Consider the following 57,407-nt stretch of genomic DNA (forward strand, 5'->3'; position numbering starts at 1 on the left):
CACCGTGCCGGGCGACGAACGGATCGTCGTGAACCTGTTCCGGGGTGGGGACGCCACCGCGTTCCGTACGCTGATCATCGCCAGCCAGTAGCGCCGCAGACCTGGAGCCGCCCGCATGCCGGACGTCCCGGCCGCGTCCCGGCGCGGCCGCCTCGGGACGGCCGCCGCCGGAGTCGCCGTCCTCATCATCGGCATCGCCGGTTGCCACAGCACCGACGAGCGTCCCGTGCCGCAGCCGGGCCCGGCCGCCGGAACGGGTCCCCGGTCGGCCCGCGCGCACCTGAGTCTCACCCGGGAGGCCGGATCCTGGCCGGGTGAGCACGGCCTGTCCGGGGTCAACGGCTTCCCGGTCCTGAACACCGCCTCGGTCACCGAGTTCTGCACCGACCGGGGCCGCCCCTGCACGATGGCGCAGACCTACACCGACCGCACCGACTACGACGCGATGACGCGCGAGTCCGACTGGGTGTTCGAGTTCTTCGCCGACTTCGACGGCGTCCTGGTGATCTCCCAGGCGCTCGTGCCCGACAAGGGCGAGAAGCTGGTCGCCGCCTGCGCGGCCGGCGACTACGACCAGAACTGGCGCGACTTCGGCGCGCTCATGGTGAAACACGGCCGCGGTGACTCGATCGTGCGCCTCGGCTGGGAGATGAACGAGTCGTCGATGGCCTGGCGGGGCCTTTCCACCGAGGACTACATCGCCTGCTACCGGACCGCGGCGGACGCGATCCGGGAGACGAACCCGCAGGTCGTGCTCGACTGGACGATCAACGGGCACAACACGCCGGATGTGCTGTGCGGCGGGCTGAGCACCAACTGCTACCCGGGCGACGACTACGTCGACATCGTCGGCATCGACAACTACGACCACCATCCCTGGTCACCGACGAAGGCCGACTTCGACCGTACGGCGGCCGAGCCGGAAGGCCTGGACTGGCTCTTCGACTTCGCCCGCGCCCATGGCAAGCTGTTCTCGGTCGGCGAGTGGGGTGTCATGCCGACCGGGGACGCCGGCAGGGACAACCCGGACTTCGTGCGCTGGATGCACGAGTGGTTCGCCGGGCACGCGCCGTACCTGGTCTACGAGGCCTGGTTCCAGCGCTGTGACGGCGACTTCTCACAGTCGGCGATCCTGCGCCCGGACGACCCGAAGTGCCTGCCGAACACCGGCTCGTCCGAGGTCTACACCGAGCTGTTCAAGCGCTGAACCGCGGGCTCGCGGCCATCGCCTTGAACGCGGCCGCCGACTCGGGCCGGGTGTCGATGCGCCAGTGCTCGGTGTACGCGTCGTGGGTGTCGGTGTCGAACCAGACGACTCCGCCGATCGCGGGACGCTGCTCGACGTACGCCGAGAAGTCCTTGATCCAATCTTCTTTGCTGGTCCCCCCGTGATCCTTCGCCGCCACCTCGGTGAGCATGATGGGCTTGCGGTTCGAGTACTTCCGGTAGACCGGATCGAAGAGCGTGGCCGGCGACTCCTGGTTCAGGTTGTAGCCCGAGACGCCCACCCAGTCGACGTACTTGTCACCCGGGTAGTACGCGTCCATCCGGTTCCACTCGTCCGGCGGCGCCGAGTTCCAGTTCGGGCTCCACACCCAGGAGACGTTGTCGGCCCCCTCGGCGTCGAAGATCTTGCGGATGTGCTTGAAGCACTTGACGTAGCCCGCCGGGTCCTGCCCGTTCTGGAAACCGCTCCACTCGTACCAGCGGCCGTTCATCTCCCAGCCCCAGCGCAGCAGCACGGGCCGGTCCAGGTCCCGGATCCGGCGCCCGGCCGCGGCGATCAGGTCGTCGGAGTCGCCGCTGAGGATCTTCTCGTAGCGCGGGCCGCGCCAGGACACCATCGGCACGGACTTCTTCGGCATGCCCTCGATCTTCGTGGGCAGCCGGTCCGGCCAGGCGTAGAAGACGTGCGTGATCCGCTGGTCGCGGCCGAGCTGCTTGCGGCGCAGCTCGACCGCGTCGGGGTAGCTCATCCGGTCCAGGCTCAGGTAGGAGCCGAGCATGGCCTTGCCCGCCACGTACGGCACCGAGCCGCCGAGCTTCCACGGCCCCTTGTCGGCGAACGGCGCCGGGGTCGGCGCGGCCGAGGCCGGTGGCGCGGTGGGTGTACCGCTGACCGTGACCGGGGCCTCCCGGGACGCGGCCTTCCACATGCCGAACGCCCCGGCCGCGGAGGCCACGCCGAGCCCGGCCAGGCCGAGCAGGCCCCGGCGGCTGACACTCTCGTCGCGGCGGCGCTGCCCGGCCGTCATGCCAGGTTCCGCCCTGCCCCGCGGGCCAGCCGGCGCACCATCCGCCAGCCGGGCTGGGCGCACTGCCTGAGCCGGGCGGACAGCGGCGTGCCGCCCTCGATGAGGCGGACCAGGTCGGCGCCGGTGTGGTCCGGGGTGGGCTGGAAGCGCGGCACGGCGAACCGGCGCTCGGACGGGGTGTGCACCCGCCGGCCGACCTCGGTCGCGTTGTCGTGCCCGGACCGCTCGACGGTCCGGCGGACCAGGCCGCTGTTGTAGCCGTGCGGGTAGGCGAACGAGCGCACCCGCCGCTGCAGCCGCTGTTCGAGCTGGTCGCGGCTGCTCACCACCTCGTCGCGCAGCTGACGTGGGGAGAGCACGTCGAGCGGGTGGTGAATCAGGCTGTGGTTGCCGATCTCGATGCCGGAGGCCGCGACCTCGTCGAGCTCCGCCCAGGTGAGCATGGGCCCGAAGTCGGGCGACCAGCGGCCGAGCCAGCCGGCGTGGCCGCCGAGGTGGCCGACGGAGGCGTACAGGGTGGCGCCCGCGCCGGTCTTCTGCAGGACCGGCACGCCCTCGGTGAGGAAGTCGCGGTAGCCGTCGTCGAAGGTGACCGCCACCATCTTCGCGGTGCTGCCGGCGCCCAGCAGGTCGAGCGCCTCGGTCAGCCCGACGAGGCGGTACCCGGCGTCGCCGAGCGCTTCGAGCTGCTCGGCCAGACGCTCCGGCGGCACCGCCAGGTCACGCAGCGGTCCACCGACCGCGGAGACCGAGTGGTACATCAGCGCGGGCAGCGTGGTCCACGTTCGGGCCACTGTAGCGGTCACCGCGTCCCCCCATGATCTTTTCCTCGGGCGCCTGACCAGCGCTTTCCGGCCACGGACGTTACCAACCGTGACCGTCGGTCTGACTCATCCGTTCGACTGGTCCTCTAGCCATTTCACACTACAGCGAGTAACGTCCGGGGTCCTCCGACTCTCCTACCAGCGCGAATGGCGTCACACGATCACTACTCCAAGTGACAAGTGAACCGAAGCGCAACGGGAGACGTATCGGAGGAGGACACCGAAACCGCTCTAACCCCGGGAGCGCGCACCATGTTCCGCCTCATTCAGCTGCACACCGAAGCCGGCGTGCCACGCATCGGCGTCGACCCAGACGGCTACGCCAGCGCACGCGCTGCGCTGGCCCACTACCGCACCGCCCCGGCGACCTACTTCGCCGTCGGCCGCTTCGACCACGAGGGCACCCTCACCGAGGTGATCCTCGACCCCATATGCGGGCTCGACGGCGCCTGCCAGCGCCCGGCGTCCGTGATCCACGCCAAGACCTACGAACGCCTCTGCGAGCGCTGCGCCTCCGGCCTCGACGTGCTCACCGTGCCGCAGCTGGCCCGCCGCCTCGGCATCGCCTGCCGCCTCGCCCCGAGCGTCGCGCGCTTCCGGCAGACCGCCCTCGGCGGCCTGCGCGCCCCGTCCGGCAACCGCATCGCCCGGGAGTTCCCCGACCACGTCCACGATCCGGCCTGGCGCCAGGAACTCTGCATGAGCCTCACGCAGAGCCCGACCGCCCTCAACGGGCTGCTCATCGGCACCGGCGCGCTCAGCCACCGCCAGGTCCTCGACCTGTTCCCGGCGCTCTGCGCGCTCGGCGACGAACTCCCGGACGCGATCCGCTCCGACCTCACCCGGGCCACGGCCCGGCCGCTCTCCCCCGCGGGCGTCGCCGGTCTGCGTCTAGGTCTACACCCTTAGATTTCGTACGACCTGCGAAGGTCCCGGGCTCCGCACGCGACGAGGGCGAGACTCACGCCCGGCAAGGCGCCTCACGGGCTGCAGCGCCGGGTCACCGGCTGTGGCGTACCGCTGCCTCAAGCACGCTGAGACAGCGGCACGCCACAGCCGGTTCCGGGAGGCGGCCTGCGGGCGGGGCGGTCCGCGGCGGCCGGATGTCAGAGGCGGATGCGCAGTACGGCTCCGGTGTCGTTGCAGGTGCTGCAGGTGGAGACGTAGGCGTGGCCGCCCCGGAGCGCCAGACCGCCCGGGTCGTCGAGGCCGGTGGCGATCAGGCGGCGCGCGTGGTCGGGACCGATCCGGAACAGGGCGTCGCGGTCCAGGACGTAGAGGCCGCCGTCCGGTGACCAGGCCACGTCGACGATGCTGGTGAAGCCCTCCGCCCACACCACCGGGACACGGCCGGGCTCGACGCGCCAGATTCGGGCGGCTCCGGGCCGTACCGTGGCGAGGTGGAACATCTCGCCGACGAACCAGGCGCCGTCCGGGCCCCGGGTGATCGAACCGGGCGTCAGCGGCGTCCGATCGGGCAGGACCGCGACCGTCTGGACCCGCCCGCGCGGCGTCACCCGGCGCACCGCCCGGCTCTGCGCGTCGACAACCAGCCACCCGCGCGTGTTGTCGAGGAGCGCGACCGGATCACCGCCGACCCCCGTCAGCACGTTCCCGCCACGATAGAGCCGCGCGTCGGCGCCCACCGTCAGGATCGGCTCGCCGCCGGCGCCGGCCACCACGTCCGACGGGCCGGCCACACCGGCGCCGTCCGGTGACACGAGTGACGGCAGACCCGATACCACCCGCCACTGGCGACCGAATTCGACCATGGTGATCGCGCCCGACCGGCCGCTGCAGACCACGCCGCCGGCCTCGGCACGACAGGGACCGCCCCGCCCGGCCTCCGCGACGTACAGCTCCCCGCGTGGTCCGAAGGCGAGACCGCGCGGGCTGTCGAGACCGCGCGCGACCACCTCCACCGCGGGCCGGGCCGGTATCGGCATCGGCATCGGCGGTCCCGGATCGCCCGCCAGCAGGCTCGAGCCCGCAACAAGTGCAGCAAAACATGAACGGAATGTGATCAAGTGAGTCCCCCGTGTAATCGACAATCCTCGACCAGGCTCTGCCCCCACCCCGGCGCCTCCACATCGCCCGAACGGCCGTTCAAGCCCGGGAGTCGTGAATCCGACCCCGGGGGAGGGACCGGTACGGTCACGGAATGAGGCGCACGTTCCCCGATCTCGTGGCCCGGGCCCGCGCGCTGACCGGGAACGGGCGGCGGGCCGTGCTCGGCATCGCGGGCCCGCCCGCGGCCGGCAAGACCACCCTCGCCGCCGAGCTCGTCGCGGCCCTCGCCTCCGGACCGCCGGCCGGGCTGGAGGCGGACTGGGTGGCACACGTGCCGATGGACGGCTTCCACCTCGCCGACGTCGAGCTGGACCGGCTCGGGCGGCGCGACCGCAAGGGCGCACCGGACACCTTCGACGCCTACGGGTACGCGGCCCTGCTGCGGCGGCTGCTCGAGGACCGGGACGAGATGATCTACGCGCCGGGCTTCGAACGGGTCCTGGAGCAACCGATCGCCGCGAGCATCGGCGTGCCGCGGTCCGCCCGGCTGATCGTCACCGAGGGGAACTATCTGCTGCTCGACGAGCCGCCATGGACACCGGTGCGGGAGCTGCTGAGCGAGGTCTGGTACGCCGATCTGGAACCCGGCGAGCGGTTGCGGCGGCTGGTCGACCGCCACGTCCGGTTCGGCAAGGAGCCCGCGGCCGCGCGGGCCTGGGCGACCGGCACCGACGAGCGCAACGCCGAGCTGATCGCGGCCACCCGGTCACGGGCCGACCTGATCGTGCCGTCCGAGGTGATCGCCGGGCTGGGCGGCCCGCCATCCTGAGAGCCGGCTGAGGGTTGCCGGTGGGCGCTGAAACGAGCGGGTGGCATGCTTGCCGTCATGTCGGTGGGTGAGGCTGTCGAGACCGAGCCGCGCAGGCGTGGACCACGGTTCGCGCGTTTCGGTCTGGTGCTGGTCGCGGTGCTGTCGCTGCTGTTCGGCGTGCCGTGGGCGACTCTGGTCTGGTCCGGCAACGACTGGCCGGCACCGGTCTTCGTGGCCGGCACGCTGCTGTTCGTCGCGGTCGCCGGGGGCTTCCCGTGGCTGATGTTCCGCGGGCACGGCGGTCATCGCGATCGCGAGTCCCGGATCGCCGACACCCTGCTCGGCGTGATCTGGGTGCTGTTCACCTGGTCGATCATCGGCCAGCTCGCCGGACTGCTGCTGGCCGTCCTCGGTGTCGAGGACCCGGTCCGGTCCCGCGTGGTGTCGGCCGGTGTGGTGCTGATCTCCGTGGTCCTGCTGGCCTGGGGTCACCACGAGGCGATGCGGGTCTCCCGGGTACGCGAGGTCGAGGTGACGATCTCCCGGCTCGGTCCCGGCCTCGACGGGCTGAGGGTGGCGCTGATCACCGACACGCACTACGGCCCGATCGACCGCTCCCGCTGGTCGCGCGGCGTCACCGAGGTGGTCAATTCCCTCGACGCGGACATCGTGGCGCACACCGGTGACATCGCCGACGGCCTCGTCGAGCAGCGTCTGGAGATGGCCGCTCCGCTCGGCGACATCCGGGCCCGGTTCGCCCGTGTCTACGTGACCGGCAACCACGAGTACCACAGCGGCGCCCAGGGCTGGGTCGAGCACATGGAGCACCTCGGCTGGGAGACGCTGCACAATCGCCACCTCGTGGTCACCCGTGGCGGCGACTCCCTGGTGGTCGCCGGGGTCGACGACCGCACCGCGGGCGGCTCGGGCCTGCCCGGTCACCGGACCGACCACGAGGCCGCCCTGGCCGGGGCCGACCCCGATCTGCCGGTGCTGCTGCTGGCCCACCAGCCGCAGCAGATCAAGGACGCGGTCGCGCACGGCATCGACCTGCAGCTGTCCGGGCACACCCACGGCGGTCAGATGTGGCCGTTCCACTACCTGGTCCTCACCGACCAGCCGAGCTTGCAGGGGCTGTCCCGGCACTCCGAGCGGACCCAGCTCTACACCAGCCGCGGCACCGGGTTCTGGGGCCCGCCGTTCCGCATCTTCGCGCCGAGCGAGATCACTCTGCTGATCCTGCGCTCCACCCGGTGACCGCCTCGTTCGACGACTACGAGCGCGCGATGTGGGCCGGGCAGGCCGACGTCTACCAGGACAATCTCGCGGTGCTCTGCGCCGGCACGGCGACGGCGCTGCTCGACGCGGCAGAGGTCACCGCCGGCACCCGGATGCTCGACGTGGGCACCGGGCCGGGCACGGTGGCCGGCCTGGCCGATGAGCGGGGCGCCGCGGTGACCGGCGTCGACGCCGAGCCGAGCATGGTCGAGCTGGCCGCCCGGCGGGTGCCCGGGGCCGAGTTCCGGCACGGCGTGCTGCCCGGCCTGCCGTTCCCGGACGACACCTTCGACGTGGCGGTGGCCAACTTCGTGCTCAACCACGTGGGTACGCCGGCCGCCGCCCTGTCCGGGATGGGGCGGGTCGTGCGGCCGGGCGGACGGGTCGCGGTGACGATCTGGCCGCAGCCGCTTCCCGAGGCGCAGCGGCTCTGGGACGAGATCTTCGACGCCGCCGGGGTGGTGCGGCCCGGCGACCTGCCACGACTGGCCCCGGAGCACGACTTCGCACGTACGACATCGGGTCTTGCGGGTTTGATGGACGCGGCCGGCCTGAAGGACATCGGCTGCCGCACGGTCGCCTGGACGCAGCACATCCCGGCGGAGGCCTGGTGGAACGGGCCGGCCGCCGGGATCGGCCTCAAGGGGCACCTGTTGCGCCGGCAGACGCCGGAGACGATCGCCAGGATCCGGTCGGAGTACGACGCACGGACCGCTCCCTACCGTTCGCCCGACGGCGTGCTCGCCCTGCCGACCGCCGCCGTCCTGGGTGTCGGATTCGTGCCCTGATTCGCGCAGCGGTCAGGAAGTGGCCGCAATCGGCGACAGGATGAACTCATGACAGCAACGTGGAAGATCGAGCTCATCCCGGTGCCCGTGACCGATGTGGATCGGGCCAAGGCGTTCTACGAGCGGATCGGCTTCAACGCCGATCACGACCACACGGTGCACGAGGGCCTGCGGTTCGTGCAGCTCACCCCGCCGGGTTCGGCGTGCTCCATCGCGATCGGCACCGGGCTCACCGAGAAGACGCCGGGGACGCAGGAGATCCAGGTCGTCGTGGCGGACGCGGACGCCGCCCGCAAGCAGCTGGTCGAGGCCGGCGTCGAGGCGAGCGAGATCGACGAGCAGCCGTGGGGCCGATTCGTCAATTTCCGCGATCCGGACGGCAACAGCTGGACGCTGCAGGCCATCCCGTACCGCCCGAACGGCTAGGTCCTGAATGGACCCGGTCGCGTGGGTGATATGCCAGGAATAAACCTGTTGAGCAGTGGTCTAGGGGCCGAGCAGGATGGAAGCACCGCCTTCCCCTACCGCTGCGAGGATCCTTCATGCGTCTGCTCCGCGACCTGTGGGCCACGAGCCGGAGTCGCACCGCCCTCGTCGCCTTCCTGATAGTCATCGGCGCGTCCGGTTCGGCGGCTTCGTTAGCCCTGGCCGGCCCGGTGCTCGTCGATCGATCGATACCCCTCTTCACCGTGCTGGCCGTCGCCCTGGTCGCCGCCGTCCTCAGCGACGTCACCGTCGGACTCGTGGTGGCGCGACTGACCGCCGACTGGGCGGCGGGCACCCGGCGTGAACTCAACCGGGTCGCGTTCGGCCAGGACATCCCGACCCTGGAGAACACCCCGGTCGGCGAGCTGCTCGACCGCATCGACTCCGACGTCTACCAGGTCGGCGCCGAGCTGCGCGGCAGCGGCGTGCGCCTGGCCCAGTCGATCGCGGTGGCGTCGCTGTCGGTGGTCACCACGTTCTTCGTCTGGTGGCCGGCCGCGCTCGCGATGATCGCCGTGGGCGCGCTGCTGTTCGTCGTGATGAACAAACCGGTCCAGCGGATCGGCCCGGTCCGCATCGCCGAGGAGGAGGCCTGGTCCGACCTGGCCGCGGTGATGGAGGAGGCCATCCACGGGCAGGACGACGTGCGTACGAGCCTGGCCGCGCCGTACGTCCGCCGCCTCTACGCCCTGCGCTCGGCCGAGGTGCTGCGCCGCGGCCGCCGGGTGTGGCGGATGTCGGCGAAGGTCACGACGACCGCGGGCGGCATCAGCCGGACGCTGATCGCCGGGCTCGTCGTGGCCGGGGCCTGGGCGCTGGCCGCCGGGCACATCGACGCGGCGCGGCTGACCGCGGTGTGGCTGCTGGCGCTCGGTTTCGGCGGCACCCTGGAGCACCTCACCCGGATGGTTCCCGAGATCCAGAACGCGCTCGGCGCCTGGAGCCGGGTACGGCTGCTCGCCGAGGTGCCGCAGGAGCCGTCCGAGGGTGTCGAGGCCGTCGACGGCGACCTTGTCGTACGCAACCTCACGTTCCGATACGGCGAGGCGGACAGCGGGCGGCCTCCTGCTCTGCGGGACGTGTCCGTGACCTTCGCGCGCGGCCGGTCGTACGCGCTGATCGGCCGCACCGGCTCCGGCAAGTCCACTCTGGCCAAGATCCTGACCAGGGCGGTGGACGTGCCGCCCGGCACGGTGTTCCTGGGCGGCGTCGACCTCAACGACATCGGCGTCGAGGGCCTGCGCCGGCGGACCGCGATCGTGCCGCAGCGCACCGAGATCCTGTCCGGCTCGCTGGCCGAGAACATCGCGCTGTTCGACCGCGAGCTGCTACCCGGGGCCGGTGCCGCGCTGGACGAGCTCGGCCTGAGCAGCTGGGTCGCCGGACTGCCGGACGGCGTGGACACCAAACTCGGCGAGGGCGGCTACAAGCTCTCCGCCGGCCAGGAGCAGCTGGTGGCGTTCGCGCGGATCCTGGTCCGCGACCCGCAGGTGGTGATCCTCGACGAGGCCACCGCCCGGATGGACCCGGTCACCGAGTCGTGGGTGCAGCGGGCCACCGACCGGCTGCTGGAGGGCCGGATCGGCGTGATCGTGGCGCACCGGCTCTCGTCGGTGCAGCGCTGCGACGAGGTGGTCGTGCTGGCCGACGGCGCGGTCCTGGAGTCGGGCCCGCTGCGCGAGTCGCAGCGGTTCGCCGAGCTGATGGCGAGCAGCAACCTGGCGGTGCCGGCGGCGAACACGTCCGGCGGCGGGGTGCTGCTGGCCGAACGCGACTGGGACACCGCGATGCGCGAGGAGCTCGGGCCGGACGCGCTGTCGAACCCGCTGCCCACGGTGGAACCGCCGGCTCTGCCCGATCCGCCGAAGGCCCGCACCATGCGGGAGATCCTGCGGCTCGCCATGAACGACAAGCGGTACGGCCTGGCCGCGTGCGGGTTCTTCCTGGTGCTGGTGCTGCTCGGCTTCGACGGGGCGGTCCTGCCGCTGCTCTGGGTGAACGTGGTCGACGGTATGGGCGACCCGCTGTTGCCGGCGCTCGGCATCGCGGCCGGCCTGCTGGCGCTGATCCCGTCGCTCTACTACACCGGGGCCTGGTTCCCGGAGTGGTGGGTGCGGCAGATGCTGCGGATCAGCCTGCGCCTCACACACGGCCAGATCGGGCCGCGCCGGGTCAGCAAGCACACCCCGGCCGAGGTGGTGGCACAGGGCGGCGACACCGAACGCGTGGTTCAGCTCGCCGACAACCTGATCGACAACACCGTCGCGATCTTCGCGCTGGTGTCGATGACGGTGTTCTCGCAGTCGATCGTGCCGGGCCTTTTCTTCGCCGGCACGATGGTGCTCTCCGGTCTGGCGGCGACCCTGTTCGGGCCGCGGCTGGAGCGGGCGGCCCGGCGGACCGTGGCGGCACGGGCGGCGTTCGCCACGTCTCTGGTGTCGTCGCTGTCGGCGGCGCGCACGGTGAAACTCGCGGGCGCGACCGAGCCGGTGCTGGCGCACCTGGCGTCGCTCGACGCGACCCGCAGTGAGCTGCAGCGGCGGGAGATCGCGATCCAGGTGTGGGCGCGGTCCACGCCGTCGATCGCGAGCGGGCTGCTGCCGATCGCCGCGTGGGGCCTCTACCTGGGCGGTCACCTGACCGCGGCGGCGACGCTGATCGCGGTGTCGGTGCTCGGCTCGGCCCGCTGGTTCGCGTGGACGACGGCGTCGCTGGTGTCGCACTACCCGTCGGCGAAGGTGTGGACCCACCGGACGGCCGCGATGACCGGCACGTCGGAGTACTCGGCCGACATCCCCGGTGTGGACATCTCGGCGGGTACCGCACCGGCGCCGCCGACGGCGCCGCGTAACCCGCTGCGCACGCTGCGGCTGTCCGGCTTCAGCGCGGTGCACGAGAACGGCACCGTGGGTGTTCGCGACATCGACCTGACCGTCGAGCGCGGCGAGCTGGTGCTGGTGGTCGGCCCGGTCGGCTCCGGCAAGTCGTCGCTGCTGCGTGCGCTGGCCGGCATCGTGCACCACACCGGTGAGCTGCGGTGGAACGGCGATCCGGTCGACGAGCCGGAGCTGTTCCTGCGCCCGAACCAGGTGGGTTACGTCGCCCAGCTGCCCCGGGTGCTGTCCGGGACGGTGGCCGACAACATCCAGCTCGGGCACGAGGTGGACGCGGCCGGCGCGGTGTCGGTGGCGCAGCTGGAACACGACCTGGCCACGGCCGGTGGCGGGTTGCAGCTGCTGATCGGGCACAAGGGGACCCGGCTGTCCGGCGGCCAGCTGCAGCGGCTGGCGCTGGCCCGGGCGCTCGCCCCGCGGACCGAGCTGCTGATCGCCGACGACGTCTCGTCCGCGCTGGACGTGACGACAGAGCTGGCGCTGTGGGAGGCGCTGCGCTCGCACGGGGTGACCGTGGTCGGCTCGACGTCGAAACGGGCCGCCCTGGCCCAGGCCGACAAGGTGGTCGTGCTGATCGGCGGCCGGGCCGAGGACCAGGGCCCCTGGTCGTCACTGGCCGACCGCTGGGGCCACCTGGCCGGCTGACCCGCCGGCGTGGTGATCTGCGGCGCTCCGGCGCGCCGCGGGTCACCACGCGCTGGTCCGCGCTGGCTGGCGTGGTGACTTGCGGCTCGATGCGCGCCGCGGGTCGCCACGCGCTGGTCCGCGCTGGCTAGCGTGGTGACTTGCGGCTCGATGCGCGCCGCGGGTCACCACCATCGGGGGACGGCATCAACGAGGACGCGTTTCTACTGCTCAAGCCGGACTGTCTGCGGCTCGGGCTGACCGGTGAGGCCGAGCGGGCCGTCGAGGCGGCCGGGCTGCGGATCGGCGGGCGGCGGCCGGTCCGCCTCTCCCCCGCGGACGTGCGGTATCTCTGGTCGGAGTACGACCCGGCCGGGCACAGCCTGATCCTCGCTTTCCTGGACCGCTATCTGACCACCGGCCCGTCCGAGGTTCTGCTGCTCAGCGGCCCCGACGCGTTCGAGGCCGCCCGCCGGGTGAAGCGGGAGATCCGCTCCCGGTACGCGGATGGGCCGTTCGCCAACGTCATTCACGCGGCCGAGCGGCGGGCCGAGCTGGCCCGCCAGCGCGACCACCTGCTCGGCCGGCCCGGCGACGACCCGCCGGTCAGTCCGCCCCGCCCGCCCGGCATGGACTTCCGCGAGCTGTTCGACGTGCCCGCGCTGGTGGACGAGGCGTGGCCGCTGATCCAGGGACAGCCCGCCGACCCGGGCCCGCACCGGCTCGACGCCGGCGACCGGGTCGTCCACCTGGGCCCGGATCCGGGTCACACCCTCGACTCGACGGTCACCGCCCTGTGGCACGCGCTGCCCGGGGTGGAGCCGCTGCGGGCGGTGCTGCTGACGTTGCATGCGGGCTGGTCGGGCGGCACCCCGATCGCGACCGGTGGCCGGGGTGCCGTGCGACGCTGTCTGCGGACGCTGCACGAGCACGGCGTCCGCGCCTGGTCTCAGTCCCTCTGAAGACGGTTGGCCAGCCACTCGACGGCCAGCGGGTACCGCCAGTCGATGCCGCCGTGCTTGGCGGGGAACAACTCGAAGGCGATCTTGTCCCCGGGTACTCCGATCCGTACCAGACCATCCTTGAAGGCCTCGGCACCCAGATCGAGGAACCATTCGTCACGCGTTCCCGCGTCGATCCACACCGCGTTCAGGGAGCGCAGCTCGTCGGCGTACCGATCGATCATGCGAATCGGGTCCCAGTGCAGCCACCGCTGCCAGACCTCCTCGCGGATCTGCCCGGACCGGGGGTCGAACGGCAGCCGTGGGGTGCCGTCCGGGTCGGCGGAGAACGCCGCGGTGCAGCCCAGGACGAGAACCAGCAGCATGTCCTCCTCCTTGGTGAAGGCGACCCGCGACTGGAAGTCCTTCCAGTACGCCAGAATGTCGTGGTCGTAGTCGCGCAGCGCGCGTGCGGCCTTGGCGAACTCGCCGAGGTAGCAGTACTCGTAGAGCGCGTCGCCGGCGTGGGTGGCCAGGGCGCCGAACAGGTCGGGCCGCAGCATCGGCGTGATCATCGCGCCGAACCCGCCGGACGACTTGCCGGTGATGGCCCGTGAGTCCCGGTGCGCCAAGGTCCGGTAGTTGGCGTCCACGTACGGCACCACCTCGTCACAGAGGTAGGTGTGGTAGTTCCCGGTGCCGGGCGAGTCGACGAACTGCGAGCCGCCGTACGCGGTCCACGCGTCGACGTAGACGAGGATGCAGCCGGGCGCCTTCTGCTGGGCGAACACCTGGTCGGCGGTCTCGACGAAGGGCTGCCGGAACGGCGTCCGGTTGCTCCACATGGTGACCTGGCCGGAGTAGCCCTGGATCACGTAGATGCTCGGGTAGCGCTGGTCGCCCTGCTCGTAGCCGGGCGGCGTGTAGACCCACAGCGGCCGCACGTGCGGGTCGCCGAGGACGTTGCCGCGCAGGGCCTGCGAGTCGATCGTGTCGTGGTGCAGGGTGCCGGCGAGTTCACTGGTCCATATCGACATACCGCCGAGTCAACTATGTTTCTGCGATGACCGCACCCAGGTTGGCGTGGCTCGACGGGCTCCGCGCCGTCGCCGTACTGCTGGTGGTCTATGCGCATCTGACCCGGTTCACCTTCACCGGCCTGCGGGCGGTGACCGGCGAGTGGCTGCACGCCGGAACCGCCGGCGTGATGCTGTTCTTCCTGGTCAGCGGCTACATCGTCCCGGCCTCGCTGGAACGGCACGGCGATCTGCGACGGTTCTGGATCAGCCGCGCCCGCCGCCTCTTCCCGCTCTACCTCGCGGTGATCGCGGTCCTCGCGGTCGCCCACCCGCCGCAGGACCCCGTCGCCTCGGTGGCCGGCCACGCGACGATGCTGCCCTTCCTCACGGGTGTGCCGCTCGTCACCGCGGTTTTCTGGACGCTCTCCTTCGAGATGGTCTTCTACCTTCTGGTCACCACCCTCTTTGCGGTACGGAGGGAGCGTTCCGTTCTTCCGCCGGTCCTCCTGGCGCTCGCCGGAGCGGCCACGGCGCCCCTCGTCCCGCTCCGGCTCGGCCAGGTTCCGTGGGCGGCCGCGGTGGTCCTCGTCGCCGGGCTGGCCGCGGTCGTGTCCCGCCGCCGGTGGGCCGAGATCGGCGGCGGCCTGCTGCTCGGTGGCCTGGCGCTGGGCCTGCTGTTGTTCAACATGGATCCGGCGCACGCCCGGGACGGCCTGCTGATCGTCGCCGTGATGTTCACCGGCACGGTCATCCACCGTGCCGACCACGGGCAGGTCGGCTGGCTGCGGGCGGGCGCGGTGATCGCGGTGGTGGCGTCCGCGCTGCTGGCCGTCTGGATCGGTGAACTGGCCGCGCTCGACGCGCTGACCCCGCGTTACATCGCACGTTCGGTGCTCACGCTGCTGGTCTTCGGCGGGTCGTTCGTGGCCGGCATGCTGCTGCGTCACCATCGCACGCCGTTCTGGCTGACCCGGATCGGCGTGCTCAGCTACTCCGTCTATCTGGTGCACTACGCGGTGATCGAACTGGGGCGGCCGATCCTGCGCTCGGACATCCCGGATCCGCTGCTCGCGGCCGGTTACCTGACCATGGTCCTCGGCGTCTCGTGGCTCACCCACCGGTACATCGAGCTGCCCGGCCAGCGGCTAGGGTCCTCACATGCCGGACAGCACCCTCACCTGGCGGAGAGTCGACGGTGACGTCGTCCACGGCTTGCAGCGCCTGATCTACGAAGGCCAGTACGACCACATCCTGCGGGTCCGCCGTTATCGGATGGTTCCGCTGATGTACTTCGCCGACGGACACGTGACCTGGGGAGTCGGCAGCACCACCGACCTCGACGGGCTGCGCGAGGCGCTGTCCGACGGGACTCTCACGCTCGACCCGCCGGAGGGAACCGAGGTGTCCGTGCCCGGCCTCGGGGTGGTCACCGCCGGTTCGCGGGAGAATCCGCTGACCGTGGAGGCGCTGCTGGCCGACATCGCCGACGATCTCGCCCGCCTCGCCGGCCGGCACCACTCGTCGCGGCTGGCGTACGACGCGTTCCTCGCCTACGCCGCCGATCCCACCGACGCGGCACTGGCCACCGCCCGCGAGCGTTACCTGGCGATTCCGGGTGATCGCCGGATCTACTTCCTCGGCGACATGGACCAGAACGACGTGCCGGTCCGGGTACTGCTGGCCGCTCCCGGCGAGTCGATCGAGGGCCGGGATCCCGGCTCGGTCGTGGCCGTGACGAGCGAGACCCGGGAGTGGGCGCTCGAGTACTTCCGCGAGCAGGCACGCGCCTTCGACCGATCGGTCGCCCGGAGAAGCGCCGACGGTCCCGAGATCGCCACCACGGCCCCGTTCATCGTGCGCTGGACCGGCTACCCGAACGGCTGGCCGGAGCCGCCGGGGCCGGAGGTGCTGCAGAACGACTATCCCGCCCTCGTCGTGCACGGTGGCCGGGAGTACCGGAGCGTCACGCACGCCTACTGGGCACTCTCCACCGACGACCCGAGGCAGCACGATCTGATCGCCGCAGCCGGGCGAGCCGCGGAGGCGGAGGCGCTCGGCCGGGACGCGCCCCGGCGCGGGGACTGGGCCGATGCCCGGCTGGGGTTGATGGGTGCGCTGCTGCGGGACAAGTTCCGCCGTCATCCGGCGATGGCCGCCACGCTGCTCGGCACCGGGGACGCCCGCATCCTGTACCGGCCGTCCGACTCCCGGTACTGGGCAACCGGCGACAACGCGTCGAACTGGATGGGCCGGCTGCTCGAGGTGGTGCGCTCGGAACTCGTCGCGGAAGGTGCCGGCGTCCTCTCGTACGACATCTAGGTCTTGAGGTTTTGATCGAGCCAGGCGAAGGCATCGTCCTGCATCTCGGCGGTGAAGATGTGGCCGAGGCCGGGCCAGGTCCGGGTGCGCAGCCGCGAGGCGGCGCGCTGCGAGGCATAAACCCGGGCGATCTTGCGGTACGCGACGGCGACGCCCTCGGCGGTGAAGAGTGGGTCGAGTTCGCCGCCGGTCAGGTACATCGGGCGCGGGGCGGCGAGGCTCGCGACGTCCGGGATGTCCAGGTGCCGGTAGAGGCCGGGATGCAGCATGTAGAAGGCGGACTGACCACGCAGCGTGTTGTTGCCGGGGACCATCATCTCCTTGAGACCCGTCATCCAGCAGGCGGAGACGGTCGCCGCGATGTGGCCGGAGAGGGCCGCGACCTGCCACGCTCGGTAACCGCCCATCGAGAAACCGACCGCGGCGATCCGGCGCCGGTCGATCTCGGGCAGCGTGGTCAGCAGGGCTGCGGCGCGGGCGTCCTCGCGGGCCATCAGGCCGGCCGGTGAGGAGCCGAGGTTGAACAGGTTGCTCGCCAGGGCCTGCTGGCCCTCGTAGGTGAGGCCGCCGCGGTCGCCCCAGCCGAGGGCGTCGACGGCGAGGACCGCGTAACCGCGGGCGGCGAGGTGATCGCCGGGAAAACGGCCACTGAAGTAGCGCGCCGACCAGGCGCGGGCCGAGGTGAGGCGGGCCTCGTCGTACCAGGGTTCGATCAGTTTCTCCTTGCCGATGTCGAACCGGGCGCCGTGATCGTGCAGCAGCAGCGCGGCCGGGAACGGGCCCGGACCGTCGGGGACCAGCATGGTGGCGCGGACGCGGCTGTGCCGGGTGACGTTGAAGATCAGCTGGCGGCGGCGGTATCCGGGGCCGGGCTGCTCGTCGACGATCTCCGGGCGGAAGGGGGTGTGGTCGGCGGGTTCGACGAGGTGCTCCTCGAACCGGGCACGGGCCCGTCGTTTCCAGTCCCGGAATTCGCGCTCGCGGGCGTTCGGCCAGGCGAGGGGGAAGGTGAGCTCCGGCTTCAGGCGCTCGAAGAAGACCGGGAGGTTGCCGTCGATCACGGACGGGCCCTCGAAGCCGGCTGCCGCGCGGGCGTCGGCCAGGTGCGGGGCGGCGAGGGCCACGGCGGGGAGCGAGATGACGGAACGACGCTTCATGGGATTCCTGTTCGTCGATGGGATCCCGACGCTAGAAAGCCCTTTCCCGCATGTCAATGAGTTCTGCTGAAACAGCACTGCCCGCCCCGGGGACGGTCCGGGGCGGGCAGTACCGGGATCGGTCAGCGACCCTGCAGGGCCTTCACGTTGTCGCCGAAGGTCCAGTTCTTGGAGCCGTCCCAGTTGATCGACCAGGTCATCAGGCCCTTGATGCCGGGGACACTGTTCCAGGCCTGGCTGACCAGGGCCGGTGTCATGTAACCGCCACCGGCACCCACCTGCGCGGGCAGTCCGGGGACCTGCTTGTCGTACGGAATCCGGATGGTCGTGCCCTGGATGGTGAGACCGTTCGCGAGGCACTGGGTCTGCACGGTGAAGCCCTGAACGGTGCCGGCGCCGTACGAGTCACCGGAGCAGCCGTACATGCTGCCGTTGTAGTACTGCATGTTCAGCCACCAGAGGCGGCCGTTGTCCAGATACTTCTTGATGATCGGCAGGTAGGAGCCCCAGATCGAGCCGTAGACGACCGAGCCGCCGGTCACGTACGCCGTCTCGGGTGCCATGGTGAGGCCGAAGTTGGACGGCATGGCCGCGAGGACGCCGTCGATGATCCGGATCAGGTTGGCCTGCGAGGTCGACAGGGTGTTGATGTTGCCGCTGCCGGTGAGGCCGGTCTCGATGTCGATGTCGATGCCGTCGAAGTTGTACGCCTTCAGGATCGGCACGATGGTCGCCACGAACCGGTCGGCGACGGCGCTGGAACTGAGGTCGACACCGGCGGTCGCGCCGCCGATGGACATCAGGATGGTCGCGCCCTGGGCCTTGGCGGCGCAGATCTCGGCGACGGTGGGCACCTTGACACCGGAGTCCATGCCGTTCTCCCACAGCACCGTGCCGTCGGAGCGGATCACCGGGAAGGCCGCCATCAGCACGTTGTAGCCGTGCTGGGTGATCCGGCTGTCGTTGATCGGGATCCAGCCCATGCCGGGGTGGACGCCGTTGGAGGCCCCGTCCCAGTTCTCCCAGTAGCCCTGCAGGACCTTGCCGGCGGGGCGGCCCTTGACGCCGCAGCCGGTCGGGTTGGAGGGCGATGTCGACGGGGACGTCGACGGGCTCGGGCTCGGGCTCGTGGAAGGGCTCTTGCTCACCGACGGGCTGGGGCTCGGGTTCGTACCGCCCTCACACGCGCCGAGGCTCTTCCACAAGGTCGGCGTTGCGGCCGGGTTCCAGTTCGTCCCCGCCCAGGCGGTGTGCGTGACCAGTGCCTGGTAGAGCGTCGACTGATAGGTGACCTGCTGCCCCGCGGTGTAGCTGACGCCCTCGGCCCAGATCGTCGAGGAGCAGGCCACGGCCGCGTTTCCGGTCGAGGCGAAGGCGACGGCCGAACCCAGCACCACCCCCGCTCCGGCGATCACGGCCAGCATCTTGCGGCGAAGCCTCATGGCGAACTCCTCGACATCCGTGGCGTGTGTGACCACATCCTCGAGTTCACACACGTAAATATCAAGGGTTCTTAACAGTGGATTATGGAAGAGTCTTTACAGTTAGTGGCAGGCCCACGAAGGCAGCGAACGGCTCCAGCGCCGGGCGCGCCTCCTCGATGTCGAACTCGGCCAGAGGCAACACCGTCACGGTGACCGCTTTCTTGCCCAGCGTCCGTTTCCAGGTGGCCATCACGCGACCATCACGGACCAGGGTCGACTGGAAGATCCCGTTGTTGCCGGGGATGACTTTCGCGACCTGCTCCTTCGTCGCCATCATGGAACGGTCCTTGTAGCCGAGCATGTACTCGTCGAAGCCGGGCAGCGCCCACCAGCCGGTCGCCGGGCCCGCGTCGAGCACCGCCGGGTCGGCCCACATCTCCACGCCGTCGACGTCGACCCTGGCCAATCCGGCCCCGTCGACGCCCTTCCGGCAGTCCGTCATGGTCAGACCGGTCCACCCCGCGAAGTCCTTGACCGTGGTCGGGCCGTGGGATTGGAAGTAGCGCTTCGCCAGGACCGCCAGGGCCTCCTCGCGGGACGGGCTGTTGCGCTCGGTGGCCCACTCGTCGAGCAGCACGAACGTCTGCTCGCTGCCCTGGTTGGGCGCAATCGCCGTGATGCCGCGCTGGCTCACATACCAGAGAAGGTGGTAGCCCCGCTGGCCCTCGGTGGAGATGCCGCCCTCGTTGAGCGCGGCCACACACGCCGACCGGGTCAGGCGGCCGCCGCCGGCCGCGATCGCCGCGCCGAGCACGTCCATCGCCTGGTGCGCGGTCTTCTCGTCGAGGCCCAGGTATTCCCAGCGCTTGGCCACCCCGCTCAGGCTCCGGACACCGGCCAGCTCGAGCATCCAGTGCGCGTCGGCGGACGGGACCAGGTGAACGGTGCCTCGCATCGGCCAGGTGCGGACCACGTCACCCCGCTCGGTGGCGGCGACCACCTCGGGCAACGTGATGCCTGGCAGGCGCACGCCCAGCGACCACAGCACGCTGTTGAGATCCTGCGCCTGCATGGCGCCGAACCACTCCACGATGCCCGGCACGTCGGTCTTGGAACGCGCGCCGAGCAGCAGGCTCGTCATCCGGAGGCTCAGGGCCGTGTCGATGTCCACGGCCCTGAGCCTAGAGAAGGCCTACGACAGAAATCAGCGGCCGCGCTGTTCCCGGTACCGCTTGATCAGCGTGTTGGTCGACGAGTCGGCGTCGTCGGCCGGCGCCTCACGGGACGTCAGCTTCGGCGCGAGCTGGTTGGCCATCACCTTGCCGAGCTCCACACCCCACTGGTCGAAGGAGTTGATCTCCCAGATCACGCCCTGGGTGAAGGTGATGTGCTCGTAGAGCGCCACCAGCTGCCCGAACGTCTGCGGCGTCAGCGAGTGGGCCAGGATCGTGGTGGTCGGGTGGTTGCCCTGCATCACGCGGTGATGCGCCACCTTCGGGTCGGTGCCCTCGGCCTGTACCTGCTCCAGCGTGCGGCCGAACGCGAGCGCGCCGGTCTGCGCCAGGAAGTTCGACATGAACAGGTCGTGCATCTCGCCGATGTCGTGGTTGGGCACGCTGAAACCGATGAAGTCCGCCGGGATCAGCTTCGTGCCCTGGTGGATCAGCTGGTAGAAGGCGTGCTGGCCGTTGGTGCCGGGCTCGCCCCAGAACACCTCGCCGGTCTGGAAGGTGACCGGCTCACCGGACAGGCGCACCGACTTGCCGTTGCTCTCCATGGTGAGCTGCTGGAGATAGGCGGCGAAACGGTGCAGATACTGGGCGTACGGCAGGACCGCGTGCGACTGGGCGCCGAGGAACGTGTCGTACCAGACGTTGATCAGGCCGAGCAGGGCCGGCACGTTGCGCTCGATCGGCGTTCCGCGGAAGTGCTCGTCGACGGCGTGGTAACCGGCGAGCATCTCGGCGAACCGCTCCTTGCCGATGGCGATCATGACGGACAGGCCGACCGCGGACGGCAGCGAGTAACGGCCACCCACCCAGTCCCAGAAGCCGAACATGTTCGCCGTGTCGATGCCGAAGTCGCCGACCTTGGCGGCGTTGGTGCTGACCGCGACGAAGTGCTTGGCGACCGCGGACGCGTCACCGCCGAGACCCTCCAGCAGCCAGGCGCGGGCCTCCTTGGCGTTGGTCAGCGTCTCCTGGGTGGTGAAGGTCTTCGACACCACGATGAACAGGGTGGTGGCCGGGTCGAGGTCGACGGTCTTCTCGAACAGGTCGGTGGGGTCGATGTTCGAGACGAACCGGCACTCGATGTCGCGCTGGCTGAAGTCCTTCAACGCCTCGTACGCCATGACGGGGCCCAGGTCGGAGCCACCGATGCCGATGTTGACGATCGTCTTGATGTGCTCACCGGTGTGGCCTTTCCACTCCCCCGAGCGGACCTTGTCGGCGAACGCGCCCATCTTGTCGAGGACCTCGTGCACGTCGGCAACCACGTCCTGGCCGTCGACCACCAGCGACGCGTCACGCGGCAGCCGCAGCGCGGTGTGCAGGACGGCACGGTCCTCGGTGATGTTGATGTGCTCGCCGGCGAACATGCCGGTGATCTTCTCGCTGAGCTTCGCCCGCTGCGCCAGCGCGAACAGGGCGGTCAGGACCTCGTCGGTGACGAGGTTCTTGCTGTAGTCGACATACAGCCCGGCGACCTCGGCGGCATAACGCTCGCCCCGCTGCGGGTCACTGCCGAACAGGTCGCGCAGGTGCACCGCGGCGAACTTCTCGGCCAGTCCCTGAAGAGTCTGCCACTCGGCGCTGTCGGAAACGTGTTCGCTCATCTCTCCCACTCCGAACCTGGACGACGCACAAATCGTGGCACGATCCGCCGCCCGGCACCGGAGGAACCGGCCGCTCAGTCGTGTCCTGTCCGCGAGGTTAGTCGCCCGGAGTGACCACTGCTGCCTTGGTGTCCGCCTTCTCACTCCGGTGAACCATGTGCCCGATCTATGCTTCCGCAGTGGATCTCGGCGGCTATCAGAACTTCTTCGAGGGCGACCCCGACCTGGACGTCGCGGCGCTGCTCACCGACGGCCGCCACCTCCTCGACAAGCCCGGCTTCTGGGCCGCCTACCTGCGGGCCCTCATGATCCCGGATGAGGACTACGTGCTCGCCGCGATCTGGAACACCGCCGCGGACGACGACCTCGACGACTTCATCGACCCCGGCCGCTGGGAGGTGCTCCGGGTCGGGCTGGGCGGCGGTGCCGAGATCGCTGTGGTGTTCCGCAACCTCGACGAGGACGACGGGGTGGACTACCTGGTGCTTCCCGGCGGCGGGGCGGAGGCGATCCCGATCGCGGCGATCGACGGGCACCAGACCGGCCCCGGACTCTCCTGGCCCGAACTGGCCGGCGTCGCCGCCCGGCAGGAGGACCCGGTCCGGCGGGCGCAGGCGCTGCTGCTGCTCGCCCCGGCCTTCGGCGACGCGGCGGCGGACAACCCGGAGGCGATCGCCCTGGTCTCCGGGGCGATGCGCGTGCTCGGCGCCACCGGCGATGTCGAGGCCGCCGCGTCGATGCTGGTCTCCGACGAGGTCGACTTCTGGGGACACGTCGAGTGGGACGCGGGCGTTCCGGACTCGGATCTCGCCCCGCGCAACCCCGGGAGCTACTTCGCCCTGGTCGAGGCCGAGAGACTGCAGGTCATCCAGTTGCTGACTCCGTAGATCCGGACGGCCGGTCGAAAATGTCGTACCCGGCCTCTAGGTTCTGCGCATGGTTTCCGCGGCGTACTCGTACCTCGGCTCGTCGGCCCTCGACGACAGCCTCACCCTGCAGACCTCCGGTGGTCCCGCAGCGCACCCCCGCTTCTTCACCGGCTTCCTCACCGACCCGGGCGCCGCCGCCACCGGCCTGCTCGCGGTCGCCGAGGTCGCCCGGACCAGATATTTCCGGCCGCTTCCCCCGGCCAGTCTCGACCCGGTCGTCACGGCCGGCTCCGACCGGCTGCGGTTCGAGTCGTTCTCCGGCTGCTGCGGCGTCTACGCGCGGATGGACGTGCTGCCCGAGGGCCTCGACGGTGACATCGAGGCGCACGGCACCACCAACGTCGACGTCAACGTGCCGCTCCAGCGGGCCCTGACCCGCGTCGGGCGCACCGATCCGATGCACGTCGCGGTCGGCCCCGACGACCTCACCGTCACCACCTTCGACGGCGAGCTCGTGGAGAGGAAGGTGCCGCTGCCGTCACGCTGGTTGCGCGGCTTCGCCGAGGCACAGGTGCTCACCTCCCGCTTCGACGCGCGCGCCGAGATCGGCGTCGCCGAGGCGCGGATCCTGCTCAACCGGCTCCCGGCGGGTGACAAGTCGATCCTCTGGGCGGTTCCCGCAGGGCGTTCGCTGCGCTTCACGTCCCGGCCGGTGCCGGGCGCGGTGTGCCTGCCGGGCGCCGGGCGTCTCACGGCCTTCAAACCCTTCCTGCGGTACGCGACGAGGCTGCGCGTCTACGGTCCGGCCGTGGCCGCCGGCAGTGGTCCGGTGGCCAGCACCTGGGAGCTCAGCATGCCGTCGCTGCGGCTGTCGCTGACCCTGTCGCCCGAGCCGTACCGCGGCTTCTCCGGCGAGGGCGCCGTCCTCGACGCCCTCGCCAGCGACGAGGCCGCCGACGACGCCGACCTGGTGAGCGCCCTGCTCTCGTGGGACCCGACGATCGACGTGGACACGCTGGCCACCGCCGCCGGGCTGCCCGCCGCCCGGGTCCGGGACGCGCTCACCCAGCTCGGCACGGCCGGCCGGGTGGGTTACGACGTGGCCGAGGCGGGCTATTTCCACCGCACGCTCCCGTACTCCGCCGACGTGGTCGAGCGGATGAACCCACGGCTGGCCGGCGCGCGGGCCCTGGCCACCTCCGGCGCGGTCACCGCCGGGCCGGAGGTGTCTGTGGTGCGCAGCGGCGACGAGATCTACCACGTCCGCGAGGCGACCTCGTGCACCTGCCCCTGGTGGGCGAAACACCGCGGCGAGCGCGGGCCGTGCAAGCACGCCCTCGCGGTGCGCATGGTCCTCGCCGGCGCGGTCACCGAGGACGCCGCCGAGGAGGTGCCGGCATGACCCTCGACTGGGAGACCGTCGACCGGCGCGCCCGGTCCGGCGATCAGCCCGGCGTGGCCCGGCTGTTCCTCGAGGCCACCGAGGCGGAACGCCTCGCGTTCACCAAGCAGTTCGAGGCCGGTCTCAGGGCCGTCGACCCGGACGTCTACTGGCGGGCCCGGGTCGACCCCGCGCCCGGCTACGCGATCGCCGTCATCGGTGCCGCACCGAGCGCCGCCCGTGCCGCGACCCTGCTGCTCAAGCGGGGGATCCGTGACTCGTGGCAGCAGATCCAGTTCGACCGGGTGCTGCAGGTCGCCGAGGCCCGCGAGCTCGACTGGCTGGGCGACCTGGGTCTGCGGCTGGCCGCCCGGCTGCCCACCCGCGACGTGTGGGACGGCGGCGACTGGGCGTTCACCGCCCGGTTCCTGCGGGCCGGCGGGACCCCGCCACCGGTCACCGAGGGGGTGGTGCGGGGCTGGCTGGCCCGGCTGATCCGGCCCCGGCGCGAGCGGGTGCCTCCGCTGAGCATCCGGATGCGCGAGGACCCCGACCTCGACGTGCTCCTGCCGGGCGTCTTCGAGATCGACGGCATGGGCTCGGACATCTTCAACGCCACCTGGGGTGAGGACTCGGCGCTGCCCAAGTCGGCGATCCGGTTCCATCAGGCGGTCGCCGCACTCGTCGCCGAGGGCCGGCTGGAACGCAAGGCGATCCTGACCGCGACCATCGACCGGCTGGCGCGCGGCGACAAGCCCAACGCGCTGCGCCCGTTCGTCCTGCTGCACGACGAGCTCGACCCGGCGGTCGACGAGATCGCCGCCCACGCTCTCGACTACGCCCGGCTGCTCGCCGAAGGGCCGGGCGCGGTCGCCACGGTGGCGCAGCGCTGCCTGCGTGTTCTCGACGACACCGGCCGCCTCGACGCGGACACCCTGCTCGAGACCAGCTTCCCGGTCCTGCTCCGCAAGGAGAAGACCCTGGTCAAGGCACAGATCACCTGGCTGGAAAAGGTGGCCCGGCGCGAACCCGAGCGGGCCGACGAGGTGTTCGGCACGGTCTCCGCCGCGTTCGGTCATCCCGCTCTCGACATCCAGGAACGCGCGTTCACCCTGGTCGCCAAGCATCTGCCCGGCCTCGCGCCGGACACCGTGGCCCGGCTCGCCGAGGCGTCCGTGGTGCTGGCGGGCGACCTGCCGGCCCGCGCCGCCGCCCTGTTCGGCACCACCGTGCTCACCGAGACCGTGCCCGAGCTGCCGCCGCACACCGGCCCGGCCCCGATGCCGCCGCCGATCACGACCGCCGCCGAGCTCGCCGAGGAGATCGCGGTTCTCGTCCACGAGGAGTCCGGCGTCCGCTGGGAGCGGGTGCTGGCCGCGTTCGTCGCTCTGCACGCCGACGGCGGCCGGGGGTCGCTGACCGCGGCGCTGTCCCCACTGCTCGACCGCTATCCGGGCGATCTCGGCGAGCATCCGTGGAACGAGGGCGAGGCCCTGGCCTGCCTGGGCGCCGCGATCACGATGGCGATCGATCCAGCTCGCCAGGACGGCGTCCACCGGCGCCTTCACGAGACGGTCCGGATCGCCCGGCAGGAGGGCCGCCGCGGCGAGAACGGGTCGAGACTGTCCCCGTTGCCCGACGGGGTGCTGGCTCTGCGCGTGGCCGAGATCGCGGTACACCTCAACGGCTCGATGATGCCGATGCTGGTGGCCACGCCCACCCACGTGAGCGGCAGCCTCGACGCGGCCGTCCTGCTGGACCGGCTGTCCCGCGCCGAGGCCGAGGGCTGGCAGCCGTGGCCGTTCGACCTGGAGCAGGCCCTGCTGCGCCTGCCCCGCGGCCCCGTCAGCGCCGACGTGACGACGGGCGTGGCCGCGCTGGCGTCCCCGGCGGGCCGGCAGTTCGCACAGTGGCTGGCCTCCGGCGGGCTGCCCGACCCGATCAGCGAGCGGGTCGTCCAGCAGGGGAAGCTGGGCTACCTCGGCGCCTACGACTGGGACCGGCCGGTGGCCCGCCGGATGCTGGCCAGGCTGCGACCAGCCCGCGACGGCGGACTCCGGCTGGAGAGGCAGTTGCTCACTCTCGCACCGCCGGACGAGTTGAAGTACATGCCCGACGACCTCGAGGGCGCCGAGGAGGTCGTGGCGATGGTGCTTCCCCACCACCGCGAGGTCGCCGCGGCCTGGGCTCTCCCCGAGATGGCCGCCCTCGCCGACCAGGACCAGCAGGGCTCCGCCCGCTTGCTCCCGCTGCTCGCCGAGGGCACCGGCCCGATCGGTCCGGCGCTGTCGGCCGCGATGGCCTACGCGTTCTGCGCCAAACAGGAGTCCGACCGTGTCGCCGCCGTCGACGCGTTCCTGACGCTGACGGCCGGCACCGAGCCGTTCGCCGGACGGGTCGGCGAAGCCTTGGGCGACCTTTGCTCCGACAGCACGGCGAAACTCGGCCGGGCGCTGCCCGCCCTGACCGACGCCCACCGCTCCGGAGCCTCCGCCGCCGTCTGGGAACTCCTCGCCGCGGCCCTGCCACCGCTGCTGCCCACCAAGGTCCGGGGCGTGCCCGACCTGCTCGAACTCGCCACCCAGGTCGCCGTCACCCTCGGCGCCCGCACCGAGATCCCCGGCCTGGCCGACATCGCTGCCCGTCCAGGCGCCTCCCGCCTGGTCCAGGAGGCGAAACGTCTCCAGTCCACCCTGGCACCCTGATGACCGCGTTCGTGGACGCCGCTCCCCCGGCGTCCACTCCGGGCGCCGCGACGGACGGCTGTTTTCGGGGCTGTCCGGCACCCACGTCCGACGGAGGCCAGGACCTGCCCGACAGCCGCGACCTGCCCGACAGCCGCGACCTGCCCGACAGCCGCGACCTGCCCGACAGCCGCGACCTGCCCGACAGCCGCGACCTGCCCGACAGCCGCGACCTGCCGGACGGCCGGTCGTAAATGTCGTACCCGGTCTCTAGATTCAGCGGCATGGTTTCCGCGGGCCACCCGAACCCCGACCCGACCGACCACGTCCGCCCGGCCCTCTCCCAGGAGATCGCCGGCACCGGAAACCGTGGGCGGCATGGCACGGAAACCGAGCACGTCCACCCGGCGATCTCCCGGGAGATCGCCGGGCCGCATGCCGTGGGCGGCACGGCATGAGGCTCGACTGGGAGATGCTGGACGTGCGGGCACGGTCCGGCAACCACACCGGGGTGGCACGACTGCTGCTGCAGGCCGGCGAAGAGGAGCGGCTGGCCTTCGGCAAGGCGGTGGAGGCCGGCATCAAGGGCGCCGGCCCGGACGTGTGGTGGCGTTCCCACACCAACCCCGCTCCGGGGTACGCGCTGGCCGTCATCGGCACGGCACGCAGCGCCGCCAAGGCCGCGAGCCTCTTGCGCCACCGCAGCCTGCGGGCCCAGTGGCGCGAGATCCCGATGGACCGGTTTCTGGCGCTCGCTCAGGCCCGCCGGCTGGACTGGCTCGGTGACCTGGGCACCCGGCTGTCCCGCCCGACGCCCACGGGCAGCGACTGGGACAACGGGGAGTGGGCGTTCACCGCGGCGATCATGCGGGCCGGCGGGGTCGAGCCGCCGGTCACCGAGGGCGTCACGCGCTTCTGGCTGCTGCGCCTCCTCCAGCCGTACGGCGGTCACGGCCGTGAACGACCGCCGCTGAACGTCCGGTTGCGCGACGACCCGTACCTGGACCTGCTCCTGCCCGCGGTCTTCGACATCGACACCCTGGGCACCGCCGTCACCCATTCGTCGTGGGGCGAGCCGGAGGGGCGGCTGACGGCTGCCCACCACTTCCCCGCCGCGGTCGCCTCGCTGGTCGCCGAAGGCCGCCTGCAGCGCAAGGTCGTGCTGGCGGCCACGATCGACCGGCTGGTACGCGGTGACACACCCAACGCCCTGCGCCCGTTCCTGCAGCTGCACGACGAGCTCGACCCGACGGCCGACGAGATCGCCGCGCACGCTCTCGGCTACGCGCGGATGCTCGCCGAGGGCCCGGGCCCGGTGGCGGCGTTGTCGCAGCGGGTCCTGCGCGTTCTGGACGACACCGGCCGCCTCGACGTGGAGACACTGCTCGACACCAGCTCCGCGGTTCTGCTCCGCAAGGAGAAGACCATGGTCAAGGTGCAGATCTCCTGGCTGGAGAGGGTGGCCGGCCGGGAGCCGGGCCGGGCCGGTGAGGTGTTCGAGACGATCGCCGTCGCGTTCGGCCACCCGGCTCTCGACGTCCAGGAACGCGCGCTGGTCCTGATCGGCAGGCAACTGCCGCATCTCGGCCCGGACGTGGTCGCCCGGCTCGCCGACGCCTCCCGGGTCCTGGCCGGCGACCTCCCGGCCCGTGCCGCGGAGCTGTTCGGCGGGATCGTGCCGGTGACCGGGCCCGCCGGCGTGCCCTCGCTGCCGCCGCCGGTGGAGTCCGCTCCCATGCCGCCGCCCGTCGCGAACGCGCCCGAACTGGCCGAGGAGGTCGTCGCGCTGCTGCACGACCAGTCCGGTGTCCGCTGGGAGCGGGTTCTCGCCGGGCTGGTCGCTCTGCACGCCGCCGGGGAACGTGACGCGCTGGCCACCGCCCTCACCCCGGTGCTCGATCGGTACCCGGCCAGGTTCACCGACGTCAGGTGGAACTCCGGTTCCCCGCTGGTCTGCCTCGGCAACGCGATGCGGATCGCGAGCGGCGCCGTCCCTCAGGACGAGATCCAGCAACATCTCCACAACGCGGTGGAGGTGGCCCGGCACGAGGGCCGCCGCGGCGGTCTCGGCTCGAAGCTGTCGCCCCGGCCCGACGGGGTGCTGGCACTGCGCGCGGCCGAGCTCGCCGTGCGGCTCGGCGATCCGGTGACGCCGAGGCTGGTCGCCACCCCGACACGGGTGAACGGCAGCCTCGACCCGGCGACGCTGCTGGAGCGGCTGTCCAGGGCCGAGGCCGAGCAATGGCAGCCGTGGCCGTTCGACCTGGAGCAGGCCCTGCTCCGGCTGCCTCGCGGTGCCACCCCCGTCGAGGTGACCGCCGGCGCCGGGGCGCTCGTCTCGCCGGCCGGGCGGCGGTTCGCGCAGTGGCTGGCGTCCGGCGGGCTGCCCGATCCCGTCAGCGAGCGGTTCGTCCAGTACGCCGACCAGAACCCGCCCGGCGGTTACACCTGGGACGCCCCGGTGTCCCGCAGGCTGGTGGCGACACTTCGCCCGTCCCGCCACGACGGTCTGCTCCTGACACGGCAATTACTCACCCACGAGCCGGTCAAGCGTCCGAAGTACATGCCGCGCCAGTTCAAGGACATTCCGGAGGTGCTGGCCATGGTCCTGCCGCACCACCGCGAAGTGGCGGCTGCCTGGGCCGTGGGCGAGATCGCGTCCACGGCGGACCAGGGCCAGAGAGGCTCTGCCAGGCTGCTGCCGCTGCTCGCCGACGGCACCGGCCCGGTCGGTCCGGCGCTGGCCGCCGCCCTCGCCTACGGGTTCTGCGCCAAACACGAGTCCGACCGTGCCGCCGCCGTCGACGCGTTCCTGACGCTGGCGGCCGGCACCGAGTCCTTCGCCGGGGCGGTCGGCGCGGTCCTCGGCGACCTGTGCTCCGACAGTGTGGTCAAACTCGGCCGGGCCCTGACCGCCCTGACCGACGCCCACCGCTCCGGAGCCTCCGCCGCCGTCTGGGAACTCCTCGCCGCGGCCCTGCCACCGCTGCTGCCCACCAAGGTCCGGGGTGTGCCCGACCTGCTCGAACTCGCCACCCAGGTCGCCGTCACCCTCGGCGCCCGCACCGAGATCCCCGGCCTGGCCGACATCGCTGCCCGGCCGGGCAGCTCCCGGCTGACCAAGGAGGCGAGACGTCTTCGAACCACCCTGGTCTCCTGAACACGGCGCCCTCGATGTGAGCGGCCATCAGGCCGGCGTCAGGCCATCCCCGCGCCGGGGTCCCCACTCAGCCTTCCCGGACCGCGGCTTCCCCGACCACGGCTTCCCCGACCACGGCTTCCCGGACCGCGACTTCCCCGACCACGACTTCCTGGACCGCGACTTCCCTGACCGCGGCGAGCCGCCTGACCGCGTAGTCGTCCTTCCAGCACACGGCGGCCTCCCAAGCGGCCGACGCCTGCGCGGCGATGTCGTGGGCGTCGTCGTCGAGCCCGGCCGCGTTGCCGGGCAGAACCAGGTCGAGATCGGGTACGTCGACGTGCGCCTCGTCCCAGTCGATCAGGGCCACCCGGCCGGCGGTCATGCGGACGTTGCCGGGGTTGTTCGGATTGCCGTGGACGACGCACGTCCGGCGTCCGGCGAGCCGCGCCCACGCCGCCCGGCACCGGGCGACGCCCTCAGCGGGCATCGCATCGAGGTCGATCCTCGTCCCGGTCGCGGAGTGCAGAAGGTCGGTCGACGACCGCCAGCCCGGACGCTGCGGCCATCCCCGCGTCAGGCGATGCAGTTCGCGGAGCGTCTCCGCCACGCGGCGCCAGTCGGCGTGCGTCTCGGGCGGTCCGCCCTCCTGGTACGTCATCACCACCAGGCCGTCGACGAACAGCCGGCCGTCCCGGGTCGGTATCGGCACCGGCACGGCGAGACCCGCCCGATCGAGGTGTTGCAGGAGCCCGGTCTCCCAGGCGAGATCGGCGTCGCCGCGGCTACCGAGACGACCCACCGCGAGGCTCCCGTCGAGGCGTACGCTCCACACGTCGTTCGCGACCCCGCCGGTGAGCGGTTCGATGCGGGTCACGTCGCCGCCCCACCGCTCGAGTGCCTCCCACCCCACCGGCGCCATGCTACGGGCCGAGCCAGCGGCACCGGGGCCCCGGCACGCGGTGGGCCGGGGTACCGGAGCCCCGGCACGCGGTGGGCCGGCCATCGGCGGAGATGGGTGATGATGTCGGCGTGGGTCAGCCCGGGATAGTGAATCGTTTCGAGGACAGCCGATACCGCTACGTCCATCCCCCTGACCGGCCGGGGATCTTCGGTGCGGGCAATGCCGCCGAGTGTGACTACCTCACCGTCGACGGGGCGGTGCGGATCCCCTGGGGCGGGTCGCCCCGGCCCGGGGATGTGGAGAGGATCCGCAGCCTGCACCTGTGCCCGACGCCCGCACAGCTGCGGAAGCCGAGGTTGCCGGCGTACCTGCCGTCGCTCGTCAATCTCGAGTCCTTGTCGGTGCCGGCACCGCTGGTGCCCCACCTGGCGTCCGGTGGCGTCGGCGGGAGGTTGAGAACGCTCACCGTCCACGTCGACCACCGCGATCCGATTCCGGAGGAGCCACTCGACGCGGCCGCCGCCCTTCCCGGGCTCACCGCCCTGATGTGGGTCAGCGGCATCACCACGCCGCGCCTGCCGCGGATCGTCGATCCGCTGCCGCCACTGGAGTTCCTTCTCACCAACGTCACCGGCGACCCGGCGGTGCTGCGGCAGGTGGAGTCACTGCCGACGCTGCGCCATCTCGAGCTGATCGACTCCAGGAACGCCGACGTCTTCGACCACATCCGGGCACCGCTGCGGACGTTGGAGCTGAGCGGGACCGGACGTGCGTTCCCGATCCACCGGCTGTCCACGGTGCCGACGCTGGAGGCGTTGCGTCTCAACACCGTACGGACCGAAATCGACTGCGCCGTGTTCGCCACGCTGCCCGAACTGGTCGACCTCCGTGTTCTGAACTGCCCGAGGGTCGTGAACGTCGAGGCGCTCCTGGATCATCCCAGGCTGGCGAGCGTCAGCTTCCTCTCCTCTCGCAACCCCTTCGGGAAGGAGGGCAAGGCCCTGTTCAAGAGCAGAGGCTTCGCCCGCCTGGACATCGACTACTCGTGAACGGACAGGACGGCTGCGTGGTGGAGGAAGCCATCGACCGGCTCGCCGCGGCGGGTGACCTCGACGGCATCGTGGGACTGCTGGCGGGCGCCGCCGAGGCGGACCGATTCGCGGCCGGCGCCGCGATCGAGGCCGCGGTCATGTCCGCGGAGCCGGTCCCGTGGCAGTCGGCGGCGAACCCCGCCCCCGGTCAGGCGCTGGCCGTCATCGCGTGTGTACGCGGTGCGGCCAAGGCCGCCACGCTGCTGGCGAGGCTGTCGGCGAGGACGTCGAACCGCTCCTACCTGGACCGTATCGGCGAGGTGGGCCGGAGCCGGGGACCGTCCTGGCTGGCCGACGTCGGCACCCGCCTCGCGCTGCGGCTGCCCGAGCGGAACGGCCGCCCGGAGGACTGGAACCTCGCCGCCGTGCTGCTGCGCGCGGCCGGCGCCGACCCGCCGGTCACCGAGGCGTTCGCCCGCGGCTGGATCCGGCAGCTGCTGCGCCCCGTGCCGGCGGGGCAAGAGCCGAGATCCCTGGCCGTACGGCTCGGCGAGGATCCGTTCCTGGACCGGCTCCTTCCCGCGTTCTTCGAGATCGACGGCCTCGGCACGGAGGCGGCGGTCGCGTTCCGGGACCCGGGGGTCGAACACGAGGATCGCGAGCCCTGGCTCCCAGCGGTCGTTCCGGTGCTGCTGGAGCAGGGACGGCTCGACCGGGACCTGATCCTCGGTGCGACGGTCGACCGGCTGGGCCACGGCGGCCGGCCGGCCGGTCTGCGTGCTTTCGTCCTGCTGCACGACGCGCTGCGGCCCACGCTCGACGAGTCGACCGCCCGCGTCTCCGACTACACCCTGATGCTGCCGGACGGACCGTCGACGGTCGCCGCGCTGGCCCAGCGAACGTTGCGGGCAATGGACGACGCCGGTCGGCTGGACCTGGAAGTACTGCTGGAGGTGAGCGGGCCCGTTCTCGTACGACCGGAGAAGTCCCTGGTCAAGGCCCAGCTGATATGGCTGTCGCGGGTTGCGGCCCGGCACCCGGACCGGATCGACGAGATGGTGGAGACGGTCGCCGTCGCCCTGGGCCACCCCGATTCCGAGATCCGGCAGCGCGCACTCGACCTGGTCACCCGTCACCGCCCGGACGCCGTCCCCGGCGCCGCCGGACCGGACACCACCGGTCCGGGTGTCGCGGCCGTGTACGTGGCCGCCGAGATGCCGCCGCCCATCGCCGGCGTGGCGGAACTGGCCGGTGAGGTGGCGTCGCTGCTGGTCACCGAGACGGCCGCGGGCTGGGAGCGGGTGCTCGCCGGCCTGGTCACCCTGCACGCGGCGGGTCACCGGCGGGAGATGGCCGCCATGCTGACGCCGTTCCTGGAGCGGTACCCGTACGAGTTCGAGCACCTGATCTGGGTGGCGCAGAAGCGCACGGTGTTCCTCGGCGTGGCGATCCGGCGGCTGTCCGACCCGGACGATCCGGGGCCGGCATGGGAGCGGATGGTCGAGGCGCTCCGGGTCGCCGGGGAGACCGGACAGCGCGGCGGCCCCGACTCGGCGCTGGCGAAGACGCCGGACGGTGTCCTCGCGGCGCGGATCGCCGAGGTGGCGATGCGGTTGACCGACCAGCCGGTGCCGCTGCTGACGGCCACGCCGACGCACGTCAACGGCAGTCTGGACGCCACGGTTCTGCTGGCACGGCTGGAAAGGGCCGAGGCCGAGGGCTGGCAACCGTGGCGGTTCGATCTGGAGCAGGCGCTGCTGCGGCTGCCGCGCCGGGTGGAACCCGCGGTGGTGGCGGCCGTGCAACGGCTGACGTCACCGGCCGGGCGGCTGTTCGCCGGGTGGCTGAGGGACGGCGGCCTTCCGGATCCGGTCAGCGTCCGCGTCGAGCAGCGCCCGGGCGGCTTCCACCCGACCAGGGTGGACCCGGCCACCACGCCCGTCGAGCGGGTGGTGGCCGATCTGAAGCCGGCCCGCGCCGGAGAAACGGCCCCCGCCGGAGAGCCGGCCCGCGCCGGGAAGACGGCCGGCACCGCAGAGCCGTCCCGCACCGCCGGGCTGTCGCTGGAGGCGCAGCTGGTCACGGTCGTCAGGGATCCGCTGCCGTTCCGGGTCGGCTGGGAACCGGGCGGTGACGACGTCGGCCTCGCGATGGTGCTGCCCCACCACCGGGACGTGATCGCCGCCTGGATCCTGCCCGACATCGCCGGTGTGGGTGGCGGCCCGCGCATGTCGCTGCTCGCCGACTGCACCGGTCCGGCGGGGGCGGCGACCGCCCTGGCGCTGGTGTACGGCCTGACCGCCCGGCACGAACCGGACCGGGCGGCGGCCGTGGATCTCTTCCTGGCTCTGGCTGCCGACGGCACGGAGCTGACGGACGTCGGCACCGAACTGGGACGGCTCGGCGGCCCGGACGGTCTGGTCATGGTGAGCCGATCGGTTCCGGCACTGGCCGACGCGCACCGGGCGGGTGCTTCCCGGCAGGTGTGGGAGGTGCTCGCCGCGGCGCTGCCGCATCTGCTGCCGGTGGCGCCGCGCGGCCTTCCGGACCTGCTGGCACTCGCGGCCGACGTGGCGCCCGCGGCCGGGGCGCGGGGTGAGGTCGCCGGCCTGGCCGAGGTCGCGGCACGACGGGGATCGTCGCGGCTGATCGCCGAGGCGCGCCGGCTGAAATCACTGCTGATGTGACCGTACGGAACAGATCGGTCACCGGCCGTACCGACTTCGTGCCAGGAGAATTCGTCGCGCGGTCCACGGCCGTTCGGGATTCCTAATCTTCTCCTCACCGAAAAGAAAAGGAGAACGTAGGTGCCGGAGAAGAAGCGCCGTTGGTACATTCCCGTGGTGGCCGCCCCGGTGGTCGCCGCACTCGTCAGTGGATGCACGTTCACCGGGACCGTGACCGCCGGCGGAGCTTCCCCGGTTTCCGAAAGCGAGCCGCTGACCAGCTCGTCAACGCCGCCCGAGGCCTCCACGAAGAAGTCCGGGGCGTCCCAGGAGCCGACTCCGGAGAAGCAGGCGGAAAAGAAGCCGGAAAAGGTCGAGCCGAAGCCGGAGAAGTCCACCGGCCCGGAGATCGTCTACTTCCGCGTCAAGCAGAAGCCGACATGTGAGTCCGGCACCGACGCGGTGCGATACCCCGGCCAGCCGGTCATTCTCGAATGGAAGGCGACGGGAGCCGAGAAGACGACCCTGTCGGTCGACGGTCCCGGGATCTACGCGGAGTACGGTGCCAAGGACTCCGCAACGCTGGACTTCCCGTGCGCCGGCACGCCGAACAGCTACGTGTCACACCGTTACCTGCTCACGGTGACGAGCGGCCACACCACCAGGACCAAGCTGATCCACGTCAAGGCGCGGGTCAACGAGATCGCCGCACTCTGACAGCAGGCGCGTCCCGTACAGCGAAAGAAAGACGCCGCCCGGCGGGGGACCGGGCGGCGTCTCTCTTTCAAGGGGGTCTGATCAGCCGATCTTGACCTTGAAGATCGGGTCGGCGGCGAGCTTCTTGAACGCGGCGAGGCTCGCCCTGGTGCTGTCGATGCTGATGTCGCGGTCGCCCTGGTCGTCCTTCTTGGTGTCGAAGTGCACGATCGCCTTGATGGCGGGGCGCTTCTTCAGCTCGCTGACGACGCCGTTGTAGACGAACGACTTGTCGGTGGTCCTGCCCACGCGGTGGTAGGCGCCCCACTCGGCGACCATGATCGGCTTGGTCTTGTGCAAGGTCGCGGCCCAGTCGTAGAAGCCGAGGCCACCCTTCTTGGGCTTACGGTCGAGCAGGTCGGCGAAGGTGCCGTAGTGGTAGTAGCCCTTCTCGACCGAGACGTAGGAGTCCAGGCCGATCCAGTCCACGTACTTGTCGCCGGGGTAGAGGTCGGCCCACCACGACTGCGACATCCACTTCTCGTTGCCCATGTACGCCATGACGTTGACCACGTTGGTCACGCCCTGCTTGCGCAGGCGCTCGATGGTGTGGCGGTACATCGCGGCGAAGTCCTTGGCCTCCCAGCCGGAGCCCTTCTTGGCGATGACGTCGTTCTCCGGCTCGTGGTTGAGGACCAGGAAGAACTTCTTGCCGTACGCCTTCGCGCGCTTGGCGAAGGCGTCGATGCGCTTGTCCTGCTCACCCTTGGCGACCTTGGCCCACGACGAACCGTAGGCGATCTTCCAGTTCTGCAGCAGGACGCGCGGGTTGGCCGGATCGTTCGTCATCGCGATCTCAGCCTTGGTGGGGAACGCCTCGTCGCCCTTGTGGTACTGGTGGAACAGCGTCGCGGTGCGGCCGCTGGCCTTCTCCCAGGTCTTGAGGGCCTGGTCACGCGGCGTGCTGGTGAATCCACCGGCCGCGCCGCCCCAGAGGACGCCGCAGGACGGGACGAGCTTGTTGTCGGTGACGCACGCCTTGGCAGCCGGGGCCGCGTGCGCGGCGGTCGGCGCCAGAACGGCGGTGGTCCCCGCGAAGACGGCGGTCAGAGCTGTCAGGAACTTCGGCAGCTTGGCCAGTCGCATTCAGTAACTCCCCCAGTGTGTCCGGCTCGTTGTCGGCCGGGCATGTGAAAGAGATTCCAGGGCGGGAGGTGCGGGCCGAGTGCCCGTGCCGGTGCCACCCGGTTGCGGTGATTCGAACTCCGAACGGGCGATCCGCTTGCACCACCGGTCGAGTCCCGGTAGCCAGAGGGAATGAACTTGATCATCGACGGCCACAACGACCTGCCGATGCGCCTGCGCGAGTGGCACGGGTCGGACGTGTCAGGGCTGGAGAGCGGGCGACCATCGCTGCACACGGACCTCCCGCGGCTGCGCGCCGGCGGGGTGGGCGGCCAGTTCTGGTCGGTGTACGTGCCGTCGGATCTGCCCGAGGCGGCCGCGGTGACGAGCACGCTGGAACAGATCGACCTGGTGCACCGGATGGTCGCCGCCTACCCGGACGACCTGGCGATCGCGTACACCTCGGCGGACGTGGAACGGGCGGTGGCCGGCGGCCGGATCGCGTCATTGATCGGCGTGGAGGGCGGGCACTGCCTGGCGAGTTCGCTGGGGGTGCTGCGGTCACTGGCCCGCCTCGGCGTGCGCTACGTGACGCTGACCCACAACCACAACACGCCGTGGGCGGATTCGGCGACGCAGGATCCGGCGCACGGCGGCCTGACAGATCAAGGGCGGGCTGTCGTACGGGAGATGCAGCGCCTGGGAGTGCTGGTGGACCTGTCGCACGTCTCCCCCGCGACGATGCACGCCGCCCTGGACGAGGCCGTCGCCCCGGTGATCTTCAGCCACTCGGGCGCCCGGGCGGTGACCGACCACCCCCGTAACGTGCCCGACGACGTGCTCTCCCGGCTGGCCGGGAACGGTGGCGTCATCCAGCTGACGTTCGTGTCGTTCTTCGTGTCGCCGGAGTTCCGCGACTGGATCCACGCGGCCGACGCCGAGTGGGCCCGGCTCGGGCTGCCCCCGTACGGCGAGGACTGGCCGCGCGGCCCGTTGCCCGGCGAGAACCCGGCGGACGTGCCGGTCGTCCCGTTGCACGATTTCGCCGCGGAGCCGGCCTTCGCTCCGTGGCTGGCCGCCCACCCGAAGCCGTCCGCCACGCTGGCCCAGGTCGCCGATCACGTCGAGCACGCCCGCGAGGTGGCAGGCATCGACCACGTGGGAATCGGCGGGGACTTCGACGGCACCGCCGAGGTGCCGGAAGGCTTGACCGACGTGTCGTGCTATCCGCGCCTGTTCGAGGAACTGCGTACGCGCGGCTGGTCGGAACGGGACCTGGAGCGGCTCGCCAACCGCAACATCCTGCGAGCGCTGCGTGACGCGGAGGAGCAGGCCGAGGAGCCGCTCTGGCCGCGCTGAGCCGCGCTCCGCCGCCGCGACGGCCGCGCCGCGCCGCAGCGAACATCGATATTTCAAGAAAGTTAACAGAAGATATTGACATGAACATCGAGCGGCATAACTCTGTGAGAGCGCTCTCACATCACTCCCCCAGAGGAGCCCGCCGATGAAGGTCCTATCCACGGCACTCCGTGCCCTGGCGGCCGCCGTCATGGCCGTCCCCATCGCCCTCACGGCCGCCCAGAGTCCCGCGGCGGCCATCGGCCCCGACCTGCTGCCGGTGACCGTCACCAACAACACCGGCCGCGGCGAAGCCGTCCACCTGTACATCCTCGGCCAGGACATCCGCCCCGGCGGACGGCTCGGGTACGTCAACGCGGCGGGCCAGTTCTTCAACTGGCCCGCCGGCGGCAACCCGCCCACCCCGGCGCCGGACGTCTCGATCGCCGGGCCGGGCAACGGCGGCAGCGTCACGGTCCGGTTCCCGCGGTTCATCTCGGCCCGCATCTACTTCTCGCTGGGCAAGAAGATCGACTTCCGGCTCACCCCGGACGGTCTGGTGCAGCCCGCGCCGTGGGCCGGCGGCGACCCCAACCGGGACACGCTGTTCGACTGGTCCGAGTTCACCTACAACGACGCGGGACTGTGGCTCAACAGCTCACAGGTCGACATGTTCGCGATCCCGCACGGGGTCAGCGTCACCGGCGCCGACGGCCGCACCATCCGCACCGGCGACCCGGTCGCCAACGGCCGGCAGAACGTCATCGACCAGATCCGCGGCAACGGCGACTTCAGCCGCTCGATCATGACCCGCTCGGACGGCACCGTGCTGCGGGTGCTCGCGCCCGGCAAGGCGGTGGGCGCGGGGCTCATGAACGCCAATTACCTGGACGCGTACATCAACACGGCGTGGAACGCGTACACCAGCCGCACCCTGACGGTCGTGCCGCGGGTCAACGAGCCGAACCGGCGCTTCTTCGGGCGTACCTCGGGCAACAACATGGTCTTCACCGACTCGAGCGGCGCGCAGGTGGCCGTGGTGGGCAAGCCGACCGGCAACAACGTGTGGGGCTGTGACGGCGTCTTCAACGCGCCGAACGTCCCGCCGTTCATCGAGCCGGAGATCAAGCGGACCCTGTGCACGGCACTCAACCGGGGCACCCTGGGCACCTCGACGCAGGAGCCGGTGCTCGACGCGGGGCAGTTCTACCGCAACAGCGCCCCGAACCACTACTCGCGGATCATCCACAACAACATGGCGGACGGGAAGGCGTACGGCTTCGCGTACGACGACGTCGGCGGTTTCGAGTCGCTCGTGCACAGCGGCGACCCGCGCTCGGCGGCGATCATCCTGTCCCCGTTCACCGGTGGCAACCCGCCCCCGACCGACCCGCCGCCGGCCACCGGCAACGCGATCATCAGTAACTGGCACAACAAGTGCATCGACGTGCCGAACTGGAACTTCAACGACGGCGTGCGCCCGCTCATGTGGGACTGCACCGGCGGCACGAACCAGCGCTGGGAGTTCGTCAACGGCACGCTGCGCACCCAGAACAACAAGTGCATGGACGTGGCCTGGGGCGGCACCGCCGACGGCACGCCCATCCAGATCGCGACGTGCAGCGGCAATCCGGCCCAGCAGTTCGTCCTCAGCGGCGCCGGTGACCTGGTGAACCCGCAGGCCAACAAGTGTGTCGACATCGCCGAGGTGAACCCGAACAACAACGCGCTCCTGCACCTGTGGACGTGCGTCGGCGGCGTCAACCAGAAGTGGCGCCGGGGCTGACGCTCTAGCGATCGTGTGAGGTTCGGGTGAGCACCACACCCGAACCTCACACGACCCGTTGTGCGGCTCATGACCCCTGCTCGCCGCCTCGTCCGGCTGGTCCTGATCCTGCTGCTCCCCCTGGCGGCGATCTTCGTCTGGTCGCTGCCGGACAGCTTCGACGTGCGCTACGAGTTCTCGTACATGATCATGCTGTTCGCCGTCATCCTGGCAACGGCCGCCTACCTGATCGGGGTGGCGTCCGCCGGCGCCGAGCACTACGGCATGACGACGGCGGAGTTCGGCACCGGGCTCGCGCGCCTACTGGGACTGCTCACCGCGCTCACCCTGCTGCTCGGCGCCCTGTGGACCGGCGCCTTCCGGATCGTCGCCGGACTGCGCGGGACCACGGACGGGCTCACCACCGGCGACTGGCTGTCGTTCGGCCTGACCGGTCTGCGCGGCCTCGGTCTGGTCCTGGCCTCCGGCGCCGTCGGATTCGCCGTGACCTCTCTGGGCCGGCGGATCAGTGTCGGGCTGCTCGCGCTGGTCGCCGCCGCGGTCGCACAGGGCGCCGTGGGCGTGGTGACGGGCGTGGCGGACACGACGTGGGCGGAGCTCTACTTCTCCCCGATGTGGGTCGGGGCGTGGATGACCGAGGAGGTCGAGATGATCGACCCGGCGTCCTGTGACTTCGAGCGGGTCCCCGACTGCGCGTTCGACACCCTGACCCTCACGCGGCCCATGGCGGGCTCGGCCATCGCGGCCCTGACCATCATGGTCGTCGGCGTGGCGGTGTGGGCGGCGCACCGCCGCGCCGACGACTGAGCTCGTTCGCCCGTACGATCAAGGCCTGATCCCGATCTTGCCGACCACCGCCCTCGTCGTCTCCGCGGTGGTGGACATCAGCATCCCCGCCCTGCCGTATTCGGTGTCCTCGACCAGGTAGGAGCGCTCGCCGAGGTACTGTCCCGTCGCCCGGTCGAAGATCCACTCCCGGCGCCGGCTCTGTTCGGTCCGCGCGACCGCGACACCGTGCCGTCCGGCCGCGTCGACCGCGTCCGGCACGAGCTCCACACCGGGGATCCTCGCGGCCGCCCGATAGAGCGCCGCCGTCGTCTCCGGTGACAACAGCGACTCGGCCAGCAGGTCACCGATCACCGTGAAGGCCTGACCGTCCGGGCTGTGCCCCCGGTTCCCGGACTCGGCGTAGATCTTCGCGAGCAGTTCGCCGGGGTCGTCCGGCAGTTCCGGCTGCAGGTCCACCGGCCGCGCGGGTCCGGTCTGCCTGCTGTCGCCGTCCTCACGGATCAGGCCGTTCCCGCCGACGAACAGCGGCTTCCAGATCTCCCGGTCGTGCATTTCCTGCAACTCGGCCCTGACCGGTTCGCCGCTACCGTCCTCACCGCCGGTGAAAGCGGTGAACGCCACGCGGCTCCGCACATACAGGTACCTGCCGTCGGCGCGCTCCGTCTCACCACCGGCCCCCGCCTGCGCCATCCGATTCAGGAACACCACCGCCCCGTCATGATCACCCGGCAGGACCTCGATGATCGGCGGCGCGACGCCCCGGTCCCACGGCGCGGCGAAGAGGGTGGCCCCGAGCGTCACGGCGACGACGGCCGCTGCCGGGGCGAAGATCCATCTCCGGCGTACGGGTGAGACCAGCCCCCGATCGATCTCGGCCAGGAGCCGTGCCCTCCGCCGCAGCAGCGCACCCTCCGGCATCCGAGGTTCACCCGGCTTCGGCAGCAGCGCGGCCAGTTCGTCCCGCAGTTCGATGTCGTTCATCGGTGCCCTCCCGCATCGCTCGTCGGCGGCCGTTTCCCGGCGTTCATCGGCAGCCCTCCCGCATCGCTCGTCGGCGGCCGTTCTCGCGCGATCATCGGTAACCCTCCCGCGTCGGGGTCAGTCCCGGCCCGCTCGAGGTGCGGGCCAGCTCGGCCTGGGCCAGCGCCCGCAGCCGCACCCGGGCGCGGGACAGCCGCGACCGGACCGTCCCGATCGGCACGCCGAGCGCCTCGGCGGCCGCCGCGTAGTCGAGTTCCTGCCAGACGCAGAGCAGGAAGACCTCCCGGTCGGCCCGGCGCAACGCCCGGAGCGCCGCAGCCGCGGCGGCCAGCTGGGCGCTGTCGTGCATCCTGCCCACGACCTCGTCGGCGAAGTCCGGCACCTCACCGGCCGCCGCCACCCGCGCCAGTGCCGCCCGGTGCCGCCGAGCGGCCCGGCGGCGGTTACGCAGCACGTTGGTGGCGATGCCGAGCAGCCAGGGCCGCAGCCCGTCCCCGTCCGGGCGCAGGGTCCCACGGATCCGCCACGCCTCGAGAAAGGTCAGGGAGACCACGTCGTCTGCGCCGGCCCGGTCACCGTCCATCCAGACCGCGTGCCGGTACACGGCCTGCGCATGCTCGTCGAACACCTCCGCGAACGCGTCGGTGTCCCCGGCCCGGATCCGAGCCCGCAAGATTGCTGTCACGCCCGATACTGTCCGCCCCGGGCCCCGGGTTCCACCCGATCTCCCCGGCGCCGCACCCTTACAGGATCTGTCACCACATCGCGGCCGCTCGACTTCTGCAGATCTTGTGCCGTTCAGGCTGCTCTCGCGGCGCACCATCGCCGGACGACACCCTCAACAGCGCGCGCCACGTAGAGATCTTGTGTGGTTCGGGCTGCCGGGGCTTGGCCCAACCGCTCAGGATCTTCTCGGGCGTGGCACGGCCGGACGGCGACACGGTGGGGCAACGGCACGCGGATCCGCCGGCGGCCCGACGTCGGGATGTGGAGGTCGGGTCGTCCGGCGGATCGGCCGGCCGGTGGGCGCTGGGCCTTCTGGGCTGCGCGGGTGCGGCCGGTCGCCCGGCGGTGGTGGCCGCTGGGCGTGAAGATGGTACGCATTCGCAAGATCACTCCAACGGACAGGGGTCTTGATAGATACGGAACACCGCGCCCGCCTGGCGTGAAAATGCGGAAACCCCCGGTGCACGAACCGCACACCAGGGGTTTCCGAAGAGAAGCGATCCGGGGGCGGACCGGTTCGCCTCTCGATGAGGGCCGGCCCGGGACCGGCCGACCCTCGGGTGAGGACGGCCGTGGCGGGCCGGGCCTCGGGTGGGGTCAGACTCGGTGGGCCGGGTCCAGCACCGCGCGGTGGCGGCGGGCGGCGTCCTGGCGGTTGAGGATGGCGTGGATCTCGCGGGTCTCCTCGGCGCTGTGGCGGCCGAGCATGAGGTCGAGCTCGGTGCGCTCCGCGGCGGTGCGGAAGGCGGCGAGCTCATCGCTCAGGCGGCGGTGGGCGCGGCGTTCGGCGAGACGGTGAGAAAGGGAGGTACGGGCGTCACGGATGAACTTCACGACGAGCTCCTCGACGGATAGTGACGGAAACTCTGACGGGTACAACACTCTCCCGGCCGCGCTTCTTCCCCAAATCCACCAGGTAAAACTCTGACGATGAAAGTGACCGCCGCCACTGGATTACGGTAATCCAGATCACTCTGCGTCAGCAAAGTGCTGGTCAGGACGAGCCGGTGATCTCGCCCACCGCCGGGAGCACCGAGAGCAGCTGCGTACGCGAGCGCACACCCAGCTTGCGGTACACCCGCGTCAGGGTCGCCTCGACGGTCTTGACGCTCAGGTAGAGCCGGCTCGCGATCTCCCGGTTGCTGGCCCCGTCGCGGACCATGCCGGCGATCCGCAGCTCGGTCGAGGTCAGGCCCTGGTCGGGCGTGCCCTCGGTGCGGGCCAGCGCGAGTTCGGCCTCGCGCAGCCAGGGGCGGGCCTCGGCCGCCCGGAAGAGAGTGGACGCCTCGGCGATCGCCTGCCGCGCGGCCGCGTAACGACGGCGCCGGCGTTCCGCGCCGGCCACCACGAGCAGGGCGTGAGCGTGTTCGACCGGCTGGCGCAGCAGTTCGAAGTGCCGGGCCGCGGCGGTCGCCTGGTCGGCGGCCAGGTCGGCCTGGCCGGATTCGGAGCTGACGATCGCGGCCGCCCGGTCCAGATAACCCGTGAGCGCCGGTGTGGTGCCGAGCCGTTCGGCCGCCAGCCGGGCCAGTGCCAGGGTGGCGGCGGCCTCGGCGTGCTCGCCGAGCGCGGCCAGGGCGGCGGCCAGGTCGGCCCGCCAGCGCACGATCATCGGGTCGGCGCTGCCCGCCTCGGCCTCCAGGTCGCGCAGCTGCCGCAGGGTGGCGACCCCGGCACGGGCGTCGCCGGAGCGGACCTCGGCCTGGCCGAGCGCGTGCAGCAGGCGGCGCAGATAGAGGCCGTCGCCCTCCTGGCGGGACGAGCGGATGCCCCGCCGGGCGAACCCGGCCGCCGCCTCCAGGGTGCCGCCGGCCAGTTCGGCGACCGCGGCGGTGTACCAGGTCGGACCGGGGCTGAGTCCGGCGTCCTGCGCCGCCCGGACCGCGCGATGGGCGTACCGCAGGGCCTCCTGGCACCGGCCCGCCCTGGTGGACACCTCGGAGAGGCTGCGCAGCACCTCGACCCTGGCCTCGCCGATCCGGTCGTGTTCGGCGACCGCGAGCAGGGTGAGCAGTTCGGCGCGGGCCTCGTCGAGCCGGTCGTCGAAGAGCGCCATCCGGGCGGCCATGTAGTGCGGGCCGTAGTGCAGCCAGTCCGGCGCGGGCGCGGCGGGCAGCGCGCGGGCCGTCTCGAGGGTCTCGAGCCAGCCGGCCTCGCCCTGGACCCGCTGGATCTGAGCGAGGATGGTCAGCGCCATCGCCTCGGTGGTCGGGTCGCCGGCCAGCCGTGCCGCGTCGCGGGCCCGGACCGCCTCGCCGGCGGCCGCGTCCAGGTCACCGGTGAGGAAGCCGGCCCAGGTCAGCCGCAGCCGGATCGGGGCTGCCAGGGCAGGGTCGTCACCGGCCTCGGCCAGGGCCGCGGCGAACGTCTCCCCCATCTCGGCGAGCGCCTGCCCGGCCAGGTCGATCAGGACGAGCCGGGCGCGGACCCGGTGGGCGGGCGGTGCCCCGGCGGCCAGGACGGCCTCGGCGGCGCGGCCGGCCAGCGCGGGCGCTCCGCCGGTGATCGCGGTACGGGCGGCGGTGACCAGCCAGTCGAGACGGTCGGCGCTGTTCTCCGGCGGGCAGCGGTCGGCGGCCAGCAGGTAGAGCTCGGCGGCGGTGCGTTCGGCGCCGCGCTGCGCGCACCGGCCGGCCGCCGCGGCCAGGTCGCCGGCGACGCGCGGGTCCGGGCGGGCGGTCCGCAGCGCCTGCTGGCGCAGGGCCTCCACCGGGTCGTACGCGGCGGCGGCGAGGTCGGCGTGGACCCGTCCCCGGTCGCTGGCCGGCGTCTCCTCGGCGAGCACCTGGGCGAGCAGCGGCGGCGTGAACCGGATCCGCTCGCCGGACATCTCGATCACCCCGGCCGCGTCGGCGAGGCGCAGTTCGCGGGCGGCGTCCTCACGCCCGGCCCGCAGCATGAGGGTGAGGGTGGGTTCGGTGGCGAGGGCCGCGGTGAGCAGCGTGGCCTGCACCCCGGCCGGAAGCAGTCCGAGCCGTTCGCGGGCCATCGCACGCACAGGCTCGGGCAGCGGAGCGGGCCGCCAGGCCGGGCCGCGGGCGACGGCGCCGCCGAGTTCCAGGGCCAGGAACGGGTTGCCACCACTGGCCCGGTGCAGCTGGCTGGCGGTCCGGCAGGGCAGTCCCCGGGACTCGAGCAGGGCGGTCAGGTCGTCCGGGGACAGTGGTGGGACGGCCAGTTCGATCGCGGGCGCGGGGCAGAGGCGAGCGGCGCGGACGGGGCCGGGCCGGCGTTCGGCGGCGATCATCCGGACGCGGGGGCCGGGGCGGCGGCGCATCGCGAAGCCGATGAGCTCGGCCGACTCGGGGTCGAGCCACTGGACGTCGTCGAGGACGAGCAGGACCGGGGCGGTGCGGGCACAGTGGGCCAGCAGCTCCGGCAGGACGAGGCGCCGGGCGAGGGCCGGCACGCCGGTGCGGGACGGCCGGCCCTGGCGCAGCGCGGCGAGCGAGTGGCGGGGTGCGGGCGCCAGGGCGGCGATCGCCTCGGCCGGGATCTGACGGAGAAGATCGGCGATCCCGGCGTACGCGATGACACGCTCGCCGCGGGCCGGGCGAAGGCGGAGAACCAGTTCCCCGCGCGCCGCGGCGTGGTCGGCGACGGTGTCGAGGAGCACGGTCCGGCCGATGCCGGGCGGTCCCTGCAGGGCAACCCCGCCGCCGGCGGCGAGCCGGGCGTCGATCGTCGCGAGCAGGGCCTCCCGGCCGAGCAGAGCGGGCACTCGGCCTCACCCCCCTGGATCTGAAGGAGTCAGCCTAGGAAGAGAGAAGCACACCCATCAATAAGTTCTCGGGTACGTCACACCCCGCTCATTTCGTGGCGGTGACCTTGGTGGCCGTCACCGAGCCGTCCGCGGCGGCAGCTCCTTCGACGGTGATCGATTGACCAGCCTTGACGTCGCTCAGCTTGCCCTTGGTGGCGGTGCTGATCGTGGTCGTGCCGTCGGTCTTGACCGTCACGACCGTACCGTCCTCGGTCTCGACGTAAATGGTCTTGCCGTTGACCAGTTTGACCTTGCCGGTGGTGCCGCTGCCCGCCGCGGCCGTCGCGCTGGTCTCCTGCGGGAAGGCTCCGGGCGCGCCGCTGGCCCCGGTCCGGGGGAAGCCGCCCCCGCCGGTCCGGCCCATCCCGCCGGCCGGGAAGCCGCTGGCCGCCGTGGTCGAGGTGCCCCACTGCTTCTGCGCCTGTACGCCGCCGAGGAAGCCGCCCATCAGCAGCAACGCCACCCCGAGGCCGACCGTGCCCTTGTTCCACCACTTCTTCGGGGCGGCGGCCGCCAGCTCGGCGGAGAGGCCGTCGTGATCGGGTTCCTCGATCCTGGAGATGATCGCGGTCTCGTCGTTCATCGTCGTCACAGCGGGGTCCTCACTCGTAGCGCAGCGCGTCGATCGGACGCAGGCGGGCGGCGCGGGCGGCCGGGAGCCCGCCGAAGAACAGGCCGATCGCGACGGAGACACCCACCGCGAGCCCGATGGAACTGGGCACGATCACCGGCTGGACGCCGACGATCTGGAACTGTGCGCCGATCAGCGCGGCGGCGACCCCGAGGCCGCCGCCCAGCACGCTCAAGAGCGTCGCCTCGATCAGGAACTGCGTCAGGATCACCCGGCGGGGCGCGCCCAGGGCCTTGCGGATGCCGATCTCGCGGGTCCGCTCGGTGACCGTGACCAGCATGATGTTGGTGATGCCGATGCCGCCGACGAGCAGGCTGATCGCGGCCACGGCGCCGAGCAGGGTGGTGAACGTGTCGGCGGTCTCGGTCTGCGTCTCCAGCAGCGACGACGCGTTCTGGATCCGGTACGGGGTGCTGGTCGAGGACGACGACACGTCGAGTTTCTGGTTCAGGATCGTGGACACCTCGGCCTGCGCGGCGTCGACCTTGTCGGGGTTCGCGGCCTCGACGATGATCGAGGTGAGCGCGCCGTACCCGGTGAGGACCTGCTGCACCGCGGTGAGCGGGGCGACCGCGGTGTCGTTGCCGTCGTTGAAGCCGGTCGAGCTCTTCTCGTCGAGCACGCCGACGATGGTGAACAGCGCGCCACCGACGGTGACCTGCTTGTCGAGCGGGTCGACGCCGGGGAACAGTTCCTCGGCGACCGTCTTGCCGATCACCACGACCCGGCGCCCCTGGTCGACGTCGTCGGAGGTGAAGGCGGAGCCCCTGCCGACCGGGGTGGTGGAGGCCGCGAACCAGGTGGGTGTGGTGCCGACGAAGGTGGCGACCGAGTGGTCGGTGCCCTCGTAGGTCATGGTCGCCGACGACGAGCTGACCACCGGTGACACCGACTTGACGTCCGGCGCGAGCTCCGGGTCGATCAGCGCGTCGGCCATGTCCCTGGTGAGGGCGGTGCTGCTCGAACCGCCCCGGCCCGCGCTCATCACGGTGATCGTGTTGGTGCCGAGCGCCTCGATCCGGTCGCTGATCGTCTTGGCGGAGCCGTTGCCGACCGCGACCAGCAGGATCACCGCGGCGACACCGATCAGGATGCCGAGCATGGTGAGCGCGGAGCGGAGCTTGTTGGCGTTCAGGCCGCGCAGGGAGAAGCGGACAACCTCGAAGAAGTTCACAGCGAGTGCCGCCCCGCCACCACGGCCCGTCCGGCGCTTCTCCTGATGGCGCCGACCGGTGGCAGGTGGATCGGCGACTGCCGTACGTCGGTGACGATCGCGCCGTCGACCAGCCGGATCAGCCGCTTGGCGCGGGCGCCGACCTCGTCCTCGTGCGTGATGATCACGATGGTCCGGCCGGCCGCGCTCAGGTCGTCGAAGACCTGCAGCACGTCGTCGGTCGACTTGGAGTCGAGGTTGCCGGTGGGCTCGTCGGCGAGCAGCAGGGCCGGCTCGGTGACCAGGGCGCGGGCCACAGCGACCCGCTGCTGCTGGCCGCCGGAGAGCTGGTTGGGCTCGTGCCCGGCCCGGTCGGCGAGACCGACCACGTCCAGCGCCTCCATGGCACGCCTGCGGCGTTCCTTCGGCTTCACCCCGGCGTACGCCAGCGGCAGCTCGACGTTGGCCACGGCGGTGGTCCGCGGGATCAGGTTGAACGCCTGGAAGATGAAGCCGATGAGCCGGTTGCGGGCCAGAGCGAGCTGACCGTCGGAGAGGCGGCTGACGTCCACGCCGTCGAGCAGGTAACTGCCCGACGTGGGGATGTCGAGCGCGCCGAGGATGTTCATCAGGGTCGACTTGCCGGACCCGGACGAGCCCATGATCGCCACATAGTCGCCGCGGTGCACGGTCATCGTGGCCCCGCTCAGCGCGTGGACGGTCGCCTCACCCGTACCGTAGATCTTCTTCAGGTCGGTGACCTGCAGGACCGGCCGGCTCACTGGGGCCTCCCGCCGCCGGCGGGTCCGCCGCCGCCGTTGAAGCCGCCGCCGCCGAAGCCGCTGCCGCCGCCCGGGAACCCGCCGCCGCCCTGCTGGCTGCCGCTGGTGCCGGTCGAGGTGGTCTTCACGACGACCTGCTCGCCCGCGGCGAGCCCGGAGGTGATCTCGGTGGCCGAGTCGCCCGCCAGGCCGATCTCCACCGATCGGGTCTCCTGCACGCCGTTCGCCACGACGGTGACGGTGTGCCGGTTGCCGACCGTGGTGAGCGCGGCCGCATTGACCAGCACCACGTTCTCCCGGGAACCGGTGGTGACCGACACCGACACGGTCTGGCCCACCTTGGCACCGGCCGGCACCTTGTCCAGGCTGAGGGTCACGCCGTACGTGACCACGCTGTTGGCGGTGGTGGCGGACGGGTCGACGGCGGCGACCCTGGCACTCTGCGAGGTGCCGCTGAGGGCGTTCCAGGTGACCGTGGCGACCTGACCGTCCTTGAGGCTGGTCGCGTCGGCCTCGGCGAAGCTCGCCGCGACCTGCATCTTCGTCAGGTCGGCGATCTCCACGAAGCCGCTGCCCGAACTCTCCGTCGAGCCGCTGGAGCCGCCTGCCTGCGAGCCGCCGCTCGAGGACGAGGTCGACGAGGAACTGCCGGAGGCGGAGCCGCCGAGCGTGCCGTTCACGGCGGTGACCGTGCCGGCCATCGGAGCGGTCAGCACCGTGCCGTCGACGCCTGCCTCGGCCTCGTCGACGGCCAGCGCGGCCGTGGTGACCTGGTTCTCGGCGTCGGCGGTGTCCGAGCCGGCCGCCTCGGCCCGGTCCAGCGAGTCCTGCGCCGCGTCCAGGTCGGCCTCGGCGGCGTCCAGGGCCCGCTGCGCGGCCGCCGGGTCGACCTTGGCCAGGACCTGACCCTTCTTGACCTTGTCGCCGACCTTCACGCTGATCGCCGTGATCGTGCCGCTGGTCTCGAAGGTCGCGCTCGCGGTGCTGGCGCTCTCCAGGGTCCCGTCGGCGGTCGCGGTCTTGGTGACCGTGCCCTGCTGGACGGTGACCGTTCGCTCGGAGGCCGTCGCGGCCGTCGCCCCGTCGCCGGTTCCGGAAAATGTCTCGTACACCGCGTATGCCCCGGCGGCGAGCACTACGCCGATCACGGCGTTGACCACCAACGACGGGTGGCGGCTCAGACGTACCTTCATGGCGAACACTCTGGGGCCACGGGCTATGAGGAGCTTCGGCGAAACCTGGGAGCCAGCTCAAAGCCTCACGGCGAGTCACCGACAGCGGGTAGGTCCACACGGAACGTGGCCCCGCCGCCCGGTGTCTCGTACAGCTCCACCGTGCCGCCGTGCTGCCGCACGATGGCCGCCACGATCGCCAGGCCCAGGCCGGAGCCGCCACCGTGGGCCCGCGACCGGCTCGGATCGGCACGGTAGAGGCGTTCGAAGATGCGGGACGCGTGCCCGGGCGACACGCCGGGGCCGTCGTCGCATACCTCGAGCACGGCCCGGTCGCCGTGGGCGAGCCCGACGCGTACGGTCACCGAGGTCCCGGCCGGGGTGTGACTGAGTGCGTTCGCCACCAGGTTGGTGACCACCTGCCGCAGTCCGTGATCGTCGCCGAGCACGGTCGCCGGCTCGAAGGTGTCCTCCTCGTCGCTGAGCCCGGCGAGCAGCACCGGACGTCCGGGCGCGCGGGCGTGCGCGTCGCGGATGGTGTCGGCGGCGATCTCCAGCAGGTCGATGCGCCGCAGGTCGAGGGTGCGGTACTGGTCCATCCGGGCGAGCCGGAGCAGGTCCTCGACCAGCACCGCCATCCGGGCCGACTCGGCCTCGATGCGTCCCATCGTCTCGTCCAGCTGCGGGCCGGGCGGGGCTCCGCCACGGCGGTACAGCTCGGCCCAGCCGCGGATCGAGGTGAGCGGGGTGCGCAGCTCGTGCGAGGCGTCCGCGACGAACTGGCGCAGCCGCTGTTCCGAGGCGGTACGCGCGTCGACCTCGCCCTCGATCCGGGTGAGCATGGCGTTCAGGGCGAGCCCGAGGCGGCCCGGCTCGGTGTGCGGGTCGGCGTCCGGCACCCGGCCGGACAGGTTGCCGCCGGAGATGTCGGCGGCCACCGACTCCATCGCGGTGAGCGGCCGCAATCCGATCCGGACCACGAACGCGGCGCCCACCACCAGCGCGGTCAGGAGCAACAGCATCACTCCGGCGTCGATGAGGATCAGCTGCTCGGTGGTCTGTTCGACCTCCAGCAGGGAGTACCCGACGAGCGCGCGCTGCCCGGTGTCGGCGATGTCGACGGTCAGCACCCGCCAGTCGGCGCCGGCGGTCGTGGCGACGGTGTAGGGCCGCCCGGCCACCGCGCGGAGCGCGTCGAGGGCGGGCCGGGTGTCGTCGACCGGTGAGCTGCGGGTGGTGTCGAGGGTGCCGTCGGCGGCGTAGAAGTACATGATCTGGTCCGGGCCGAGACCACGGAACCGGCCGGGGCGGGGACCGAAGTTACCGCCCGGCGGGTTGAAGTCGGCCAGTGGGCGACTGATTCCGATCAGCTGGTCGTCGATCCGGTCGAGGAGATACCTCTGGATCAGCAGTACGCCGGTCACGTTGGCGATGATCAGCGCCACCGCGGACAGGGCCGCGACGACGAGGACGAGCCTGGATCGGAGAGTCCAGAACCGCCAGCGCCTCACTCCCATCCGACCGCCCCGCCCGCCATCCGGACAACGCCCTTCGGTCAATCCCCGATGCGGGGCAGCCGCAAGGCGTACCCCACTCCCCGCACGGTGTGGATCAACGGCGGATCCGTCCGGTCGATCTTGCGCCGCAGGTAGTAGACGTAGGACTCCACGATGCGGCCGTCGCCCCCGAAGTCGTACTTCCACACCCGGTCCAGGATCTGCGCCTTGCTGACCACCCGCCCCGCGTTGATCATCAGGTAGCGCAGCAGGTTGAACTCGGTCGGGGACAGCTCGATCAGCCGGCCCGAGCGGCGCACCTCGTGGGCGTCCTCGTCCAGCTCCAGGTCCGCGTAGCGCAGCACCCCGGTGTCCGGCTGTGGTTCCTCCGGCTGGCTGCGCCGCAGGATCGCGCGTATCCGTAGCACGACCTCCTCGAGACTGAACGGCTTGGTGACATAGTCGTCCGCGCCGGCCGACAGTCCGAGGATGCGGTCCTCCACCGCGTCGCGGGCGGTGAGGAACAGGACCGGGACGCGGTGTCCGGCGGCTCGCAACCGCCGGGCCACCTCGATCCCGTCGACGTCCGGGAGCATCACGTCGAGGACGATCAGATCCGGCTCGAACTCCTGCACCGCCACGAGAGCGCCGTGCCCCGACTCGGCGACGCGGACGTCGAAGGCGACCAGCCGGAGCGTCGCGCTGAGCAGCGCCGAGATGTTCGGCTCGTCGTCGACGACCAGGACGCGGCACGGCCGCGACGCGGCGTCGGCGAGGGTCACGGGACCACGGGTTTCGGAGAGCACCCGCTCAGAACTATCAGCGCTTTCTTTGAATGACCTATGAACGGGTTGAGAGCTACCAGGACCGGGCGACCGGGTCACCCTCGGCGAGACCGGAAACGATCTCGGTGTACTGGTCGCCCCGGAGCCCGACCGTCACCTTGACCTCGGCGCCGCCCCTGAGCACGGTGCCGCTGTCACCGGACACGTCGTGCACCGCGGTGCTGGGCACCCGCAGCACGTCCTCCTTGCTGCCGGTGGTGACCCGGACGCCGGCGCTCTGCCCGACGAGCAGCTCCTTCGGCGCCTCGTCGAACGCGAGCACGACGCCGAATCGGGTGAGCGTGCCGTCGCTGGTGCCGACCGGGTCGACCTGCACCACGGTCGCGTCGAACGTCTCGCCGGCACGGTCGGCGAGGGTGATCACCGCCTTCTGCCTCACCGCCAGGTGATCGGCGTCGGCCTCCGGGAAGTCGGCGCTGATCTGCATGTCGTAGACGTCGGCCAGCGTGATGAAGGTGGACCCGGATCTGGCGCTGCTGCCCACCCTGCCGCTCACCGAGATGATCTTCCCGGCGATCGGTGCCGTGATCGTGGTGCCCTCGAGGTTCTCCTCGGCCTCCTCCAGCGCCACCCTCGCGGCGTTGACACGTTGCTGTGCGCTCAGAATGGCGTCACTGCCGGACCCCGCACCGCGCGATCCGGTGCTCGTAGCCGTACAACCGGAGGTCTTGGAGGGGTTGGGTCCGGCCGTTCTCGTCGCGGACGGTGACGCCGCCGCACCCGGTGAGGCGGAGGCGGAGGCGGGCGCACTCGGTGAGACAGGTGCGCTCGGGGAGACACTGAAGGCCGCTGCCACGTCGCACCCGGCCGATGTCGAAGTGGACGCCGACTCCGCCTTGTCCAGCGTGTCGTAGGCGTCCGACAGCGTCGTCTCGGCGTCCTCGACCCGCTCGGCCGCGTCCGTGTCGTCGACGGTCGCGAGCACCTGACCGGCGGTGACCGTGTTCCCGGCCCGCACCTTGACCGTCTCCACCTCGGCCGACACCGCGAACGACAGACTCCGCGTCTGCGCCGCCTGCAGTGTTCCGGTGGTGGCCACCTCGGTGGTGACCGCCCCCTTGCCGGCCTCGACGGTCTCGGCCGCCGCAGGCTTCTCCCGCGCCGCGCCGGCCGTCAGCGCACGCACCACGCCGGAGGCGAGCAACGCGAGCACGACGACCGCCACGGCGAGCCAGATCAAACGCCGGCGACCGGCCAGTGCAACACCCATGGTCACCGAGTGTGCTGACCGGTCCTCGCCGTCGGCTCGGTCCTACCTGGGAGTTCGCTCGGAGCGACACCGGGCCGCTCTTAGGTAACTCCTAGGGTCGTCCGACCTTGCGCACAGGTGCGGCCGTTTTCCTTCACACGTTCCCGCATCCATCTTCGAAGGAGACCCACCGTGCCGGTGATCAGTTCGACGGCGCCCCGCCGCGCCGCAGCAGTCTTCGCCGTCTCGATGGCCATGCTGTTCACGGCGGCCTGCGGCTCCGACGAGGCGAGCACGGACAGCGGCGCCACCGGCGGCACCGGGCAGAACGGCGGCAACAGCGCGTTCACGGCCTACATCAGCTGTCTCAACGAGAACGGCGTGACCATCACGATGCCGTCCGGCGGCCCGGGTGGCGGCGGTCCCGGCGGCGGCACGCGCCCGTCCGGCGCTCCCGACGGTGTGCGGCCCTCCGGCCAGCCCCGGCCCTCCGGCGCCGCGGGCCAGCGTGGGGGTGGCTTCCCCGGCGGTGGCGGGTTCGGCAAGCCCGAAGGCGTCGACGACGCGACCTGGCAGAAGGCTCAGGAGGCGTGCGCCTCGGTGCGGCCGAGCATGGGCGCCGGGCGTGGCGGCAACGGCGGCGGTCCGGGCGGGGGTGGCGCCGACGCCGCCTACCAGAACTGCCTCAAGGAGAACGGCGTCACCGACACCGCCGACCTCGACACCTCCGACGCGACGGTGAAGAAGGCGACCGAGACCTGCGCGGTCCTCAAGCCGTCCGCTGCCTCCTAGTTTCAGAACCACCGTGCCGGCATCGCCGTCCCCCCGTCGTTGCGATGCCGGCACGGTTCGTCCTCACTTCTTCACAACCCCTGCTGCGGTACGTCTTCACGCGCCGGCGCTCGCTCGCGGGCGCACCGAGTCGAGGACGTCCTGCACGATGTCCCGGTCAGCGCCGACCACGTAGACGGCGAAGCTGCCGGAGTACACGTGACCGGACCAGCGGCCGCGGTACTGCTGCACCTCGGGGCCGTGGGCCGGGTCGAAGGTGGCGGCACCGTAGAACGCGAGCCCCGTGCTCAACCGGCAGGGGTCCGCTCCCGGCGGCGTCCACTGTGCGAACTGGAACTCGCAGCGGTTCATGTCGGCGCGCACCCAGTCGGCCGGGACGTCGACCTGGACACCCCGGTTCTCGATGGTCGTCCAGCCCGGGGATATCGCGTCCGCCGACGCCGGCGCTGACACTGACGGGGGCACCGAGGCGACCGCCGGTGGTGTCGCCGCGCCGGGCCGCTCCGGCTCGGAACACGACGTCACGAGGGTGAGCAGAGCGAACGCGGCAGCGGGCAGGAGCAGTCTGGACGTACCCGATCCGGGTGTGAAGGTCATGGTTCTTGGACTGTCCCGGGCGGCACCGGGTTCCGTCACCGCGGCGCGGGACCCGTGGTGCTGCGGACCACCAGTCTCGGCGGGATGACGACCGCCCGCGGGCCGGCCGGGACACCCTCGATGCGCTCGACCGCGCGGTCGATGGCGCGAGCCGCCAAAGCGTCGACGTCCTGGGCGATCGTGGTCAGGTCGATGTGGGCGAGCCTGCTCAGGCTGGTGTCGTCGTAACCGACCACGCTGATGTCGCCGGGCACGCTCAGCCCGTTGCGGCGCAGCACGTCGAGCAGGCCGGTCGCGCTCAGGTCGTTGAACACGGTCACCGCGGTCGGAGGGTCGGCCAGCAGCTTCTCGGCGGCCCTGGCGCCGTCCTCCTCGCCCGGCCCGCCCGGTACCACCCGGATGTGCTCGTCCAGCCCGTGCCGGCGCATCGCCTCCTGGTAGCCGGTGCGCCGCTCGGACGACCCGTGCAGCGCGCCGCCGTCGACGTGCGCGATCCGGCGATGTCCCAGTGACACCAGGTGGTCGACGGCCTGGTGCGAGCCGAGAGCGTCGTCGTTGTGCACCACGTCGACGTCACGGCGCCGGGCGCTGCGCATCATCGCCACCACCGGGAGCCGGGCCGCGATCGACGCCAGCTCCGAGGTACGCAACTGGCCGCCGAACAGGACTATCGCCTCGCACCGGTCCTGGAGGAGGTCGCCGATGGCCGTACGCTCGCCGCGCCGTGGTGTCACCGCACTGAGGGTGAGCTGGTAGCCCGCCGCACCCGCCGCGTCGTAGAGCCCGGTGAGCAGGTCGTGGTGGAACGGGTGCCGCACGTCGAAGACCACCCCGAGCAGGCGGCTGCGCCCGCTGCGCAACAGCCGGGCCCGGCTGTCCGGCCGGTAGCCGAGGTCCTCCGCCACCTTCATGACCCGCTCGCGGGTGACCGCGCCCGCACCCGGCGCACCCCGCATCACGATCGACGCCAGAGCCACCGACACACCGGCCTCGGCCGCGACGTCGGCGAGTGTGATCCGCCGCTCCCCTGACCGCATCCCGCGATGGTACGGCGTGTGACCGCTAGAACGTTCTATTCAGCTGTGGACTAGAACGTTCTAGGGTGTCGAGGTGGACACACTGACCGCGGGTCGCCGGTGGGCGGCGCTCATCGCCCTGTCGCTGGGCGGGTTCGGGCTCGGCCTCACCGAGTTCGTCGCCATGGGGCTGCTGCCCGACATCGCCCGCAACCTGCTGCCCGAGGCCTATGCGGCTTCGGAGCCGGACGCGCTCGCCTGGGCCGGGTGGATGATCACCGTCTACGCGCTCGGTGTCGTCGCGGGCGCGCCGACGATCGCGGTCCTGACCACCCGGGTGCCGCGCCGGCGGCTCGTGCTCTGGCTGCTCGCGCTGTTCGTCGCCGGCACGACGGCGTCCGCGCTCGCGCCGACCTTCGAACTGGTGCTGGCCGCCCGGTTCGTCGCGGCCCTCGCGCACGGAGCCTACTTCGGTGCGGCAGGTCTGCTCGCCGCCGCGATCCTCGGGCCCGGCAACCAGGGGCGCGGTGTGTCCATCGTGATCGGCGGGCTGACCGCGGCCAACCTGCTCGGCGTTCCGCTGATCACGGTGCTCGGGCAGACACACGGGTGGCGGGCCGCCTATCTGGCCGTCGCCGCCGTCTTCGGGCTCAGCCTGATCGCGGTGCTCACGACCGTACCGCCGATGTCCGCCGCCCCCGGCGGGTCGCCACGTGCCGAACTCCGCGCCTTCCGATCACCGCAGGTCTGGCTCGTCGCTCTCGCCGTCGCCGTCGGCACGAGCGGCTTCTTCGCCGTCAACAGCTACATCGCGCCGATCACCACGCACGTGACCGGGCTGTCCGAGACGACCGTGCCGTGGGTGCTCGCCGCGATGGGCCTGGGCATGACCGTCGGCATCGCGCTCGGCGGTGTCGCCGCCGACCGCGATCTGCGGCGCAGCGTGCTGCTCGGGTTCGCCGGGCTGATCACCACGACGGCGTTCTTCGCGGTCGCCGCCGGAAGCGCGGCCGGACTCGTCGTCGGCGCGTTCCTGGTCGGCGCGGCCAGCCTGTTCATCGTTCCGGCCCTGCAGTCGCGGCTGATCGCGGTCGCTCCGGGCGCGCAGCTGATGGGCGCGGCCGTCAACCAGTCGTCGCTCAACATCGCGAACAGCATCGGTGCGGCGCTGGGTGGGGTGGTCATCGCCGCGGGCTGGGGTTATCTGGCGTCGGCGTGGCTGGGGGTGGCTCTGTCGGTGGGCGGCCTGGTGCTGGCACTGATCAGTTTCCGCCTGGACCGTACGGCCACGCCCGCCGCCGCGGTGCCCGAGCCCGTTCCCGCCTGAAGTGGGCAGATCTGGTGTGACACCGCCACAGGATCGGTCAGCGGGGCAGGAGCCTTTCCGCGACCGGGAGCGGAAGGGCGGGGTTCGCCGCGGCCGCGGTCGTGGTGGGCGAGTCCTCGAGGAGTTCGAGCAGGCGTTCCGGCGGCAGGCGGGGGTCCTCGGCGGCCGCGGCGCGGACCGTGGCGGACGCGTCGTGGCTGAGCTGTCCGATCAGGGCCGGCGGTGCGGCGGGGTCGCGTGTGACCAGGGCACGCGCTCGTTCGTCCGGGCTGGACATCAGGCGCGCGAGTCCCGTACGCGGAAAGGCCGGATGCCGGACCAGATCGTCGCCGGACAGGCCCGCGAAGCCGGAATCGGCGCAGGGGGAACCGGAGACGACCGTCAGGTAGGTGTCCAGCACCAGGTCACCGGGGACGTCGGCCCGGTAGGCGCAGAGCAGCGCCCGCACCGCCGGGTCCGGATCGGCGGCGAGCACGCCGACCAGGTCGGCGGGCAGCTCGGGATGGCAGGCCGCGCTGCGCCGCAGGCCGGGGTGGGCGGAGCGGGCGCACCGGCGCAGTTCGTCGGGCCCGGCGGCGAGGACCCAGTCCAGCAGCGGGGTCTCCTGGCCGGCGGGGTAGTCGATGGCGGCGCGCTGGTCCTCGGTGAGTTCGGGCCGCTGGGAGACGGCGAGACGGACCCGGGGTGAGGGGTCGGCGGCGAGCGTGGTGACCCAGTCGGCGGGCAGGGCCGGGTCGGCCGCGGCGCGTTCCCGGTTCCACTCGGAGCCGCCGGAGGCGAACGCCACAGCCTGGCCGGCGCCGATGGACGTGGGTTCGTAGGGCTTGCGATCGAGGAGGGCGCGGGCGGCGTCGGCGATGCCG

49 protein-coding genes (2 of these 49 cut by a window edge) are annotated in these 57,407 nt (G+C 71.7%); 25 read left to right on the forward strand and 24 right to left on the reverse strand.

Annotated features, from left to right (window positions below):
• Together CLV67_RS18415 and CLV67_RS18420 are read left to right on the forward strand one after the other, a co-directional pair.
• A protein-coding gene (locus CLV67_RS18415; protein ID WP_170153919.1) for a DUF1616 domain-containing protein crosses the window boundary here: on the forward strand, positions 1 to 91 show its final stretch. The gene continues 695 nt to the left of window position 1, outside the view; the window shows 91 of its 786 coding nt (coding positions 696-786); the start codon falls outside the window, past its left edge; the stop codon is at positions 89 to 91.
• 24 nt (positions 92 to 115) lie between these two features.
• Complete coding sequence (locus CLV67_RS18420) at positions 116 to 1,207, forward strand: glycoside hydrolase family 26 protein (protein WP_106319960.1); 1,092 nt, start codon at positions 116 to 118, stop codon at positions 1,205 to 1,207.
• On the opposite strand, the gene CLV67_RS18425 is transcribed toward CLV67_RS18420, so the two are convergent.
• A complete protein-coding gene (locus CLV67_RS18425; RefSeq protein WP_106319962.1) occupies positions 1,197 to 2,255 on the reverse strand; it encodes a glycoside hydrolase family 26 protein in 1,059 nt (352 codons plus the stop codon). The genes CLV67_RS18420 and CLV67_RS18425 overlap by 11 nt on opposite strands.
• Positions 2,252 to 3,061: a polysaccharide deacetylase family protein gene (locus tag CLV67_RS18430; protein WP_146169222.1), complete on the reverse strand. Its 810-nt coding sequence runs from the start codon at positions 3,059 to 3,061 to the stop codon at positions 2,252 to 2,254. Before CLV67_RS18430 ends, CLV67_RS18425 begins: the two co-directional genes overlap by 4 nt.
• Positions 3,062 to 3,331: 270 nt before the next feature.
• On the opposite strand from CLV67_RS18430, the gene CLV67_RS18435 reads away from it, so the two are divergent.
• A complete protein-coding gene (locus CLV67_RS18435) occupies positions 3,332 to 3,988 on the forward strand; it encodes a hypothetical protein (protein ID WP_106319966.1) in 657 nt (218 codons plus the stop codon).
• Positions 3,989 to 4,185: 197 nt separating this feature from the next.
• Here the strand turns inward: CLV67_RS18435 and CLV67_RS18440 are convergent, their stop codons facing one another.
• Complete coding sequence (locus CLV67_RS18440) at positions 4,186 to 5,031, reverse strand: ScyD/ScyE family protein (RefSeq protein WP_239166393.1); 846 nt, start codon at positions 5,029 to 5,031, stop codon at positions 4,186 to 4,188.
• Positions 5,032 to 5,240: 209 nt separating this feature from the next.
• Here CLV67_RS18440 and CLV67_RS18445 point away from each other — a divergent pair, with 209 nt between their 5' ends.
• The 6 genes from CLV67_RS18445 to CLV67_RS18470 all read left to right on the forward strand — a co-directional run bounded on the left by CLV67_RS18445 (position 5,241) and on the right by CLV67_RS18470 (position 12,932).
• A complete protein-coding gene (locus CLV67_RS18445; protein ID WP_106319970.1) occupies positions 5,241 to 5,918 on the forward strand; it encodes a nucleoside/nucleotide kinase family protein in 678 nt (225 codons plus the stop codon).
• 57 nt (positions 5,919 to 5,975) lie between these two features.
• Positions 5,976 to 7,157: a metallophosphoesterase gene (locus tag CLV67_RS18450; protein ID WP_170153920.1), complete on the forward strand. Its 1,182-nt coding sequence runs from the start codon at positions 5,976 to 5,978 to the stop codon at positions 7,155 to 7,157.
• Positions 7,154 to 7,966, forward strand: coding sequence for a class I SAM-dependent methyltransferase (locus CLV67_RS18455; protein ID WP_203737168.1), 813 nt, complete (start codon positions 7,154 to 7,156; stop codon positions 7,964 to 7,966). Before CLV67_RS18450 ends, CLV67_RS18455 begins: the two co-directional genes overlap by 4 nt.
• Positions 7,967 to 8,014: 48 nt before the next feature.
• A complete protein-coding gene (locus CLV67_RS18460) occupies positions 8,015 to 8,392 on the forward strand; it encodes a VOC family protein (RefSeq protein WP_106319974.1) in 378 nt (125 codons plus the stop codon).
• A gap of 116 nt (positions 8,393 to 8,508) precedes the next feature.
• Positions 8,509 to 11,991: an ABC transporter ATP-binding protein/permease gene (locus CLV67_RS18465; protein WP_106319976.1), complete on the forward strand. Its 3,483-nt coding sequence runs from the start codon at positions 8,509 to 8,511 to the stop codon at positions 11,989 to 11,991.
• A 140-nt stretch (positions 11,992 to 12,131) separates the two neighbouring features.
• A complete protein-coding gene (locus tag CLV67_RS18470) occupies positions 12,132 to 12,932 on the forward strand; it encodes a nucleoside-diphosphate kinase (protein ID WP_106319978.1) in 801 nt (266 codons plus the stop codon).
• Here CLV67_RS18470 and CLV67_RS18475 read toward each other — a convergent pair.
• Entirely contained in the window at positions 12,920 to 13,948 is a 1,029-nt protein-coding gene (locus CLV67_RS18475; protein ID WP_106319980.1) for an alpha/beta hydrolase, read from the reverse strand. The two genes, CLV67_RS18470 and CLV67_RS18475, sit on opposite strands and share 13 nt — an antisense overlap.
• A gap of 26 nt (positions 13,949 to 13,974) precedes the next feature.
• Between CLV67_RS18475 and CLV67_RS18480 the strand changes: the two genes are divergently transcribed.
• Entirely contained in the window at positions 13,975 to 15,129 is a 1,155-nt protein-coding gene (locus CLV67_RS18480) for an acyltransferase family protein (protein WP_106319981.1), read from the forward strand.
• Positions 15,089 to 16,249: an NADAR family protein gene (locus tag CLV67_RS18485; protein WP_106319983.1), complete on the forward strand. Its 1,161-nt coding sequence runs from the start codon at positions 15,089 to 15,091 to the stop codon at positions 16,247 to 16,249. Before CLV67_RS18480 ends, CLV67_RS18485 begins: the two co-directional genes overlap by 41 nt.
• On the opposite strand, the gene CLV67_RS18490 is transcribed toward CLV67_RS18485, so the two are convergent.
• From CLV67_RS18490 to pgi, 4 genes are all read right to left on the reverse strand, one after another.
• Positions 16,246 to 17,406 (reverse strand): dienelactone hydrolase family protein, encoded by a 1,161-nt coding sequence (locus CLV67_RS18490; protein ID WP_106319985.1) that lies wholly within the window; start codon positions 17,404 to 17,406, stop codon positions 16,246 to 16,248. The two genes, CLV67_RS18485 and CLV67_RS18490, sit on opposite strands and share 4 nt — an antisense overlap.
• 122 nt (positions 17,407 to 17,528) lie before the next feature.
• Positions 17,529 to 18,848 carry a carbohydrate-binding protein gene (locus CLV67_RS18495; RefSeq protein ID WP_106320546.1) on the reverse strand — a complete coding sequence of 440 codons (1,320 nt, stop codon included), beginning with the start codon at positions 18,846 to 18,848 and terminating at the stop codon, positions 17,529 to 17,531.
• Positions 18,849 to 18,930: 82 nt separating this feature from the next.
• The gene (locus CLV67_RS18500) at positions 18,931 to 20,001 is read right to left on the reverse strand and encodes a winged helix DNA-binding domain-containing protein (protein ID WP_307833866.1); all 1,071 of its coding nucleotides are present in this window, start codon (positions 19,999 to 20,001) and stop codon (positions 18,931 to 18,933) included.
• 33 nt (positions 20,002 to 20,034) lie between these two features.
• Positions 20,035 to 21,666 carry a glucose-6-phosphate isomerase gene (pgi, locus tag CLV67_RS18505; RefSeq protein ID WP_106320550.1) on the reverse strand — a complete coding sequence of 544 codons (1,632 nt, stop codon included), beginning with the start codon at positions 21,664 to 21,666 and terminating at the stop codon, positions 20,035 to 20,037.
• 179 nt (positions 21,667 to 21,845) lie between these two features.
• Here pgi and CLV67_RS18510 point away from each other — a divergent pair, with 179 nt between their 5' ends.
• Genes CLV67_RS18510 through CLV67_RS18530 form a run of 6 tightly spaced genes read left to right on the forward strand, consistent with a single transcriptional unit; the run spans position 21,846 to position 29,760 of the window.
• On the forward strand, positions 21,846 to 22,553 hold the full coding sequence (locus CLV67_RS18510; RefSeq protein WP_106319987.1) for a hypothetical protein: 708 nt from the start codon (positions 21,846 to 21,848) through the stop codon (positions 22,551 to 22,553).
• Between the two features lie 49 nt (positions 22,554 to 22,602).
• On the forward strand, positions 22,603 to 23,937 hold the full coding sequence (locus CLV67_RS18515; RefSeq protein WP_106319989.1) for a DprA-like winged helix domain-containing protein: 1,335 nt from the start codon (positions 22,603 to 22,605) through the stop codon (positions 23,935 to 23,937).
• Positions 23,934 to 26,621: a DUF6493 family protein gene (locus tag CLV67_RS18520; RefSeq protein WP_106319991.1), complete on the forward strand. Its 2,688-nt coding sequence runs from the start codon at positions 23,934 to 23,936 to the stop codon at positions 26,619 to 26,621. Before CLV67_RS18515 ends, CLV67_RS18520 begins: the two co-directional genes overlap by 4 nt.
• Positions 26,621 to 26,854, forward strand: a complete 234-nt coding sequence (locus tag CLV67_RS18525; protein WP_106319993.1) for a hypothetical protein — start codon at positions 26,621 to 26,623, stop codon at positions 26,852 to 26,854. Before CLV67_RS18520 ends, CLV67_RS18525 begins: the two co-directional genes overlap by 1 nt.
• Before the next feature lie 30 nt (positions 26,855 to 26,884).
• Positions 26,885 to 27,058 (forward strand): hypothetical protein, encoded by a 174-nt coding sequence (locus CLV67_RS51975; protein ID WP_170153921.1) that lies wholly within the window; start codon positions 26,885 to 26,887, stop codon positions 27,056 to 27,058.
• Positions 27,055 to 29,760: a DUF6493 family protein gene (locus tag CLV67_RS18530; protein ID WP_106319995.1), complete on the forward strand. Its 2,706-nt coding sequence runs from the start codon at positions 27,055 to 27,057 to the stop codon at positions 29,758 to 29,760. The genes CLV67_RS51975 and CLV67_RS18530 overlap by 4 nt, the downstream gene beginning before the upstream one ends.
• A gap of 67 nt (positions 29,761 to 29,827) precedes the next feature.
• On the opposite strand, the gene CLV67_RS18535 is transcribed toward CLV67_RS18530, so the two are convergent.
• Positions 29,828 to 30,652 (reverse strand): phosphotransferase, encoded by an 825-nt coding sequence (locus CLV67_RS18535; RefSeq protein ID WP_106319997.1) that lies wholly within the window; start codon positions 30,650 to 30,652, stop codon positions 29,828 to 29,830.
• 137 nt (positions 30,653 to 30,789) lie between these two features.
• On the opposite strand from CLV67_RS18535, the gene CLV67_RS18540 reads away from it, so the two are divergent.
• The 3 genes from CLV67_RS18540 to CLV67_RS18550 all read left to right on the forward strand — a co-directional run bounded on the left by CLV67_RS18540 (position 30,790) and on the right by CLV67_RS18550 (position 35,057).
• A complete protein-coding gene (locus CLV67_RS18540; protein WP_106319999.1) occupies positions 30,790 to 31,692 on the forward strand; it encodes a hypothetical protein in 903 nt (300 codons plus the stop codon).
• Complete coding sequence (locus CLV67_RS18545; RefSeq protein ID WP_106320001.1) at positions 31,689 to 34,361, forward strand: DUF6493 family protein; 2,673 nt, start codon at positions 31,689 to 31,691, stop codon at positions 34,359 to 34,361. Before CLV67_RS18540 ends, CLV67_RS18545 begins: the two co-directional genes overlap by 4 nt.
• 120 nt (positions 34,362 to 34,481) lie before the next feature.
• Complete coding sequence (locus CLV67_RS18550; RefSeq protein WP_146169224.1) at positions 34,482 to 35,057, forward strand: hypothetical protein; 576 nt, start codon at positions 34,482 to 34,484, stop codon at positions 35,055 to 35,057.
• Positions 35,058 to 35,138: 81 nt separating this feature from the next.
• On the opposite strand, the gene CLV67_RS18555 is transcribed toward CLV67_RS18550, so the two are convergent.
• Entirely contained in the window at positions 35,139 to 36,182 is a 1,044-nt protein-coding gene (locus CLV67_RS18555) for a glycoside hydrolase family 26 protein (protein ID WP_106320005.1), read from the reverse strand.
• Positions 36,183 to 36,353: 171 nt separating this feature from the next.
• On the opposite strand from CLV67_RS18555, the gene CLV67_RS18560 reads away from it, so the two are divergent.
• The 3 genes from CLV67_RS18560 (at position 36,354) to CLV67_RS18570 (ending at position 40,092) form a co-directional block, all read left to right on the forward strand.
• Positions 36,354 to 37,520 carry a dipeptidase gene (locus CLV67_RS18560; RefSeq protein ID WP_106320007.1) on the forward strand — a complete coding sequence of 389 codons (1,167 nt, stop codon included), beginning with the start codon at positions 36,354 to 36,356 and terminating at the stop codon, positions 37,518 to 37,520.
• A gap of 145 nt (positions 37,521 to 37,665) precedes the next feature.
• Entirely contained in the window at positions 37,666 to 39,285 is a 1,620-nt protein-coding gene (locus CLV67_RS18565) for a beta-1,3-glucanase family protein (protein ID WP_203737170.1), read from the forward strand.
• A gap of 69 nt (positions 39,286 to 39,354) precedes the next feature.
• The gene (locus CLV67_RS18570) at positions 39,355 to 40,092 is read left to right on the forward strand and encodes a hypothetical protein (RefSeq protein ID WP_146169226.1); all 738 of its coding nucleotides are present in this window, start codon (positions 39,355 to 39,357) and stop codon (positions 40,090 to 40,092) included.
• Positions 40,093 to 40,110: 18 nt separating this feature from the next.
• On the opposite strand, the gene CLV67_RS18575 is transcribed toward CLV67_RS18570, so the two are convergent.
• The 11 genes from CLV67_RS18575 to CLV67_RS18625 form a co-directional block, all read right to left on the reverse strand.
• Positions 40,111 to 41,055 (reverse strand): CU044_5270 family protein, encoded by a 945-nt coding sequence (locus CLV67_RS18575; RefSeq protein ID WP_170153922.1) that lies wholly within the window; start codon positions 41,053 to 41,055, stop codon positions 40,111 to 40,113.
• Positions 41,056 to 41,146: 91 nt separating this feature from the next.
• Positions 41,147 to 41,740: an RNA polymerase sigma factor gene (locus CLV67_RS18580; protein WP_106320011.1), complete on the reverse strand. Its 594-nt coding sequence runs from the start codon at positions 41,738 to 41,740 to the stop codon at positions 41,147 to 41,149.
• A 638-nt stretch (positions 41,741 to 42,378) separates the two neighbouring features.
• Positions 42,379 to 42,615 (reverse strand): hypothetical protein, encoded by a 237-nt coding sequence (locus CLV67_RS18585; RefSeq protein WP_106320558.1) that lies wholly within the window; start codon positions 42,613 to 42,615, stop codon positions 42,379 to 42,381.
• A gap of 160 nt (positions 42,616 to 42,775) precedes the next feature.
• On the reverse strand, positions 42,776 to 45,502 hold the full coding sequence (locus CLV67_RS18590; protein ID WP_106320013.1) for an AAA family ATPase: 2,727 nt from the start codon (positions 45,500 to 45,502) through the stop codon (positions 42,776 to 42,778).
• An 88-nt stretch (positions 45,503 to 45,590) separates the two neighbouring features.
• Complete coding sequence (locus tag CLV67_RS18595; protein ID WP_106320560.1) at positions 45,591 to 46,127, reverse strand: hypothetical protein; 537 nt, start codon at positions 46,125 to 46,127, stop codon at positions 45,591 to 45,593.
• Positions 46,128 to 46,146: 19 nt separating this feature from the next.
• Positions 46,147 to 47,349, reverse strand: coding sequence for an ABC transporter permease (locus tag CLV67_RS18600; protein ID WP_106320015.1), 1,203 nt, complete (start codon positions 47,347 to 47,349; stop codon positions 46,147 to 46,149).
• Entirely contained in the window at positions 47,346 to 48,110 is a 765-nt protein-coding gene (locus CLV67_RS18605) for an ABC transporter ATP-binding protein (RefSeq protein WP_106320017.1), read from the reverse strand. Before CLV67_RS18605 ends, CLV67_RS18600 begins: the two co-directional genes overlap by 4 nt.
• On the reverse strand, positions 48,107 to 49,303 hold the full coding sequence (locus CLV67_RS18610) for an efflux RND transporter periplasmic adaptor subunit (protein WP_106320562.1): 1,197 nt from the start codon (positions 49,301 to 49,303) through the stop codon (positions 48,107 to 48,109). Before CLV67_RS18610 ends, CLV67_RS18605 begins: the two co-directional genes overlap by 4 nt.
• A 65-nt stretch (positions 49,304 to 49,368) precedes the next feature.
• Complete coding sequence (locus tag CLV67_RS18615; RefSeq protein ID WP_106320019.1) at positions 49,369 to 50,799, reverse strand: sensor histidine kinase; 1,431 nt, start codon at positions 50,797 to 50,799, stop codon at positions 49,369 to 49,371.
• Between the two features lie 38 nt (positions 50,800 to 50,837).
• Entirely contained in the window at positions 50,838 to 51,560 is a 723-nt protein-coding gene (locus tag CLV67_RS18620) for a response regulator transcription factor (protein ID WP_106320565.1), read from the reverse strand.
• A 76-nt stretch (positions 51,561 to 51,636) separates the two neighbouring features.
• The gene (locus CLV67_RS18625; RefSeq protein WP_106320021.1) at positions 51,637 to 52,833 is read right to left on the reverse strand and encodes an efflux RND transporter periplasmic adaptor subunit; all 1,197 of its coding nucleotides are present in this window, start codon (positions 52,831 to 52,833) and stop codon (positions 51,637 to 51,639) included.
• 171 nt (positions 52,834 to 53,004) lie between these two features.
• On the opposite strand from CLV67_RS18625, the gene CLV67_RS18630 reads away from it, so the two are divergent.
• Entirely contained in the window at positions 53,005 to 53,604 is a 600-nt protein-coding gene (locus CLV67_RS18630) for a hypothetical protein (RefSeq protein ID WP_170153924.1), read from the forward strand.
• Positions 53,605 to 53,700: 96 nt separating this feature from the next.
• On the opposite strand, the gene CLV67_RS18635 is transcribed toward CLV67_RS18630, so the two are convergent.
• Positions 53,701 to 54,201 carry a hypothetical protein gene (locus CLV67_RS18635; RefSeq protein WP_106320023.1) on the reverse strand — a complete coding sequence of 167 codons (501 nt, stop codon included), beginning with the start codon at positions 54,199 to 54,201 and terminating at the stop codon, positions 53,701 to 53,703.
• Between the two features lie 35 nt (positions 54,202 to 54,236).
• Positions 54,237 to 55,238 (reverse strand): LacI family DNA-binding transcriptional regulator, encoded by a 1,002-nt coding sequence (locus CLV67_RS18640; protein WP_106320025.1) that lies wholly within the window; start codon positions 55,236 to 55,238, stop codon positions 54,237 to 54,239.
• A gap of 73 nt (positions 55,239 to 55,311) precedes the next feature.
• On the opposite strand from CLV67_RS18640, the gene CLV67_RS18645 reads away from it, so the two are divergent.
• Positions 55,312 to 56,544, forward strand: a complete 1,233-nt coding sequence (locus tag CLV67_RS18645) for an MFS transporter (RefSeq protein WP_106320027.1) — start codon at positions 55,312 to 55,314, stop codon at positions 56,542 to 56,544.
• Positions 56,545 to 56,581: 37 nt separating this feature from the next.
• Here CLV67_RS18645 and CLV67_RS18650 read toward each other — a convergent pair whose 3' ends face one another.
• Positions 56,582 to 57,407, reverse strand: partial view of an LRV domain-containing protein gene (locus CLV67_RS18650; protein WP_146169228.1) — the 3' portion only. 419 nt of this gene lie beyond the right edge of the window; only the last 826 of its 1,245 coding nucleotides appear in the window; its start codon lies beyond the right edge, outside the window; it ends in the stop codon at positions 56,582 to 56,584.

This window comes from Actinoplanes italicus (assembly GCF_003001815.1).
Lineage (GTDB): Bacteria > Actinomycetota > Actinomycetes > Mycobacteriales > Micromonosporaceae > Actinoplanes > Actinoplanes italicus.

Excerpts from the sequence above, each read along its gene's own strand:
- CLV67_RS18420 (WP_106319960.1), top strand. The coding sequence starts at position 116 with ATGCCGGACGTCCCGGCCGCGTCCCGGCGCGGCCGCCTCGGGACGGCC.
- CLV67_RS18425 (WP_106319962.1), bottom strand. The coding sequence starts at position 2,255 with ATGACGGCCGGGCAGCGCCGCCGCGACGAGAGTGTCAGCCGCCGGGGC.
- CLV67_RS18435 (WP_106319966.1), top strand. The coding sequence starts at position 3,332 with ATGTTCCGCCTCATTCAGCTGCACACCGAAGCCGGCGTGCCACGCATC.
- CLV67_RS18440 (WP_239166393.1), bottom strand. The coding sequence starts at position 5,031 with ATGCCGATGCCGATACCGGCCCGGCCCGCGGTGGAGGTGGTCGCGCGC.
- CLV67_RS18445 (WP_106319970.1), top strand. The coding sequence starts at position 5,241 with ATGAGGCGCACGTTCCCCGATCTCGTGGCCCGGGCCCGCGCGCTGACC.
- CLV67_RS18450 (WP_170153920.1), top strand. The coding sequence starts at position 5,976 with ATGTCGGTGGGTGAGGCTGTCGAGACCGAGCCGCGCAGGCGTGGACCA.
- CLV67_RS18460 (WP_106319974.1), top strand. The coding sequence starts at position 8,015 with ATGACAGCAACGTGGAAGATCGAGCTCATCCCGGTGCCCGTGACCGAT.
- CLV67_RS18465 (WP_106319976.1), top strand. The coding sequence starts at position 8,509 with ATGCGTCTGCTCCGCGACCTGTGGGCCACGAGCCGGAGTCGCACCGCC.
- CLV67_RS18475 (WP_106319980.1), bottom strand. The coding sequence starts at position 13,948 with ATGTCGATATGGACCAGTGAACTCGCCGGCACCCTGCACCACGACACG.
- CLV67_RS18480 (WP_106319981.1), top strand. The coding sequence starts at position 13,975 with ATGACCGCACCCAGGTTGGCGTGGCTCGACGGGCTCCGCGCCGTCGCC.
- CLV67_RS18485 (WP_106319983.1), top strand. The coding sequence starts at position 15,089 with ATGCCGGACAGCACCCTCACCTGGCGGAGAGTCGACGGTGACGTCGTC.
- CLV67_RS18490 (WP_106319985.1), bottom strand. The coding sequence starts at position 17,406 with ATGAAGCGTCGTTCCGTCATCTCGCTCCCCGCCGTGGCCCTCGCCGCC.
- CLV67_RS18495 (WP_106320546.1), bottom strand. The coding sequence starts at position 18,848 with ATGAGGCTTCGCCGCAAGATGCTGGCCGTGATCGCCGGAGCGGGGGTG.
- pgi (WP_106320550.1), bottom strand. The coding sequence starts at position 21,666 with ATGAGCGAACACGTTTCCGACAGCGCCGAGTGGCAGACTCTTCAGGGA.
- CLV67_RS18515 (WP_106319989.1), top strand. The coding sequence starts at position 22,603 with ATGGTTTCCGCGGCGTACTCGTACCTCGGCTCGTCGGCCCTCGACGAC.
- CLV67_RS18520 (WP_106319991.1), top strand. The coding sequence starts at position 23,934 with ATGACCCTCGACTGGGAGACCGTCGACCGGCGCGCCCGGTCCGGCGAT.
- CLV67_RS18525 (WP_106319993.1), top strand. The coding sequence starts at position 26,621 with ATGACCGCGTTCGTGGACGCCGCTCCCCCGGCGTCCACTCCGGGCGCC.
- CLV67_RS51975 (WP_170153921.1), top strand. The coding sequence starts at position 26,885 with ATGGTTTCCGCGGGCCACCCGAACCCCGACCCGACCGACCACGTCCGC.
- CLV67_RS18530 (WP_106319995.1), top strand. The coding sequence starts at position 27,055 with ATGAGGCTCGACTGGGAGATGCTGGACGTGCGGGCACGGTCCGGCAAC.
- CLV67_RS18555 (WP_106320005.1), bottom strand. The coding sequence starts at position 36,182 with ATGCGACTGGCCAAGCTGCCGAAGTTCCTGACAGCTCTGACCGCCGTC.
- CLV67_RS18560 (WP_106320007.1), top strand. The coding sequence starts at position 36,354 with ATGAACTTGATCATCGACGGCCACAACGACCTGCCGATGCGCCTGCGC.
- CLV67_RS18565 (WP_203737170.1), top strand. The coding sequence starts at position 37,666 with ATGAAGGTCCTATCCACGGCACTCCGTGCCCTGGCGGCCGCCGTCATG.
- CLV67_RS18570 (WP_146169226.1), top strand. The coding sequence starts at position 39,355 with ATGACCCCTGCTCGCCGCCTCGTCCGGCTGGTCCTGATCCTGCTGCTC.
- CLV67_RS18575 (WP_170153922.1), bottom strand. The coding sequence starts at position 41,055 with ATGAACGACATCGAACTGCGGGACGAACTGGCCGCGCTGCTGCCGAAG.
- CLV67_RS18595 (WP_106320560.1), bottom strand. The coding sequence starts at position 46,127 with ATGAACGACGAGACCGCGATCATCTCCAGGATCGAGGAACCCGATCAC.
- CLV67_RS18610 (WP_106320562.1), bottom strand. The coding sequence starts at position 49,303 with ATGAAGGTACGTCTGAGCCGCCACCCGTCGTTGGTGGTCAACGCCGTG.
- CLV67_RS18615 (WP_106320019.1), bottom strand. The coding sequence starts at position 50,799 with ATGGGAGTGAGGCGCTGGCGGTTCTGGACTCTCCGATCCAGGCTCGTC.
- CLV67_RS18625 (WP_106320021.1), bottom strand. The coding sequence starts at position 52,833 with ATGGGTGTTGCACTGGCCGGTCGCCGGCGTTTGATCTGGCTCGCCGTG.
- CLV67_RS18635 (WP_106320023.1), bottom strand. The coding sequence starts at position 54,201 with ATGACCTTCACACCCGGATCGGGTACGTCCAGACTGCTCCTGCCCGCT.
- CLV67_RS18640 (WP_106320025.1), bottom strand. The coding sequence starts at position 55,238 with ATGCGGTCAGGGGAGCGGCGGATCACACTCGCCGACGTCGCGGCCGAG.